The sequence below is a fragment of the Bacillus cereus group sp. MYBK95-2 genome (assembly GCF_051915225.1).
In the GTDB taxonomy this organism is placed as follows: domain Bacteria; phylum Bacillota; class Bacilli; order Bacillales; family Bacillaceae_G; genus Bacillus_A; species Bacillus_A cereus.
The window spans coordinates 686,974-744,644 of record NZ_JBQAEH010000002.1; the positions used below are offsets into that span (position 1 = coordinate 686,974).

Consider the following 57,671-nt stretch of genomic DNA (forward strand, 5'->3'; position numbering starts at 1 on the left):
CTGACGATAGTACAAATAATGAAGTCAATGCTATGATTCAACCGTACTTACGTGAATATGAGTGTATTACATATGTTAAAAATGAAACGCCGTTAGTTGCCGAAAACTTTAATAAGTGTGTAGAACTTGCGAATGGGGACTATATAAACTTTTTATTAGATGATGATTTATTTCATCATGAAAAGATCGAGAGAATGATGAAATACTTTTTGACGTTAGAAAATATTTCATTTGTGACGTCATATCGTGAACTAATTGATGAGAATGGAGAGATATTACCACCTTCAACATTAAATATGAAAATCGCGAAAGAAACTACACTTTTCGAAGGAAAAGAATTAGGAAATTATATGTTAAAAAACTTAAAAAATGTAGTTGGTGAGCCGACAACTGTTTTGTTTAATCGGGATTTGTTTGACGGGAAGTTTGGATATTTTAAAGGAAAGGCTTATTCTGCTATTAATGACATTGCAACTTGGCTAGATATGATGAGGAAAGGAAAAGTAGTTTATATGCAAGAACCTCTTAGTTATTTTAGACAACATAGTGGACAAAATCAAAAACAAATGCATTTTATTTTAATGACAATTGAAGAGTGGATTGAATTAATTATAGATGCATATAATAGTGGATTTTTAAGCTCCGAAAGTGAGTATAAAGAGAGTTTATCTTATTGTTTAGAAAATGCGGGATTTATAGTTAAGGATGCAGTAAGAAATGGCGAACTAGATCAAATTTATAATGAAAAGATAAAAAAAGGGTTAAACAAGTTAGTTGCTCATATGTTTGAGAAAGAATCTTGTTATTGTCAATATTGCAATCAACAATTTGAAAAATTTTCACCTTGGCCAGCGCATTATGATTTTCCGAAATATAAATTTGAGATGTGGAATAAAGATACAGGGATATGTCCAGTTTGCAATTCGATGGATCGTGAAAGATTGTATCGTGCGTACATTGAAACGGAAACGGACTTGTTAAATAGAAACTATACAATGCTTCATATTGCACCTGAAGCGAAGTTAAGAGATTGGTTTAACGAGTATAAAAATATTACGTATGTATGTGGTGACTTAGAACCAAAGGATCCATTAATGAAGGAAATTGATGTTACAAGGATTACATATGATAGTAATACTTTTGATGTAATATTATGTAGCCATGTGTTAGAACACGTTCCTGATGATGACAAAGCAATGCGAGAGTTATATAGAGTGTTAAAGCCAAATGGATGGGGAATTATTCAAGTACCGATCGTAATGAATGTAGATTTTATTATAGAGAATGAATTAATTGTAACACCACAATTGAGGAAATTAGCTTTTGGTCAAGAAGATCATGTGAGAATTTACAATCAATCGGGATTTATTCAACGATTAATGAATGCAGGATTTAAGGTAGAATTATATAACATAGCGGAAAAACAAGGAATGAAAAGTGCTAGGAAGTTTGGATTATCTGAAACAGATATGCTCTATATTGTCCGAAAATGATAGGAAGGAATAGATAGATATGGAGAATATTCCTTTTTTACGTGCTTCAACTGTACCTGTAAGTGAGTATTTGGACGAATTGAAGGAAATTGATACATCTCACATATATACGAATTATGGACCTATAAATCAACGTTTTGAGGAAACAATTATGTCGTCATTTTTTCAAAACAGGGGAGCTGTTACAACAGTAGCAAACGCAACGTTAGGGTTAATGGCGGCTATTCAACTAAAGAAAAGAAGAAAGGGAAAGTATGCTCTCATGCCTAGCTTTACATTCCCTGCGACTGCCTTAGCCGCTATTTGGTGTGGATTGGAACCGTACTTTATTGATATTTCAATAGATGATTGGTATATGGATAAAACCGTACTTTTGGATAAAATAGAAGAATTAAAAGAAGAGGTTGCGATTGTTATCCCGTACGCCACTTTTGGATCATGGATGAACTTAGAAGAATATGAAGAACTAGAGAAGAAGGGGATTCCGGTTGTCGTAGATGCGGCGCCGGGATTTGGATTAATGAATGGAGGGATGCATTACGGTCAAGATTTTAGTGGAATGATTGTATATAGCTTTCATGCAACAAAGCCGTTCGGAATTGGTGAAGGAGGGCTCATATATAGTAAAAACGAAGAAGATATACAACGTATTAAAAGAATGGGGAATTTCGGATTTGATAAAAATCGTGAATGTACGATGATGGGGTTTAATTGTAAAATGTCTGAATACGCAGCAGCTATTGGGATAGCGACTATAAAAAAGTGGGATCAAAAATTAAAAGAACGCAGCCGTATTTCTGAATGGTATAAACAGTTGTTACAAAATACTGGGTTAATGAAAAAAGGGTGGAAAGTCCAAAAGACAGAAGCGGTTATTCACCAATTTATGCCTATCATTTGTCCAGAAGAAGTTCGCAATATACAAGTAATAGAAGAACTGAAAAAACAGAAAATAGAAGCTAGATTATACTTTTCACCATCTTGCCACCAACAAGTTCTTTTTAAAAACTATAAGTCTACAGATTTAACAAAGACGAATAAAATAGCAAAACGAATCGTAAGTTTACCTTTATGGGAAGGAATGACGAAAGAACTAGTAGAGCAAATTGTAATCTGTTTAGAGCAGAAGGTGGTGTCGGTAGATGAATAGTTTTTATAGTCAAGAAGAACTAAAGCAAATTGGATTTTTATCTGTTGGGAAAAATGTATTGGTTAGTAAAAAAGCAAGTATATATAATCCGAGTGCTATATCAGTTGGCAATCATGTAAGAATTGATGATTTTTGCATTTTAAGTGGTAAAATCACAATTGGAAGTTATTCGCACATATCAGCGTATACAGCGTTATATGGAGGGGAAGTTGGGATTGAAATGCATGATTTTGCAAACATCTCAGCTAAAACAATCGTATATGCAGTACTTGATGATTTCAGTGGAAATACATTAATGGGGCCAACCGTCCCGAATCAATATAGGAATGTGAAAGCAGAAAAAGTTATTTTAAAAAAACATGTGATTATTGGTGCTAATTCTATTATTTTTCCAAATGTAACGGTAGGAGAAGGTACGGCAGTCGGTGCGATGAGTATGGTAAAAGAGAGTTTAGATGATTGGTATATTTACGCTGGAGTTCCCGTAAGAAAAGTAAAACCTCGTCAAAAAAAGATGCTAGAGTTAGAAATTGATTTTTTAAAAAGCATTCATTCTTAACAAAAAAGAATGAATGTTTTTTATTTTTATCTCGCTATTTGCCGGGCAGTAAGACCCTACCTCAAAATTCAGCGGAAGTAAAGAAGTTAGGTGGGGATCGGGCTGATAGCCAGTGGGGGATGAACAAAATCCTCACTGATTAAACTTTCACTTTATGATAGAGCAGAGAGTATCTTAACTTATTGTGTTTTAAATTTTGCTGACCAAGGCAATACTGAGCCATAGTGAATGTAAAGTTGGAGGGCGAGCGTATATGTTTGATGAAGATGGGATTGTTTTAATTATGGAACCAGCTGATGAAAGAAACTTGAGGAGATTTATTTTTTCAGTGCCAAAGTCAGTGTATGAAAAGAAGGGGCTTACATTACACTATGGAACAGCTATAGGACAAGGCTATATGGATATAATTGAAGATATTATAAGCGTACATATAGAAATAGATGTTGTAACGATAATAGGGCATGTAAGAGGATAAATAGCTATTTGAAAAAGGTTATAAACAATTTAGCTAGAAGTTATGTATAGAGAAAATTACAGACAATGATAAAGACGAAGGGAGTCTAAAATGAAAATAAAAACAATTTTATTAGTATTTATAGTTTCAATTGGTTTAATGGGATGTTCAATAGTGGAAGAAGGAAAGAACTCCATAGATTATGCTCAAAAGGCGACAGACTATGTAAATGAAATAAGTGCATTTGCAAATGATGCACCAGCATTAGCAGAAAAGGCCGTTAATGATAGCGAGGCTCGAAAAGAATTAGAAACGAAGCTTAGTGAAATTAAACAAGATATACCCGCATTTAATGAATTAACGCCACCTGATGTAGCAAAGGATATTCATCAACAAATCGTCGGATATAACGAAAAGTTAAATACGTTAATTGATACGGCGATGACAAAGATAGAAGAAGGAAAAGTGGATGTAGAGCAATTTAAAAACTCTGAGCTTATGCAGACGGTAGATCAAGTTCGAGATTTGAAAGATAAAGTGCAAAATTTAGGTCAATAGTAAAAAGCTCCGTTTGTGATAAACGGAGCTTTTTACTATTGGATACAATAAACGATTACACCAACGATAATAATCATGTTGCCGATGAGTTTACGTTTCGTTATTTTTTCTCCTAGGAAATACCAACCAAAAATTAATATGATGATATAACTTAAGGATTCTAATGCTGATGCTTGTTTTAATGCCATGCCCTTCATGGCGATAACATTTAATCCGGCGTTAATTACAAATAAAGAGTAGCCGATAATAACATAAGGATTCACATATTCTTTTATTCTAGAATCGTATTGTTGCAAAGTAGCTTTTTTTAATAATATTTGTGAGTAATTAGCTAAAATTATCCCGAAAATAAATAATAACATATAACTATTCATCTTTTGTCACCACCACAATTCCGACGATAATAATAGCTGCACCAAGTAAATGATTCCACTGAATCGTATCTCCAAATAGAAATACTGACCAAAGCATTGACCACAGTATAATAATCCCGCGATGTGAATATGCTTTTGAAATTTCGAAATGTTTAATTACTTGTTGCCATAAAATTGCATATCCGAATAAAAGTATAACTAATCCGAAATAAGCAACAAAAAATGAGATGGAAGCAATGGGGAATTTAGCTGCCCATTTCATGTAAACCATAATGATAGAATATATCAAAAAAGCTACATGTAAAAATACGTAATTTTTAATAGTTGGTTTCATTTATTCACTCTCTTTTGCATATAAATATATATTTATACCTAATTTTTCTAGTGTTAGATATTGGAACATATTTTGTTTAATCTTTCACATTCCAAATTATATAGTATCATGGCTTTTATTGTAAAACAATAGAAGCTATGCATTCATTTTTTCCAAGGTTCTACAATATGTATCGTTTTATTTGTTGCATCCAACTCTACTTGAACACCGATAGGCATGGTAATCATTGGATGTGTATGACAACAATCGAAGTCAGCTAGAAAAGGAATTCTTTGATTTTGAAGTACTTCTAGTAGTATTTCAAAAGGTTTTCGATTTGTACCACAATCATCAAATTGCTCATGTTTTCCAAGAATGATACCTGAAATTTTATCGAATACACCGTTAATTTTAAGTAATGAAAAGCTTCTTTCAATAGTAGCTGCATCTTTTGAACTGTCCTCAATGAAGAGAATGTCGCCTTCTTGAATATGTGGCATATAGGGGCTACCCCAAATTCCTTGTATCGTGTTTAAATTCCCGCCAATAATACGCCCAGTAGCTTTTCCATCAATTACTGAAATCCAATCGTTTGGTCGAAGTTCTTTCTCCTTTGTCTTTTCTTCCCAATTAATAAATTCATCTGACCAAAATAATGGTTGTTTTATATGATAAGGAAGAGAATGATCATGTAGTAAAGTTTCAGCGAAATATTTGTATGTGCAATCAACAAAAGGTTCAAATTCGCCAAAGGAAGGGACGAGAGCTGGTCCATAAAATGTAGGGATTCCTGTTTTGGTGTAAATTGCTAGTAATAAAGCAGTTGCATCTGAATACCCAATCATTATTTTAGGGTTCTTTAGAAAAGCATCATAATCAATATAAGGTAATATTGAATTTGAATTCATCCCACCAATTGTTGACATAATACAAGAAATATTAGGATTTCTTATTAAGACATTTAGCTCCTCAGCACGCTCTTGTATACTACCAGAACGATAAAAATCATATCGACCTGTTAATGAACCTTCTAATATATGAAACCCTTTCTGTTGTAAGTAAGATTTTGCTCGTTCAAATCTCTTTGGTGAAGTGTAGGTTACTGGTGAAGAAGGGGAGTAAATCCCAACTGTGTCTCCGTATTTTAATGATTTTGGAAGTAGCATTTGTATGAATCCCTTCTATTAAATAGTTTATCTCGCTATTTGACGGGTAGCCTGATTGGTGGGGCTGATTAAAGTTTCGCTTTATTTACGAGATTTTATTATTAAATATTCTTACGTTTCAATATTGTAAGTTTAACATAAATAAATTAAAATAATCATTGCTGTACTATGAATAAATATACCTTTTACCTTGACTGTATAAAGGAATTGTTGATAAGGTTAAATGTGAGTGTATAAAAGGTTTGCTAAAGGAGTTTTGAAATGAATCGGTTAAAATGGGGAAGGATGACAGTCCTATTAGTCATTATTTTAGGGATATGTTGGTTCTTATTCCAAGGAAATCAAAAGAGCATAGCGAATGTAGAGGGACAACCTTTGCAAGTGGCAGAACTACCTAAAGCAGGATTTACTGAAAAAGTAGTCCCGCCAAAGTACATCCCACCAGAAATTAACGCAAAAGCAGCTATGATTATCGATGCGAGTGATGGAGATATTATTTATCAATATAATGAAAATGAAGCTTTTGCACCGGCTAGTATGTCTAAGATGATGACAGCGTATCTCTTACTAGAGAGTATACATAACGGGAAAGTTCGCTGGGAAGATCCAGTAAAAATGAGTGCGAAGGCGGCACAAACAGAGGGAGCGAGAATCCCAGTACAAGTTAATGATACATTAACTGTTAAAGATTTATATCATGCATTAATGATTGAGTCAGCTAATAATTCAGCTGTGGCTTTAGCAGAACATATGGCAAAATCGGAGAAAGATTTCGTTCAGCTTATGGATGCAAAAGCGAAACAGTTAAAAATGTCGGAACATGCTAAATTTGCAAATGCTTCTGGATTACAAGAGCCAGATGGAAGTGAAACAAAAATGACGGCTGCTGATGTAGCGCAATTGGCATATCATCTTATAAAAGATTATCCGGAAATATTAGAAGTGACTCACTTACGCCAAAGTCAGCTAGCATTTAATAATATTAATGTTATAAGCACAAACGACATGTTAAATAAAAATAATAAAAGTTTATATATAGAAGGAATGGACGGACTAAAGACTGGATTTACAGATAGTGCAGGATACTGTTTTACTGGGACTGCAAAGCAAGGTGATAATCGAATTATTACAGTGGTCATGGGGACATCAAGTAAAACAAAACGTTTTACAGAGACAAATAAGTTAATGTCGTATGCATTTGGATTAGTTAATTAAGTAAGTAAAATACGAATCTAGATCGCTACATAAGTAAGACTGTTTGTTGTTACTAATTTTAGATAACAACAAACAGTCTTTTTATTTTAAAAAGGAAAAAGCTTCTAAATACAAGTGTTATCATTTGAGTTTATTTGTTGCTGTGATATTATAAAGTTATAAGCTTATTAATAATAAGTTTGAGGGGCGTAATATGATATATACATATGAAATAGCCTCAATTGAAAATTGGAGGGAATTATGATGGCAAAAGATTTTTACTCAGCAATTGAAGACAGAAGATCTATTTATGCAATTAGTAAAGAGCAAGTAGTTTCTGATGAGAAAATTCAAGAAGTGATTTATCATGCTGTAAAACATACACCTTCAGCTTTTAATTCTCAAAGTGCTCGCGTTGTTGTTTTATTAGGAGAACAACATGATAAATTATGGGATATTACGAAAGAAACGTTACGAAAAATTGTACCTGAAAATAACTTTGCACCTACTGAAGAAAAAATGAATGCATTTAAAAGTGGTTATGGAACGGTTTTATATTTTGAAGACAGTGAAGTAGTGGAAAGCCTTCAAGCAAACTTTGCATTATATAAAGATAATTTCCCAACTTGGTCTCAGCAATCATCAGGAATGTTACAATTTGCAATTTGGACAGCTTTAGAAATTGAAGGGTTTGGTGCTACGTTACAGCATTACAATCCACTAATTGATGAAAAAGTGAGAAAAGAGTGGGATGTTCCAGCAAATTGGAAACTCACTGCGCAAATGCCATTTGGTAAACCGGTAGTACATGCTGGTGAAAAAGAATTCCAACCGTTAGAAAACCGTGTGAAAATTTATAAATAAAATAATTTGATAAAAGGTGAACAGGAATATAACCTGTTCACCTTTTTTTATACGTAATAAGGGTTTTTTTGTCCGGCATTTTTCATCTGATTTTTTAATTCATTTTTACGTGTTTCAATAGCTGATACTTTTTGTAATGTTATCATTGAAACGAATTGAATAAAAGCATAGTATAGCTCTATATTTTTTTGTATTGGATCATCTATTATATTTCTCACAAATATGCCTCCTCTTTTTATTCCAATAAAAATCCGCATTAACGGGCAGCCCGAGTGGTGAGGATTAAAAATTAGCGGAGGATGTATAAAACCCTTACTGATTAAAGTTTCATTTTATAAAATGAAACTTTAATCAGTTCGCTAAAATTCTTTTTTATTAAGATATGTATATAATACTATAAATATCCTATAAATTCCATTATCGGAAAAAGAGAACAGTTGGTATAGTGTGTGTTTTCTTTAAAGGAGAAATGGCTTTTGTGAAATAAATCTTACAATTCGTCAAATTATTTCAAAATTGTAGATAGTATAGAAATTTAGTTTTCTAAAAATATTATACTATTGATAAATAGAGTGATTTTTGTCATGATGAAAGTATACTTTATGTAAGGATCTTTATAAGGAAATACATACTTGAGTTTGTATTAGGTTAATAGAATTTTTTATAATAGATAGAAAAGGGATATTTTATATTAAAATATTAAATAGAATGTCGAATTTTTATGCGATATATAAGAAATTTGAAAAAACCATTGCAAAAACACTATGTTTAATGATAAAGTTCACATGAAGTTCACACGGATTTCACTTTGTTCATTTAAAATGAACTACGTGTGAAAAATAAAACTCTTGCTAAAAAATGGAACTGGATGAATATTTTACTTTGATAATATTGTAAAGTATTAAAGTTTTAAGTTTTTTTAAGAGGATAGTAGGGAAAGGAAGTAAAGACAACTTATGAAAAAAGTAATTGCAGGTTTAGCAGCAGCTTCTGTAGCTGGCGTTGCAGTTCCAGGAATGGATTCTGCTCATGCACAAGTTTCAAATGAAGCGCTAAAAGAAATTAATGGACAAACTCAAACTCAAACGACTGTAACTGAAACAAAAACTGTAGAAACAACTTCTGAATTAAAATACACAGTAACTGCTGATGTATTAAATGTTCGTTCAGGTGCTGGTACAGGACATAACGTTATTTCTAAAGTAAAATCAGGCCAAGTGCTACAAGTAGTTGGACAAGAAAATGGTTGGTTCAAAGTAAACGTAAATGGTCAAACAGGTTATGTAAGTGGTGACTTCGTAACGACTGGTGGCAAAACAGGAACGACTGTTCAACAAGGAACAGGTACTTACACAGTAAACGTTTCTTCACTTAACGTACGTACAGGCCCAAGTACATCTCATACAGTATTAGGTTCTGTAAACAAAGGTAAAACAGTACAAGTTGTAGGTGAAGTACAAGATTGGTTTAAAATCAACTTCAATGGTGGAACTGGATACGTAAGCAAAGACTTCGTAACAAAAGGTGGTTCTGCTGTATCTAACGAAACAAAACAACCAACTACAAACAACAATACTACAACAGTTCAAACTGGTGGTTCTTATGTTGTTAACACTGGTGCTTTAAAAGTACGTACAGGCCCAGCTACATACAACGCTGTAATCGGTGGAGTAACAAATGGTAAAGTATTAAACGTTACTGGTGCTGAAAATGGTTGGTACAAAATTAACCATAACGGCCGCACAGGTTACGTAAGTGCAGACTTCGTTAAGTTTGTAAAAGGCGGAGTAAACAACGTTACAAATAACAATAATGTTACAAATAACGTTCAACAACCAGGTAAAGACGTACAAAAACCAACAACAGGTGGAGATACATCTTCAATCGCTGGATTCGCTAGATCTTTAAATGGTTCACCATACAGAACTGCTGGTACAACACCTGCTGGTTTTGACTGCAGTGGATTCATTCACTACGTATTAAATCAAACTGGTCATAAAGGCGCTCGTCAAACAGTTGCTGGATACTGGAGCTCTAAAACAAAAACTAGCAATCCACAACCAGGTGATTTAGTATACTTCCAAAATACTTATAAATCAGGTCCTTCTCACATGGGTGTTTACTTAGGAAACGGTCAGTTCATTAGTGCAGAAACAGATGCAACTGGTGTACGTATTAGTTCTGTAAGTAACTCTTACTGGAGCAAGCACCTATTAGGTTACACAAAAGCATACTAAGAAAAAGTAGTTTTATATACTTTTCGTATAGAGAAAAGGCTTTCCAAGGAAACTTGGGAAGCCTTTTTATAGTTGAATAAATTGGAAGTTTAATAGTTTTTATTTTAACTTTCCATTTAAAAATCGATCATATAAGTCATGGAAATAGTTAGGACGAAATAAGTTCGCTGCATGTCCTGCTAAAGGTATTTCCCTATATAGAACGTTAGGCAAAATAGATTTCAAATCAAATAGACAAGATTTATAGAGATGATCATGCTCTCCCATTACCCATAGTATAGGGTGAGGAAGTGATTTTAATTTAGATTTTAAATCGAATTCTAACCTATGTCGTAATGACTGGGCAATTATGGATGAATGTAATTGTAATCCGAAACGGTAGTAAATATTTCTTGAAATGACTGCGAACGGATTTGCTTTTAGTATACCACTTGGAAAAATAGTATTTGCGTATTGAGAGAGCCATTTAGAGTATTCATCTCCTCGCTTCTCCCAAAAATTTTGAAATACATTATATAAACGAGAAGGGTTATTGTAATGTCCTCCAATATGACAAATACTTAATACTTTTTCTGGATGCATTTGTGCAAAAATTGTAGAGATGTAACAGCCGTAACTTAGCGCACAAATATGTGCTTTTTTAATACCTTCATGCTCATATAAGTTTAATAATTGATCTACGAGGCGCTGTAATGAAAAGTCGATTGCTTCTCCTTTATCATCACCGTGACCTAATAAGTCATAAGTTATAATGTTGTAGGAGGAAGAAAAACGTTTTTGCTCCTTTTTGAAGGCGCGACGATTGCCAACTAATCCATGAATAAAAATAATTGTTTCCTTTTCAGAATGTATATTTGTTTGCAAAAAGGATACTCCTTTCACTAACTGGAGATTTATATCGTGTTGTAAATTATTTATCTATAATTTACATAGAATAATATTAAGTACCAGGTAATAATATCAGATATTTATATCTGTTGTAAAGATGAGTTTTTATGTATATTTTGTAAAAATAGAAAAAGTGTGTTTACATTCAGTTTACATTTGTATCGTATTCTAATTTTAGAAAGAACAGTTTGGTTTAACACGAGGAGATGAACAGGAATGGAAGTTAGAAATGAAATGAAGAAAAAAGGGAGTTGGAGGCAGTTTTTACGCCTTATTCAAGATACAAATCCTCCGAAAGGAATTTTAGTTTTTGCGTTATTAATGAGTTTGCTTTCTACGGGAGCGAGTTTATTTATTCCTATGCTTACAAAAGGATTAGTAGATAATTTTTCGCTTTCTTCAATTAGTGCAGGACAAATTGTTGGATTAGTTGCTTTCTTTGTAATGCAAACTATTGCGGCAGGGTTGTCTATATATTTACTAAATTATATTGGGCAGAAGATTGTAGCGGGACTAAGAGAACGTTTGTGGAAAAAGGTACTTATCTTGCCGGTATCTTATTACGATCAAAATAGAACAGGTGATACAATTAGCCGTATGACGAATGATACAGGTGTAGTGAAAACGTTAATTTCTGAGCATTTGTCAAACTTATTAACAGGTGGTATTTCAATTGTTGGATCGTTAATTGTATTATTTGTTTTAGATTGGAAAATGACTGCGTTACTTTTAACGGTTATTCCGTTGTCTGTATTAATTTTAGTTCCACTTGGACGAAAAATGTATAAGATTTCAAAAGCGCTTCAAGATGAAACGGCATCTTTTACAAGTGTGTTAACGCAAGTGTTATCAGAAATTCGTTTAGTGAAATCTTCAAATACAGAAAAAAGAGAATATGAAACGGGTAACACAGGTATACAAAAGTTATTACAATTTGGTTTGAAAGAAGGGAAAGTGCAAGCATTAATTTCGCCAGTTATGTCGTTTGTTTTAATGGCACTACTTGTTATTATCGTAGGATATGGCGGGATGCGAGTTTCTAGCGGTGCATTAACAACCGGTGAACTTGTAGCGTTTATTTTGTATTTAGTTCAAATTGTAATGCCGATGAGTCAATTATCTATGTTCTTTACACAATTCCAAAAGGCAATTGGTGCAACGGAAAGAATTAGTACGATTTTAGAATATGAAGTAGAAGATCATGAAACTGGTGTGAAAGTGACAAATGCTAAGCAACCGATTGTTCTTGAAAATGTACATTTTGAGTATAACGAAGAAGAGCAAGTTTTGAAAAATATTGATTTCACAATTGAATCTGGAAAAGTGACAGCGATTGTAGGACCAAGTGGTAGTGGGAAAACAACGTTATTCTCATTATTGGAACGTTTTTATGAGCCAACTAGTGGCGCCATTAAATTAGGGGAAGAATCAATTACGAGTTATTCATTAGAGTCATGGCGACGTCAAATCGGTTACGTATCACAAGATAGTCCGTTAATTGATGGAACAATTCGTGATAATATTTGTTACGGTGTTGAGGGCGAAGTAACGGATGAAGAAATTGAAAAAGTAGCAGCAATGGCATATGTTGATGCATTTATTCATGACTTACCAAACGGTTATGCAACAGAAGTTGGAGAACGCGGTGTGAAACTTTCTGGGGGACAAAGACAGCGAATTGCCATTGCTCGAGCGTTACTGCGAAATCCGCAAATTCTTATGTTAGATGAGGCGACTTCAAGTTTAGATAGTAAATCTGAGTCTGTCGTTCAAAAAGCGTTAAATAACTTAATGAAAGGCAGAACAACATTAGTGATTGCACATAGACTTTCTACTGTTGTAGATGCAGATAAAATTATCTTTATTGAAAAAGGGAATCTTACAGGTAGTGGTACGCATGATGAATTATTACAGACGCATGACATGTATCGTGAGTTTGCAACGCAGCAATTGAAAATTAAAGAGGGTGCATTATAAAATGAATCATCAGTGGGATTTTACTCCACTGATGATTCATTTTAAAAAAATATATTAGATGCTAAGTAGAAAGGAAATGGTTCCTTTGATACCTAAAATTTTAATAGTAGACGACGATCCACACATTAGAGAACTCGTTTCTGTATTTTTAGAACGAGAAGGTTTTCAAACATATGAGGCAATTGATGGAGTAGATGCACTTCAGAAAATGGATGACGTAAAAGTCGATATGGTTATTCTTGATATCATGATGCCAAATATGGATGGATTTGATGTATGTTTTGAATTAAGAAAATACTATGATATCCCGGTTCTGATGCTAACTGCCAAAGGGGAAACATCACAAAAAGTAAAAGGATTTCACCTTGGGACAGATGATTATCTTGTAAAACCATTTGATCCTATAGAACTAGTAGTGAGAGTAAAGGCATTATTAAAACGTTACCAAATTACAGTTTCGCAATCGATTCAAGTTGGAAATGTATTATTAAATCGTAAAACATTCGAAGTTACATGTGGAGAACAAACGGTTACGTTACCGTTAAAAGAATTTGAGCTGCTCTTTACTTTAGGGGCTAAATCGGGAAGAACTTGTTCGAGAGAGCAATTAATTGAAGAAATATGGGGATATGATTTTGAAGGGAATGAACGTACACTAGACGTTCATATTAATCGGTTACGTGAGAAGTTTCAAGAAGAGCAGTCGAAATTTAGTATTAAAACAATAAGAGGATTAGGGTATCGCTTAGAGGTAAGTAAATGAGAAAAAGAAAACGAATGAGTAAGTTGAAGATGCTGAAAGTATTTGGAGCGGTATTAGCGCTCTTTTCTTTTCTTACTATAATTTGGTCTATCGCATTTTATGTAGCAACTAGTATATTGAATGCTTTTGACGTAAACGTATCGCCGTTTGTTGCCTTTCTAATTAGTGATATGGTCGGTTTTGTATTTATTATTCTTATTTGGACATTGATTGGAATATTAATGAGGCCAAAACGAGAGGCAATGATTTGGACTATTATTGAACCGATACAAAAAATTGCAAAAGGAGACTTCTCCGTAAAAATACGAAATGAAGAAAAGTATGATGGCGAAATTGGCGTGCTCGTAAAAAGTATAAATGATATGACAGATGAACTGAATGCGATGGAGAAAATGAGACAAGAGTTTGTATCAAATGTTTCTCATGAAATACAGTCACCATTAACTTCTATAAAAGGATTTGCTAGAGCACTACAAGACGATAATCTTTCTGAGGAAAAAAGAAAGCATTATCTTACCATTATTGAAACTGAAACAACGAGATTATCTAAACTAAGTCAAAATTTGCTAAAGCTAACTCTTTTAGAATCAGAAGAGTATACACCAGAAAGAGTGAGCTATCGATTAGATCAACAATTAAAGCAAATTGTGTTAAATAGTGAACCACTCTGGGCTGAAAAAGAAATTGAGTTAGAATTAGATTTAGAAAAAGTATATGTTATTGCTGACCAAGAAAGTATGAGTCAAGTGTGGATTAATTTAATTCATAATAGTATTAAATTTACTCCAAGCGGTGGTACGATTACTATTCAGTTAAAGGAACATGAGACAGTAGTGGAAGTGCGTATCCGTGATTCAGGAATTGGTATATCAGAAGAACAGAAACAACATATTTTTGAGCGTTTTTATAAAGCGGATTCTTCACGAAATCGTGCCTATGGGGGAAGTGGCTTAGGTTTAGCTATTGTAAAGAAAGTACTCGACCTTCATCAAGGAGAGATAAAAGTGGAGAGTGAGGAAGGAAAAGGTACTGAATTTATTGTGCGTATGCCAAATCATGAAGAGAAATAGTGTTAGAAGGAGAACCTTCTAACACTATTTCTCTTTAAAAATGCATTTACCGTTACTGCAATTATATTGATAAGCTTTTCCTTCGCTATTCATACGATATGAGTAATCGGATTCTTTATCTTTCTTAAAGTCAACGTATGCTTCCACACCGTTTTTATCGTCATCTATATCAATGAATTGAACGTGTCGTATAGAATAATCTTTCTTTTCTCTTAAACCTCTTCCTTGCAAGTTTGTATGAATACCATCTACTAACTGGTCAAACAACGACCAGTTTAAATTAAGATGTTCAAATGACTCAGTGTGTCTTCCTAAAATACCGTTGTCTTGTATTATTTTTTTATTATCATCGTATGTATAAGAGTAGGTGAAATATGGTTCGTCTTTATATACTACTGTTGCATAATAGCCAATATTATAAAGGGGAGTATATTTTCCGGTTATGTTTTGTATTTCTTCTTGCTTATAACCTTTTTTAATATGGAGATAATGGCTAGTATCTTTTTCTATTACTTTATAATTTAGTGGGTTACCAAATATAAAGTACAGTGCAAACAATATGATACATAGTCCGACTGCAGTTAGTAACAAGAACCATTTTTTTCTTTTCATACTCATACACTCCCCTATGCTGGATTTGTTTTTATTTTACATGAATAATGGTAAAAAAATGAAACTTATAAATAAAACCTTTCTATAGTTACCTACAAGTAACCTACGCACATGAAAGTGCATCATTGCCTTTTTACATAAACATAGATACAATTTTAATATAATACATAACTGAGATGATTAAGGAGTGTTATACTTGGCAGAATTATTACAAGGTAAAAATGCTTTAATTACAGGAGCAGGTAGAGGGATTGGTCGCGCTGTAGCAATCGCATTAGCGAAAGAAGGCGTAAATGTAGGCTTATTAGCTCGTTCAGAAGAAAACTTAAAAGCTGTAGCGAAAGAAGTAGAAGCAGAAGGTGTAAAAGCCGTTATTGCAACTGCTGATGTTTCTTCATACGAAGAAGTAACAACTGCGATTGAAACGTTAAAAAATGGTTTAGGATCTATCGATATTTTAATTAATAACGCTGGTATTTCTAAATTCGGTAAGTTTTTAGAACTAGACGTTGCTGATTGGGAAAAAATCATTCAAGTAAACTTAATGGGTGTATACTATGCAACTCGTGCAGCTTTACCGAGCATGATTGAACAACAATCTGGTGATATCATTAACATTTCATCTACAGCAGGACAAAAAGGCGCACCTGTAACAAGTGCATATAGTGCTTCTAAATTTGGTGTCCTTGGCTTAACAGAATCGTTAGCGATGGAAGTTCGCAAACATAACATTCGTGTAACAGCTTTAACTCCAAGTACAGTAGCAACTGATATGGCTGTAGATTTAGGATTAACTGATGGAAACCCTGATAAAGTAATGCAAGCAGAAGATATTGCAGAATTTATCGTAGCGCAGCTGAAATTAAATAAACGTACATTTATTAAATCTGCTGGGCTTTGGTCTACTAATCCATAGGAATTAAATTTAACTTTAAAAGAAGGGATATCTATTCTATAAGGGGTAGATGTCCCTTCTTTATTTTTTGTATTCAAGACAGAATTTTCGGTATAATTAAAAGTGAATGGTAGAAAGCATTGGTAAATTGAAAGGAATGGCAGTTGTAAAAGAGTGATGTAAGGAGGGAAAAGGAATGAAAAAGAAGTTTCAAAAATTATAACGTGTATCGTGTATAACGAGACTAGCTCGTGGACCTCCAATATACATAACACTATATTGTATATTAAAAAATTGGAGGCTATAAGTAGATGAGAACTGAAAAAGAAATGTTAGATTTAATTATAAATACAGCAATAGAGGATGAAAGAATTCGAGCTGTCATCATGAATGGATCGCGTGTAAATCCAAATGTGAAAAGAGATTGTTTTCAAGACTATGATATTATGTATGTTGTAAATGATATACAATCTTTTACGTCTAATCATAATTGGATTCATAGATTTGGAGAAATAATGATTGTACAAATGCCAGAAGAAATGTCGTTAGTTCCACCAGATGAAGACGGGAAGTTTCCATATTTAATGCAGTTCATGGATGGGAATCGGATTGATTTAACGCTAGTTCCAGTTGAGTTAATAAAAAAGTTCGTTGGACAAGATAGTTTAAGTAAACTGCTTCTTGATAAAGATAATTGTCTGGAAGAATTCCCGCCAGCAAGTGAGAAGGATTACTTAGTAAAAAAGCCTACAGAAAAAGAGTTTTTAGATTGTTGTAATGAGTTTTGGTGGTGTAGTACAAATGCGGCAAAAGGGTTATGGAGAGAGGAACTTTCTTATGCAAAAGGAATGCTTGAAGGACCAGTGCGAGATATGTTCATCGTAATGCTAGAATGGCATATTGGTATGAAAACAGACTTTACAGTTAATACAGGGAAGTTTGGAAAGCATTTCGAGCAATATATTGAAAAAGATATGTGGGTGCAATTTAAAAGAACATTTTCTAATGCAGAATATGAAAACATATGGGAGTCATTCTTTGTCATGGGTAATTTATTTAGGGAAGTGGCGAACGAAATCGCTAACAAATATGAATATCAATATCCGCAAGATGATGATGATAAAGTGACGAACTATTTAAAACATGTGAAAGCTTTGCCAAAAGATAGTACATCGATTTATTAATAATAGTAAGCAGTAAGACTGTCCTAATTAAGGACAGTCTTATTTTTGTTTATGAATAACAATTTATCTAACAAAGTGCAGATGAATCACATATGAAAATTTAGGGAGGTTTTTTATCATGTATTATTTTTATTCGCCAGAAATGTTTGCTCCATATCAATGGGGACTAGAACGAGATGTTTCGTATGCTTATATGCCATATAACTCATTTTATTACGGAGGCTATATAAGCGCATTGCCATACGCATATATCCCTCAAAGCTATGAATTACAAATGAAAGCAGATGATCGTGGATCGTGGACACCATTTACATGGGTTGAAAAATATGCGTACGCATTTTCAGGACCGTATAATAAAGCGGAAGTAGCTCTTACATTTGATGATGGACCAGATTCAGAATTCACGCCAAAAATATTAGATAAGTTAAAACAACATAATGTAAAAGCTACTTTTTTCTTACTTGGTGAAAACGCAGAAAAATTTCCGAATGTAGTAAAGCGTATTGCAAATGAAGGGCATGTAATTGGTAATCATACGTACAGTCATCCGAATTTAGCGAAAGTAAATGACGCTGAGTACCGTAATCAAATTATAAAAACGGAAGAAATATTAAAACGTTTAGCCGGCTATGCTCCTAAATTTATACGTCCACCGTATGGTGAAATACTTGAAAATCAATTGAATTGGGCAACTGAGCAAAATTTTATGATTGTACAGTGGAGTGTTGATACAGTTGATTGGAAAGGTGTAAGTGCCGATACGATTACAAATAATGTGTTAGGGAATTCATTTCCAGGTAGTGTCATACTGCAGCATTCTACTCCAGGTGGGCATTTACAAGGATCTGTTGATGCACTAGACAAAATCATTCCGCAGTTAAAAACGAAAGGGGCACGTTTTGTAACACTTCCAAGTATGTTCCAGACATCGAAAGAAAGAAAGTGAATGTTTTATAAATTGGAAAAATAAGGGTTGTGTCGTATGATGAAAGTGTAAGTTAGGGGGGATATAATTGATTGATGCACTAGTAAACATAGGAATAAGCATATTGATTGGTATTATTTTTATACTTGCGGCAATTATTCTTCAAAAAAATCCACCGACCGATATTAATGCGGCATATGGTTATCGTACGAAACGATCTATGAAAAATAAGGAATTATGGGATGCGGGTAACAGGTATAGTGCAGAAGTGATGAAGCAAAACGGATTTATCATGATGTTAATTGGAAGTGTTATTAGTATACTGTTTAGATATCCATATACAATAATAGTGATTATGGTGGTTATGGTATTGTTAATCATTCGCTTATTTATACGAGTAGAGAACAGATTAAAGACAATTGAACAATGATGATAAGGAAAATAGGACTCTCAGTCAATGATAGATAGGAGTCCTATTATATTTACAAACTATTATTTTTTAGTAGTTCTTTTCCTTGTGCAACAACAAATTCATAGTATGCAAGATCATACGGATAAATATCTTCAAATGTTATCGTAATCGGTTTATTGTTTAAGACTGAAATCGTTTTTAAAGATGAAATCTCTCCATTTAATAGTTGTAGAAAAGAAGTTGCATGTACTTTCATCACATCGTCTACTTCTTCACCTGGTGCGAATGGAAGTGGATTGATGACATTGTGAAAATACATATGACAAAATTCACGATCAGTAAGATTCGAAATTTCATAGTCTATTTTAAAGATTCCTTTGTATACTAAATCAGTAGTTTGAAAGGAAAGCCCCAATTCTTCTTCGATTTCACGAAGACCACCAATTTGTACATCTTCATCATGCATAATATGTCCAGCTGAAGTAATATCCCATATACATGGAGCTTCTTTTTTATTTTTAGAGCGTAACTGGAAATATAAGAATATATCTTTAGCATCTTTTTCTACAAACCAACAGTGAAATGTTTCGTGCCAATCACCGTCACGATGCACTTCATCGCGTAATTTCTTCCCAAGTGTATTTCTTTCAGAATCAAATATTGTTAACCACTCTGTCATTTTAATTCCCCTTTCTGCAAATTTTATTATACAATATTCGTATTGAATTTTGGGAAAATAAAGAAAAAGGGGCGATTATAAGTGGAGATAGAGCGTATGGAAATAAAATCGATTATTTCAACAGAGGAAGAGTTACGAAAAATATTGGGGCAACCAAGTGAGCGAGCATTGAAAAAAGTTATTTCATCATTAGACCACCATTGTGTAGATTTCCTTTCTAAATCTCCTTTTCTAGTATTATCTACTGCAAATAAGTTGGGGGAGTGTGACGCCTCGCCGAGAGGAGACGCACCTGGATTTGTATACGTACTCAATAATAATAAAATTATCATTCCAGAAAGACCAGGAAATCGTCGTATAGACTCCATTTTGAATATTATTTCAAATCCACGTGTAGGACTAATCTTTTTTATTCCAGGTCTTGGGGAGACACTCAGAATAAATGGCCGAGCATATATTACAAACGACGAAGAAATTTTGAAAGAAATGCAGGCGAATGGACGCAATCCGTTACTTGGAATTGTTGTTGAAATAGAAGAGTGTTACATTCATTGTGCAAAAGCGTTTATTCGTTCTAAGATGTGGGAATCAGAATCTTGGTTAAATAAAAAAGAGTTACCTTCAGCAGCAAAAATGTTGCTGGAGCATGCGAAAGTGAATACTTCAGAAGAAGATGTTGCACGTTCTTTAGAAGAAAGTTATACAAAAAGATTGTATTGAAAATTTTATTGATATAGTTTTGTAAGGTGGGTATGTACGGGTTTTAGAATGGGGAATTTATCCCGCATTAACGGGCAGTAAGATTCCTACCTCAAAATTCAGCGAAAACAAAGAAGTTAGGTGGGGATCAACTGCCCGTAAAAGCCTTCACTTTATATATGAACCGTTGATTTATAAACTGGAGAAATGACAAAATAGGTAAATTGAGTGGCAGTTGCATAATGCTATTGTGAAATATAATAAAAAGTTATTTTGAAAATAGTTAGTAAAAATAGGCTTGCTTTTTAAAAAGTTGATAACTATAATAAGTTAACAAATAGACATGAACGAAAAAGTAACGATAAGGACAAGAAATCATTTTTACGGTTTACAGAGAGGGAAGCCAAGGGTGTGAGCTTCCTAACACGAGAAATGATTTTACCACCTTTGAACTTCAATAGTGAACGAGTAATCTAGTAATTATTGACGGTATCAGCCGTTATCTGAACTTGAGCAATCTAGGGAGAAATACGTCTAGATTGGAACAAGGGTGGAACCACGAAAACACATTCGTCCCTTTCCTAGGGATGAGTGTGTTTTTTTACGGATTTAGAGATTGAAAATTTAAAATAATTAAAAAATAGTATTGATTTTGTTTTTTAGGCGAGTATAATGAGTTAACAAATAAACATGAACGAAAAAGTAACGATAAGGACAAGAAATCATTTTTACGGTTTACAGAGAGGGAAGCCAAGGGTGTGAGCTTCCTAACACGAGAAATGATTTTACCACCTTTGAACTTCAATAGTGAACGAGTAATCTAGTAATTATTGACGGTATCAGCCGTTATCTGAACTTGAGCAATCTAGGGAGAAATACGTCTAGATTGGAACAAGGGTGGAACCACGAAAACACATTCGTCCCTTTCCTAGGGATGGGTGTGTTTTTTTTATTACTTTGAAGGGAGGTGCGGTAACATGAAACGATTTATAAGTACGGAAATAACCACCACCTGCATGACAAAAAAGCAGAGTAAGGTGATTTATAGGTGTAACAATTAAACTTTTAGGAGGAGATTAGAAGATGAATAACGTTATAAATGTTGGAGTATTAGGTTTAGGTACGGTCGGAAGTGGTGTTGTTCATATTTTGAAAGAACATTATAAAAAAATCGCTCTTGATACAGGATACGAAGTGAAAGTGAAAACAGTCGTTGTACGTGATTTGGAAAAAGAACGCGATGTTTGTATTGACGGGATTGCAGTCACAAGTCATGCAGATGAAGTTCTAAATGATTCGAATATTGATATTGTAGTAGAGGTAATGGGCGGAATTGAAGAAGCGAAGCAGCATATTGTTAAGGCTTTACGAAATAAGAAACATGTCGTGACAGCAAATAAAGATTTAATGGCTGTATACGGTGCAGAGCTTCTTCAACTGGCGAACGATAATGATTGTGATTTATGTTATGAAGCGAGCGTAGCAGGCGGTATTCCAGTGTTAAGAGGACTAACTGACGGGCTAGCATCAGATCAAATTGAAAAAATAATGGGAATTGTAAATGGTACAACAAATTATATGTTAACAAAAATGAGTCAAAATGGGTGGTCTTATGAAGAGGCTTTACAGGAAGCGCAAAAATTAGGTTTTGCAGAATCGGATCCGACAGCAGATGTAGATGGACTAGATGCGGCGAGAAAGGTAGCAATTCTTGCAAACTTAGGTTTTTCGATGAATGTTTCATTAGATGATGTGCAAGTAAGAGGGATTCGAAAGGTCGAAAAAGAAGATTTACAAATGGCTGAAAAGTTAGGATTTACTATGAAGTTAATTGGGAAAGCAGAAAAACAAGGATCAGCCATTCATTTAAGTGTAGAACCGACGCTTTTACCGAGCCAGCATCCATTATCAAATGTGAATAATGAATTTAATGCAGTATATGTTCACGGTCAAGCGGTAGGAGAAGTAATGTTTTACGGACCTGGAGCTGGAAAGTTGCCAACTGGTTCTGCTGTAGTAAGTGATATTATTTCCATCGTTAAAAATATGAATCAAGTGCCGAAAAATAAAAGTGCGTTAAAAGAACCAGTTCCTTATGAATTACAAGGTGATGAAGAAGTAGTTTCGAAATATTTCTTGCGTATTTCATTACGAGATGAGCCTGGGATGTTACGAAAAATAACAGAATGTTTCGTTAATTACTCTGTAAGTTTAAAAGAAGTTATTCAATTACCTTTAAACCGTGAACTGGCAGAAGTTGTTGTTGTGACACATCGAACTTCCAAGTATCAATTCGAACGAGTTTTAGGAGCGATAGAAGCTGTCGCAAGTGAAATAAACAGTTACTACATTATTGAGGAGGAAAAACAATATGTATAAAGGACTATTGAAACAATATGCTTCTTATTTACCGGTGAATGAAAACACACCTGATGTCAGTTTAATGGAAGGAAATACACCTCTTATTCCGTTATTAAATATATCAAAGCAATTAGGGATTCAGCTATATGGTAAGTACGAAGGAGCGAATCCGACAGGTTCTTTTAAAGATCGTGGTATGGTGATGGCAGTTGCTAAGGCGAAAGAAGAAGGTTCAGAAGCAATCATTTGTGCATCAACAGGTAATACATCAGCATCAGCTGCAGCATATGCGGCACGTCTTGGGATGAAATGTATAATCGTAATCCCTGAAGGAAAGATTGCGCATGGAAAATTAGCGCAAGCGGTCGCTTATGGAGCTGAAATTATTTCAATAGAAGGGAATTTCGATGATGCACTTAAGGCTGTAAGAAATATTGCTGCAGAAGAGCCGATTACATTAGTAAATTCAGTGAATCCTTATCGAATTGAAGGACAAAAAACGGCAGCATTTGAAATTTGTGACCAATTGCAAAATGCACCAGATGTTCTAGCTATCCCTGTTGGGAACGCAGGGAATATTACAGCATATTGGAAAGGCTTCTGTGAATATGAGAAAGAAAAAGGTTATAAGAAGCCAAGAATTCATGGCTTTGAAGCAGAAGGAGCAGCGGCAATTGTAAAAGGGCATGTAATTGAAGAGCCTGAAACAATTGCAACAGCAATTCGCATTGGTAACCCAGCAAGTTGGTCGTATGCAGTAGAGGCTGCCGAGCAGTCTTGTGGTGAAATAGATATGGTATCAGATGAAGAAATTTTACATGCGTATAGGTTATTGGCAAAAACTGAAGGAGTTTTCGCTGAACCGGGATCAAATGCTTCATTAGCTGGCGTAATTAAACATGTTAAATCTGGAAAAATCAAAAAGGGAGAAACAGTTGTTGCAGTATTAACTGGAAATGGTTTGAAGGATCCTGATATCGCTATTTCTTCAAATCAACTAGACATCGCAAGTTTGTCAAATGATATAGAACAAATTAAAGATCATATTAAAGGGGTGATTATGTCGTGATACCATTAAGTGTTCGTGTCCCTGCTAGTACGGCAAATGTTGGTCCTGGATTTGATTCAGTTGGAATAGCTTTGTCATTGTATTTAGATGTGGTGGTTAAAGAAAAAGCTGATAAATGGCAAGTAATCCATTCCTTTGAAGAATCAATTCCGACAGACGATAAAAATTTAATCGTTAGCACGGCATGTAAAGTCTGTCCTTCTATATCACCCCATATAATAGAAGTTACTAGTAATATCCCATTAACAAGAGGGCTAGGAAGTAGTGCATCAGCGATTGTAGCTGGGATAGAACTTGCGAATCAACTAGGCAATTTGAACTTAACTGCTGATCAAAAAGTTCAAATTGCTACAAATTTTGAAGGACATCCTGATAATGTTGCTGCTTCTATATTAGGTGGAACTGTAATCGGAGCACTTGATGGAAAGGATATTTCCGTCGTAAGAATTGAGAGCAAGGAGTTAGGGGTAATTTCTCTTATTCCGAATGAAGAATTAAATACAGATGAAAGTCGATCTGTATTACCAAAGATGTTTCCGTTTCATGAGGCAGTTAAAGCTAGTGCGATAAGTAACGTATTAGTAGCTGCATTATGTCAAAAGCGGTGGGAAGTTGTAGGTGAAATGATGGAGAGAGACCATTTTCACGAGCCATATCGTTTAGAACTCGTACCGTTATTACCATCTATTCGTAAATGCGCAAAAGAATTTGGTGCGTACGGTACAGCACTTAGCGGTGCGGGACCATCTATTTTTATATTAACGCCATATGAGAAACGTCAAGAAATCGCTGAGCAATTAGCGAGAGTATTTACAGATATGAAAGTATGTGAGCTTGAAATCGACCATAAAGGTATTATTGTAAATAAGGAAGAGCATATTGGATCGTAAAGAAAGCTGGCATGGCTAGCTTTCTTTACGTTGCGAACCTATTTTAAATTAGGTTTTTTCGGAAAAAAATATAAAACAAATGTTGATTTTGAATAATGTAAGTAAAGAGTGCATTCATTTTGGAGGTGATTAAATGAATAAAGAGTCACCAGAAGAAAAAAGAGAGCGTATGAGACAAAGTGAATTAAAAAGTAATCCTACGGGTTCTTTACATGACGGACTCAATAGAGCGGAAACAGGTAGTCCAGTTGATATAGCAGGTGGTATGAATTGGAAAGGTACAGGGATAATCATTTTAGTACTACTTTTAGGATACATTGTATACACTTATTTTTTCAGTTAAAGAATGCTTGTTAAAATTTTGATTTGTTTAGTTTCATAATTGTTGAGAAAAAATGCAGTTACTGTATTACATATCTTCTAAGCAAGTTATAGTTGTTCATATCAACTTTTAATAATCCAAATAGAGCTAGCAAAATGCTAGCTCTATTATTTTTTGCCACATTCCTGTAACAAACCACCTGTATATTCATTGGTGGAGGTGCAGAGGATGAAAAAAATGATAGCGATATGTCTTCTAACAACTATGCCATTTTCGACTTTAGTCGGTTGTGACGTAAAAGGTAGTAATGCTGTACAAGAGTCTAAAATAAAGAAATCGACGTATAAAGATTTTACTTATGATGTAAATCCAGAAACATTCACATTAACTGTAGAACATGAGGGGGTAAAGGAACAGGCATCACGACCCCTACCGAAAATGAAGGTATCGAATGTAAAAAAAGAAAAGGATCGTACATCGTGGGAATATCCAGATCAAAAAGTAAAAATAAAATTAGAAAAGAAAAAAGACCACTTAAACATTGAAGTGGAATCGACTGGTGCAGAAAGCTTTACATGGCCGAAAGTAGAAGCTGAAAATTATACACTTCCGTTATGGGAGGGTAAGCAAATTCCGAGCAATGATGAGAATTGGAAGAAGTTTTTAAAGGATGATGCATATTCATTTGCTGAATCATTTTCTATGAAGTTTTTCGCATTAAATGGTTCGAAATATTCAATTGTATATATTGCAAACAATATGTTTAATAATGAATTGAAGTTTCATTCGGATCCGAAAATAGGATTTGATTTTACACATGAATTTCCGAGCATAAATAAAAATAAAACATATGGATTTCAATTATATGTGACAAATAATGATGCGGTAAGCATTGCTAAACTGTATAAGGATGATATTGTTCGAAAAGGTGAATTTAAAACATTACAAGAAAAGGCTAGAAAAAATAAAGAAATCGAAAAGTTATATGGAGCGGCGCATTTTTATTTTTGGAATCAAAATGGTCTATCAGAAAATAATATAAATTGGCCAAAACTAAGGGAGCAAATAAATAGCCCGCTGTTTAGTCATATAAAAGAACTTATTCAAAAGAATAGTTCAGAGCCTGGGGAACTGAATGTATTAGATCAAGTAAGTAAACAAGATTTCATTGATAAGTATCAAAAAAATGTTATTTTACGTTATATAAACGAAGTATTATCCATGAAGGAATTTTATAAAGAGGATATTTTTCAAAACGTTGATCAGGAAGCTAGTGTGCTATTAAAGAAAGGTGTAGGTCACTTAACGAACACAGAATTGTATAGCTTAAATAAGTATTTATTAAAGTCGCTACTTGGTGATGCGGTTGAAGAGGTAAGTAAATGGGGTAATGCAGATGGAACGGACATACTAAAGGAAATGAAAGAGGTAGGAATAGAAAAAGCGTGGATTGGTCTGCCGAACTGGGAACAAGGATTTATGCAACCTAATTTCGTGACAAAAGCGAAGGAAATGGGGTATTTAGTTGGTCCGTATGATTCATATCATTCCATTCACGAAAAAAGTGATAAAAATTGGAACACAGCATCCTTTAATGACCCATCATTATATGAAGAGGCTACTGTAACGAAGAAAAACGGAGAAAAGGTGCAAGGCTTTTTAGGCAGAGGTCGCAAGTTAAACCCGACTTTATCGCTGCCTAGTGTAAAGGAACGCATGAATGATATATTACAAAATGGTCCTAAATATAATTCATGGTTTATTGATTGTGATGCGACAGGTGAAATTTACGATGACTATTCAGCGAAACATATAACGACACAAGAGCAAGATTTAAAAGCACGTTTAAAACGAATGGACTACATTGCGCAAGAAAAGGGTATGGTCGTTGGTTCTGAAGGTGGAAATGATTTTGCTAGTAGTACGATTGCATTTGCACACGGAATTGAAACACCTGTTATTAAATGGGACGATGAAGATATGCGGAAAAATAAAACAAGTCCGTATTATGTCGGTGGATATTGGTCACCAAATCAAAATGTTCCCGAAAAATATGCAAAACAAGTACCATTGAAAGAAGAATATAAACAAGTGTATTTAAAACCAGTATATTCGGTACCATTATATAAATTAGTATACAATGATTCCGTTATTACAACGCACCATTGGGAATGGGGAAGTTTAAAGGTAAAAGATGAAGTTGGAAATCGAATGCTGTCTGAATTATTGTATAATGTTCCTCCGTTGTACCATTTAGATGAAGTAGAGTGGAATAAACATAAAAAAGAAATTACAGAGCATCTAAAAGTTTGGAATGAAGTTCATGAAAAAGCAGTAAAAGAAGAGATGACGAATTTTGCGTATTTGTCAGAAGATAAGCTAGTACAATCTGTTTCTTATGGAAAAAATATTAAAATCATTGTGAACTTCTCAAATGAAGACATGGAAGTAGAAAAAACGAAAATAAAAGCAAAGTCGGCTTTTATTGATAATCAGGGGAAGAAAAGCATGTATACGCCGTTTGAGAAATAATAACGTGAAATATACTGTATTCATAGAGGTTTTATCATTAGCTGGACTCTTTATTCATATCGTTTATCTGGAAAAAGATATCCTAATTTAAAATGAAAGAGTTAATGAATTTATAAATTTGCATGTTGCGAAGTGCTAAATTTTTGAAATTGGTAAATAGTGACTTGCCAAAAATAAGTACGAGAGTATAATGTGAAATGGAATACATATTGGGTTTTAGTAGTAACCTTACAAAATTGTAAGGTTAATGAAAGGAAATTCAATATGAAGATAAATAGACTTACATTATACTTGGTAAAGAGAAAGAGAGGCGAATGGGTATGAGCTCTGAATTAGAACAAAATACGAGAAGTAATAAAAAGCGTTCTAAAAGAAAGTCAATAAAATGGTTCATATTAATTCCATTTTTCCTACTTATTTTTGGAGGAGTAGGATATGGTTCGTTTATATATAATAAAGCAAAAGCTGTTGTAAATGATGCGTATGCGAAAATTGAAAAGTCATCAAAGCGTGATAAAGAAGTTGAACCTTTAAAGGATAATATTTCAATATTAATCATGGGTGTAGATGGAAGTGAAATGAGAAAAAGCCAATATGGCGAAGCAGTTCGAACAGATGCACTTTTATTAGCAACAATTAATAAAGATGATAAGTCTGTTAAGCTAGTAAGTATTCCACGTGATTCACGTGTTTATATTCCAACTAGAAAAAAATTAGATAAAATTACTCATGCTCACGTATTTGGTGGCGTAGAAAGCACACGCGATACAGTGGAAAGATTCTTAAATGTCCCTGTTGATTATTATGTGAAGTTTAACTTTGAATCATTCGTACAAATTGTCGATTCAATTGGTGGTATTGATATTGATGTACCAGTTACTTTCACTGAACAAGATAGTAAAGACCAAGCTGGTATGATCCATTTAGAAAAAGGTTACCAACATTTAAATGGAGAACAAGCACTTGCACTTGCAAGAACGCGTAAAATTGATAGTGACGCAATGCGTGGACAGAGACAGCAACTTGTAATAGAAGCAATTGCTAAAAAAGCGATGTCTGTTCAATCAATTAGCAAAATGGGCTCTTTACTAGATGCGGTTGATAAAAATATGAAAACGAACTTAACATTTGACGATATGCTTGCCATTACAAAAAATATGGCAGGATCTAATTTGGAAATGGAAAAATTGCAAATAGAAGGCACAGATAAACGTATCGGTGGTATTTATTATTACATTCCAAATGAAAAAAATGTAAAAGATATTTCAAAAAAATTAAATGATCATTTAGGTGTAACGCCAAAATCAGTCCGAAATGAATAATAAAAAAAGATTGGCTTTTGCCAATCTTTTTTTTTGGAATGTATTTGTAACTTTTCTGTAACGATTTTTTAGTTTAGAAAAATTATACTCATATGTATGAGTATAATGGATAGGTAAAAAAGTAAAAGGACATATTCAAAATTTGTGGTAAGGAAAGATATCATATGCAGAAATGGTTAAGCATGATGGGAATTATCTTTATATTGACTGGATGTAAAATGTCTGAAGCTCCAACAAGTCTAATGGAAGCTCCTACAAATGAAAAATGGATTAATGAATTAAAGGAACAAATTGATAAAGATTTACCTGTTAATTATCGCTTACTTACTCCAATGTCTAACAAAGATAAACAGATGATTTGGTCAATGAATTTTAAACAAGATAATAAGAAAGAAGCCATCTTATTTTATAAATTGCCGAATGAAGATCATAGCGTATATTTAGCCGTATATGAAGAAATCGGAAATGGCTGGAGAATAAAGTCCACACATAAATTTGATGGTGGAGATGTAGATATCGTTGAAGTCGGTGATTTTACAGGGAACGGGAAGAGAGAGTTGTTAATCGGAATCTCTGTAAATCGTGAATCGTTAGAACATGTTATGTATGTTTTTTCGGAAGAAAATGAAGAGATGAAGGAAATATATAATCGAAGTTATACGAAGTTATTCATAGAGGATCTAAATGAAAATGGACTGAAAGATATAAGCCTTGTTACATTTGAAAAAGATGAGAAGCTGACAGTTGAGTTCATGGAACAATTTAAGACTTTATCTGAAGTGTCATACGATCCATTTATAAATAGTATTCAAAGAATACAAATGGGTCGTATATCTAAATCACTAAAGGCGGTAGTAATTGATGCAGGAGTTGGCGCTCATTCAGGTATAACTTATGTAGCAAAATTTGATCAGGATCATTATGAAGTATTACCTATAGGTGGGAAAGAAGATTTATTTAATGAATATGTTGTAGAAAGTAAAGATGTTAATGAAGACGGCATTATTGAATTTGTTCGTACTGTACGTCCAAAAGGTTGGGAGGATAAATCACATGGTGATAGTCCGCTTTTTGAACGTTACATACAGTGGAGTGAATCTGGAATTAAACCAATTGAAGAACGATATATAGATATAGAAAAAGGGTATTATGTGAAAATTCCTAAAGAGTTAATAGGGAAAATTACAATACCAGATCAGCAAAAAGAATCAAATTCTCAAAAGTTTTTGGATACAAGAACAAATAAAATATGGCTTGAAGTTCATATTTTTAAGCGGAAAGAATGGTTCAATATAAAAGGCTACAGCGCAGCAATTAAAACGGCTTCTCACGTATATGCAGTACCGAAGCAATCGGAATTTGAAAAAGTGAAAGCATATATAAAACCGCTAGCGGATTATCAACAAGAGTAGGAGGTGGGAATTATGTCAAAAATTTTAGTTTTAGAAGATGAATTAACGATCCGTAGCTTTATTGTTTTAAATTTAAAACGTGCTGGATTTTATGTAATAGAAGCTACTACTGGAGAAGAAGCGTTACAGATTTTGAGTGAACAAACTGTTGATATAGCACTGCTGGATGTAATGTTACCGGGGATTGATGGTTTAGAAGTTTGTAAGGCTATCAGGAAAGAAAATAAAAAAATGGGTATTATTATGTTAACCGCACGTGTACAAGATGAAGATAAGGTGCAAGGACTAGGAATAGGTGCAGATGATTATATTGCAAAACCGTTTAGTCCAGTAGTATTAACTGCACGTATACAGTCTTTATTAAGAAGAATAGAAGTACATGAAGAAAAAACGAATATTGTTACGTCAGGTCCATTTTCGTTAAATATTATAGAAGAAAGATTGTATAAAGATGGACAATTAGTCGATTTAACACCTACAGAGTATATGATATTACAGTATTTAATGAATCAGGCTTCAAAGCCAGTTTCGCGTGATGAAATTTTAAATATGATTTGGGGAACCAATTACGTAGGTGAGACGAAAGTAGTAGATGTAAATATGAGACGGTTACGTCAAAAGATAGAATGTAATCCATCAGAACCTGAATTTATTCTTACGGTGTGGGGAAAAGGATATGTGTGGAAGGAAAGTATGAGATGAAACGGAAAGTGACTTTATATTTTATGACGGTCATTACACTTATGCTTGTATTATTTGAAGTTGTATTTTCAGTCTCAATTTATCGATACTATTATAATGGTATTGTGCAATATATAGAGTCTCATGCGAAAACGAGTACACGTTTTTTTTCAGAATACAATTCACTATACTTTATTCGATTACAAGAATATAGTGGTGACATAATTAGTAGCTTTCAATTAGAAGGAACAGAATTACAGTTAATTGATCGTCACGGCTCGGTTATACAATCTTCAAGTGGTGAAAAGGTAAAAGGTAAAGTGAATATTCCACAATCATTATTAGAAGGTGAAATGTATAATCAAGTTACTACGAAAGGTAATAAAAAACAACTAGAGGTGCTAAGCCCACTTATACATCAAGGACAAACTATTGGTGTTTTAAAATATACGACTGTTTTAACAAATGTAAATAAAAAGATTATTGAAATTATTACGTTTACTATTTCTGTAGGTATTGTTATTTCGGGAGTCGCCTTCTTAATTAGTAGACGTTTGGCAAATTCATTTGTTGAGCCAATTGAATCCATTATTCAAGCCTCTTCACAAATTGCAGAAGGCACATTAAAGCAAAAAATTAAAGAAGATTATCCTGGAGAATTAGGTGAATTGGCACATAGTTTAAATTATATGGCTTATAAAATAGATAAGGCTGAGCAGATGAAAAATGAATTCATTGCTTCTATTTCGCACGAAATACGAACGCCTTTAACAGGAATTAAAGGTTGGAGTGAGACGTTAAAAACAGTAGATCATTTAACAGAAGAAGAAATAAAGCAAGGTATGGGCATTATTTCAGGTGAGACAGATAGATTGATTCATTTAGTAGAAGAATTGCTAGATTTTTCAAGATTACAATCAAATCATTTTAATTTATATAAACAAAAGGTGCAGTTGTACGATATACTAGAGGAGACGATTTGGCAATTAACTCCTAAATCGGAAGAGAAGGAAATTCAATTTATTACTACTATAGACCGAATTGAATTGATGGGAGATCGAAATAGGTTAAAGCAAGTTTTCTTGAATATTGTTCAAAATGCAATTAAGTATTCACATAAAAAAAGTACAATACACATTGAAGCGACTAAAATAGAAGGACAAGCAGTGATTAAGGTAAGAGACGAAGGGATTGGAATTGCTAAAGAACATTTACCATATATTGAGCAATCATTTTACCAAATTAATAATCATGCTGCAGGTGCAGGTATTGGTTTAGCTATCGTTAAAAAAATGGTAGAGCTTCATGGCGGTGTGCTTAGTGTTACAAGCAAAGAAGGAATAGGAACAACAATTTTGATAAAACTCCCATTATAATACAAATAAAATCTATTTATATGGTGAAATAAAAATAAATAGATGTATAATTATATTGGGCGATTTATATATAAGATTAATAGGGAGAGGAATTCGATAGAATGGAAAAAGCTTTAAAAATTAAACAAATAGTAGTCGTTTTAATAGCGATTGCCGCAGTAGCTATTGGGTATTACATGTTTCAATCAATTACTTCACCAGCAAAAGCTGTTGCGAAACAAGAAAATGTAGTGCAGCTTGCAAGTGAACAGCCGAAAGTTGAAATGAATAAAACGGCACCAAGTCGTTTTAATGGAAAAGAAAGAAAAGTTGCTTATCTTACATTTGACGATGGGCCAGGGAAATATACGGCTGAATTATTAAATACGCTAAAACAACATGATGCGAAGGCGACGTTCTTTTTAATTGGAGCGAATGTAAAAGAATTTCCTGATTTAGTGAAACGTGAAAATGCTGAGGGTCATTATGTAGGCATGCATAGTATGACACATAATTTCGCAAAGTTATATAAAAATGGCGAGTATGTAAATGAGATGAAAGAAGATCAAGGTTTAATCGCTAATATTATTGGGAAATCACCTAAATTAACACGTCCTCCATATGGTTCGATGCCTGGATTGAATGAAGGTCTCCGAAATAAAGTGGTAGAAGGCGGATTTAAAGTATGGGATTGGACAATTGATTCATTAGATTGGAGATACAATAAAATGCCAGTTGATGCAGCTGCAGCACAAATTGCTCAAAACGTATTAACAAACGCAACAAAACCACAAGAAGTAATTTTAATGCATGATATTCACCCGCAATCAGTTGCTGCTGTGCCAGCAATTTTAAAGGGGCTAAAAGAAAAAGGTTATGAGTTTGAAGCTTATCATGAAGAGAGTCACTTCCCAGTGAACTTCTGGCATGATAACCGTATGTAATGGAGGAATGAACGTTGAAGTATGGAAAAGTAGCAGTAGTTGGAGCATTATCAGTAGGACTTTTAACAGGTTGTTTCGGTGAAAAGCCAGAAGAAAATCTATATACAGCTTTTGAAACAGCAGCAACACAAGAAAAATCTTTAGTGGATGAAGCAAAAAAATTAGAGCAGTTAGAGAAACAAGGGCAAGAATTATATGCTCAAATTTTGCAAGAAGGTAAAGATCATAATGAAGCAGTTGTGAAGAAAATAGAGCAATCTACTGCAAATGTAGATGATCGTGAAAAAGTATTGAAAAGTGAGAAAGAAATGCTAGAAAAAGCACAGAAGGAAACGAAATCTGTTCAAAGTAATATAGAGAAGATTGAAGATAAGAAGTTACAAAAACAAGCAAAAGCAGTAGAAGAGTCGTATAAGAATCGTTATGATGCATTCCAAAAGATGAATGAAAATTACACGAAAGTGTTAGCGACTGAAAAAGAACTGTATGAAAAATTAAAAGTAAAAGAAACGAAATTAAAAGAAATCGGTGAAAAAGTTAAAACTGTTAATGAATTAAATGTGGAAGCACAAAAGTCGAAAGAGCAGTTTAACAAATTTACAAAAGAGTATAATGACAGTAAATTAGCATTCTACAAAGGTGCAGAAATTAAGATTAAAGATCAGAAATAAAGAAGAATCTAAAGTGTAATAAAAAGCCGGAGAAACATCGTTATAAATGTTTTTTCGGTTTTTTACGTTAAATGAATAGAAAAGACTGGAATTGATATCATAAAAGAGTTATAGTGAGTTATTCTAAGGGAAACATTGTAAAGTAAGGAGAATAGGAATATGTCATATGAATTTTTACTCAAATTAGGTTTAGCACTCTTTTTAGGATTATTCATCGGGATAGATAGGCAGCTAAAGAATAAACCACTTGGTGTGAAAACAAGTATGGTTATTTCTGTAGCAAGTTGTTTAATTACGATGGTTTCAATTGAATCTGTGCATGTATATTCTGTTCCAGGACATACAAATATGGATCCGATGCGACTGGCCGCTCAAATTGTTAGTGGAATTGGTTTTCTTGGCGCAGGTGTCATTTTACGAAGAAGTAATGACGTTATTTCTGGATTAACAACAGCTTCTATGGTGTGGGCTGCTTCAGCTTTAGGAATCGCAATTGGTGCGGGATTTTATTTACAAGCGACAGTTGCTATGGTTTTAATTATTTTAGCGATTAATGTACTTCCGCAACTTGTGAAAATTGCAGGACCGTATTCATTAAGACAAAAGGATTTATCTATAAAAATTACTGTTAAAGAGCATCATGAGTTAGATGGTATATTTAAGCAAATTAAAAATTTAGGCATGCATGTGAAACGCGTGAAAATTAAAGATATAGATAGTGGAGCATTTCAGCAACTAGAGATGGTTATTTTAGCTCCAGAAGATTTATATACAACAGAATTATATAGTTCCCTGAAAGAGATTGATCGAGTAGTTTCAGTTGAAGTGGAAAGTAGATAATTGTGATAAAAAAGAGTGAAGTGAATTCACTCTTTTTTATTTGGATTTTTAAGGAATGAAATTGATATAATGATGAGTAATAAAGGGGGAGAAATGATGGGAATACATATTAGAAGAGCAATAAAGGATGATATACAAGGTATAGCAAAGGTGCATGTCGATAGTTGGAAAGCAACGTATAAAGGGATATTTGCTGACGAAATTCTAGATAATATAGCATATGAGAAACGAGAAAAACAATGGGAAGATATTTTTCAAAAAGAAGGTAATCATCAATTTAGATTTGTAGCAGAGAATTTAAATGGAGAAATAGTTGGATTCATCGATGGGGGGGATAGAAAGAACTGATACATATAATTGTGATGGAGAATTATATGCAATCTACCTTTTACAAGAGTATCAAGGAATGAAAATAGGACAAAAGTTATTTCAAGCGTTACTATCAGAATGTGTAAAGAATGATATGCAATCACTTTTAGTTTGGGTTGTTACGAATAATCCTTCTAAAAAGTTTTATGAAAAATTTAACCCAGAAAAAATTGATACAAAATTTTTAGAGCGATTACAGGTAGAAGAGACAGCATATTGCTGGAGAGATATAAATAATATTATTATGTAAATTTTATGTTTGAAAGAGGTATACCAATTAAGGTATACCTCTTTTGTTTAAACATTTTGGATAGATTACTAATGAAAAATAGTAAGTATGTAGTTTGAAACTGAGTATTTTTTTGTGTATTTTTAACTAGATTAAAGAAAAGAGGGAAAACAATAAAAATTAAAGCAGATAAAAAAATTCTGAAATATACTATTGAATTGAATATCATTATCAATTAGAATCATAGTTGATAACGATATTCAATTATCAATTGTAATATGAAATTCTCATAGCGTTAATATAAAGAGGAGGACCAACATGCAGCATGCGAAACAAATCGCAGAACATGCAACATTACAAAGCTTTTTAAACTGTTATTTAAGAGAAACAGGGAGTGGAGAATGGATTACAGAGGATGAAAGAATGAAGAGTATCTTCAGTAATACGTTGAATAGAGATACAGTCCCCACATATTTATGTTGTCGGCTATCGGCACAGAACGTTACTTTGTATGGAGAAGTTATATATAAATCATCAACAGATCGCCATTTGTTTGGAGAACAATTTTATTATCAAATTGGAGATAGTCATTCTGTTATTACAGCAGATTATGTTACAGTTATTACATTTTTAATAAAAGAGATGTCTATCAACTACGGAGAAGGAACGAATCCTGCGGAACTTATGCTTCGAGTCATCCGTAGTTGTCAAAATATTGAGGAATTTATAAAAGAGAGAATAGAAGATACATCCGCATTATACGGTTTTCATACAACTTTTATAGAAGCGGAGCAGTCTTTATTATTTGGGCATTTAACTCATCCTACACCAAAGAGTAGACAGGGGATATTGGATTGGAAAAGTGCAATGTATTCTCCAGAATTAAAAGGAGAATGTCAGCTTCATTATTTTCGGGCACATAAAAGTATAGTAAATGAAAAATCATTATTATCAGATTCTACAACAATGATTATAAAAGAAGAATTAAGTAATGATGAGATGGTTAGTAAGGAATTTATAGCGAAGTACTGTAAGGAAGATCAATATGCATTAATTCCAATTCATCCGCTTCAGGCAGAATGGCTCTTGCATCAAGCTTACGTACAAGATTGGATAGTTCAAGAATTGCTTGAGTATATTGGTCCTGTAGGTAAGTATTATATGGCAACATCATCACTAAGGACGCTATATCATCCCAATTCGAAGTATATGCTTAAGTTTTCATTTCCGGTGAAAGTAACGAATTCAATGCGTATTAATAAACTGAAAGAACTTGAGAGTGGTCTTGAAGGGAAGGAAATGTTAAATACGGCTATTGGTGAAGTACGAGAAAGATTTCCAGGATTTGATTTTATTTGTGATCCAGCCTTTATTACATTAAATTATGGAACACAAGAATCTGGATTTGAAGTGATTATTCGTGAGAATCCTTTTTATAGTGAACATGCAAACGACGCAACATTAATTGCTGGGCTAGTTCAAGACGCTATACCTGGGGAGCGTACGCGGTTATCGAATATTATTCATCGCCTAGCAGATTTAGAAAGTAAAAGCTGTGAAGAAGTAAGCTTAGAGTGGTTTAGACGATATATGAATATTTCTTTAAAGCCAATGGTATGGATGTATTTACAGTATGGTGTTGCATTAGAAGCTCATCAGCAAAATAGCGTTGTTCAGCTAAAAGATGGTTATCCGGTCAAATATTATTTCCGTGATAATCAAGGATTTTATTTCTGTAACTCAATGAAAGAGATGCTTAATAATGAATTAGCTGGTATTGGAGAACGTACTGGAAATTTATATGACGACTATATTGTGGATGAGAGATTTCGTTACTACTTAATTTTCAATCATATGTTTGGCCTCATTAATGGTTTTGGCACAGCAGGATTAATTAAGGAGGAAATTCTTCTCTCGGAATTAAGGTCTGTACTTGAATCATTTCTTCCATATAACCGGGAACCTTCTACATTTTTAAGAGAATTATTGGACGAAGATAAGTTAGCGTGTAAAGCAAATTTACTAACGAGATTTTTCGATGTCGATGAGTTAAGTAATCCATTGGAGCAAGCTATTTATGTGCAAGTACATAATCCACTCGTTAGAGAAGTGGCTGTTCGTTCATAAATAACGTTAAAATTTCACGTAATACAAATAATGGTATTTTGTCATAAGGTGGAGGGTTTTATGAGAGTGGACATGTATCATACGAAAGTATTGAAGGCGCTCGAATCAGAAGATTACATTTCAGTACGAAGAAGAGTGCTACGTCAATTAGTAGAATCGTTAATTTATGAGGGGATTATTACACCGGTTCGCATAGAAAAAGAAGAACAACTTCTTTTTCTAATACAAGGACTTGATGAAGAAGACAAAAGTGTCACGTACAAATGCTATGGCAGGGAACGGATGACATTTGGACGTATTTCGTTAGACTCATTAATAGTAAGAGTTCAAGATGAACAGCAAGAAATACAGTCTGTCTCGCAATTTCTAGAAGAAGTTTTTCGGGTTACTAGTGTAGAACAAGCTAAATTAGATTCTTTTATGCACGAATTAGAACAAACAATATTTAAAGACACGATTGCACAATATGAAAGAAATAATAAGAGAGAATATACTCAAAAATCTTACGATGAGTTTGAAAGCCAATTAATAGATGGCCATCCATACCATCCTAGTTATAAAGCACGTGTTGGATTTCAATATCGTGACAATTTTCAATATGGTTATGAATTTATGCAGCCAATAAAACTCATATGGATTGCAGCACATAAGAATTATGCGACTGTAGGTTATGAGAATGAAGTGATGTATAACAACCTTTTAAAAGAGGAGATTGGCGATCGTAAATTAGAAGAGTTTATGGAACGAATTCGTAATAAGGGATGTAATCCAAAACAGTACGTGTTTATACCTGTTCACCCATGGCAGTGGGAGAATTTCATCATTTCAAATTATGCGGATCATATACAGGGTAAATTTATTATTTATTTAGGAACATCAGAGGACGATTATTGCGCGCAACAGTCAATGAGAACGTTAAGAAATATTACGAGTCCAAAGAAACCGTACGTTAAATTATCGATGAATTTACTCAACACTTCAACACTTCGTACGCTGAAACCATACTCTGTTGTGAGTGCACCAGTAATATCAAATTGGTTAAATGATGTTGTAAGTAATGACGCCTATTTAATGGATGAAGCACGTTTAATCTTGTTAAGTGAGTTTTCAAGTGTAACGTATGACACGAATAAGAAAGCTATATATGGTTCATTAGGATGTATTTGGCGCGAAAGCGTTCATAAGTATTTAGATGCACAAGAGGATGCAATTCCTTTTAATGGTTTATACGCTAAAGAGAAAGATGGTACACCAATTATTGATGTGTGGTTGAATAAATATGGAATGAAGGATTGGCTACAATTACTTATTCAAAAAGCGATAATACCAGTTATACATCTTGTTGTAGAGCATGGCATCGCACTGGAATCACATGGACAAAATATGATTCTAGTCCATAAAGAAGGGGTGCCTGTTCGTATTGCGTTAAAGGATTTTCATGAAGGGCTTGAGTTTTATCGTCCATATTTGAAAGAAGTTGACAAATGTCCCGACTTTACTAAAATGCATAAAACATATGCGAATGGAAAAATGAATGATTTCTTTGAAATGGATGGCATTGAATGTTTGCAAGAGATGGTGTTAGATGCACTATTCCTGTTTAATTTAGGAGAATTAGCATTCGTACTTGCGGATGAATATGGATTGAAAGAAGAACATTTTTGGATGATGGTTGTTGAAGAAATTGAAGATCATTTAAGAATATATCCACATTTGAAAGGTAGATTTGAAAATATTCAATTATATGCACCTACATTCTATGCTGAACAATTAACGAAACGTCGATTATATATGGATGTGGAATCGCTTGTTCATGAAGTTCCAAATCCATTGTATAGAGTAAGAAAACTTATGAAACAAAAATCAATTGTTACAGGGGGAAATTATGCTAATCGTTAATAAACAAGAGTATAGCAAAAGTAATTTTAATTTGAGATTACAAGTTTATGAGGAAATGGAACAATTTCAAGAAGCAGAAGGAAATAGATTTGCACTTTGTCTGAAAGATCCATTCGATATTATTACGCTTGTGTTTTTCTTAAAAGAAAAGAAATCATCAGTATTACTTATACATGAAGATACGCCAAAAGAAACGGCTATTGAAATGGCAAAGCGTGCAAATTGTGTAGGAGTTTTATATGGAGAATATGGCGATTTTACAAAATTAGAAGTAGGGAACTTTTTACTAGAAGAGCCTTCTTTATTGCAATATAGTTCGGGAACTACGGGAGAACCGAAACTGATTCGTAGAGCATGGACGGAAGTTGATACAGAAATTACTGCCTATAATGAAGCTTTAAACTGTGAAGTAGATGAAGTGCCAATCGTTATGGCTCCTGTTTCACATTCATACGGACTAATATGTGGTACGTTATCAGCAATTACGAGGGGGAGCAAACCTGTAATCATTACGAACAAAAATCCTAAATTCGCATTAAATATAGTTCGCAATACAGAAAAACATATCATATATGCAGTACCACTTATGTTACACATTATGGGGAGTTTTCCATTAGGAACGTTCCAGTTTCATAAAATTATGACATCAGGATCGCCTTTGCCAGAAGCACTATTTTATAAACTAAAAGAAATGACAACATATATGATGCAGCAATACGGTTGTTCTGAAGCAGGTTGTATTAGTATATGTCATGATATGAAGAGCCATTTAGATTTAGGAAACCCTCTACCTCATGCGAGTATAAGCATAGGTTCAGATGAAAATGCACCGGAAGAAATCGTCGTGAAAATGAATGATAAGGAAATTTTCACGAAAGATTTAGGTTATAAATCTGAGCGTGGCATTCATTTTATGGGGCGTATGGACGATGTAATTAATGTTTCAGGATTAAAAGTCTTTCCTATAGAGGTAGAAGAAACGATGCTTCGATTGGAAGGTGTGCAAGAGGCAATTGTATATCGAGGGAAACATCCTGTGATGGGCGAAATAGTTAAAGCGAAAGTGATCTCTCATGTTGATCCAGTGAAAATAAGAGAATGGTGTATTCAGCACTTACCTTCTTATAAAGTTCCGTATGAAATTGAAAGTGTAAATGAAATTCCTAAAAATAAAACCGGAAAAGTAAGTAGAAAGTTACTAGAGATGGGAGAGGTTACAACATGAGACGGGAAGCGTTAAAGAATGCCGTGTTAAAAATTATGATAGAAAAAATGGAACTGAAAAATGTAACGCATTTAGAAGAAACGATGCGCTTAAATCAAGATTTATATATAGATTCGGTAATGATGTTACAGCTTATTGTATACATAGAAATGGATGTAAAGCTATGCGTTCCAGAGGATGAGGTAGATCCAAAGGCATTTCTTACTGTAGGATCTTTGCTTGATTTTATGGAGGAGTTAGAGCCGTTACAGGAAGTAAATGTGAATAACTAACCTTTAGGAAAGTGGATGAGAGTATGACTTCAATTAAAGTGCACTGTTTAGTGAGTTGTTTTTGTGAAATTATAAAAAGGCGTAGCGACATTGATTTTCGTCCATTTTATTTTGGACTATGGGATGGAGATTTTGATATAACAGAAGGCGGAATTATTTCATATCACTCTGAAAACATTAACCATGATCATTATTTACTTTGGTTTGAAAAATTGTACGGTATTAAAGTAAACGAATGGTATGATCATGCAAAAGATAAAGATAGCAATGTAGAAACGTTTTTAGAATTAGTAGAAAACAAGCCGGAAAATCGTTATGTCATTGTAATGGTTGATATGTCTCTATTACCAGAGAGGGAAAATAAATTTCATCAAAAACCGTTTCCACATTATTTAATGATATCAAAAACAGAGAAAGAAGAAGAGTGGTTCATGCTAGATCCTGATTTTCGTTGGGAAGGAAATATGGAAAGAGAAAAAGTACTTCACTCTATTCAAGATAACCCATTTGGTGGAGGTTATTTCATTGATATAGAAGGAATTGGGGAGCCAACGCAAGAAACAGTAGCTAGTTATTTCACAGAAACATTCAAAAAGAACGACAATGAACTGACTATGGAACTGAAAAATTTAATTGTAAAAATGGCAAATGAGGAAGAAGGATATGCGCTTTCTGGACTTGTAGCAGCAGTAAAACAAATACCAGTACTTGCAATTCGTAAATATAGTTATGAGCATGCCTTTGCATACTTCCGTGAAACGTTGCAATATTCGGAGCAAGAATTTGATTATTGGTGTGATCGGGTAGAGGATATTGTACAAGGATTTACAAATGTACAGTATCGTGCAATTAAAATGGCAATGACGAATAATAAAGGTATGCTAGTATCGATTATTGAAAAACTGGATGAAATGAATGCAATTGAACTGCAAATTAAGAAGGAATTAGAGAGACAGTTTCTATCATGGAAAGGTATGAAAACAAATCAATCTGTCGCAACTCTTTAATAAGCTAACTGAATTTAAGATAGGGGAGTTTAATGCTATGAAATATTCGCTATGTACCATTTCATTTCGTCATCAATTAATTTCATTTACTGATATTGTTCAATTTGCATATGAAAACGGTTTTGAAGGAATTGAATTATGGGGGACGCATGCACAAAATTTGTACATGCAAGAACGTGAAACGACAGAACGAGAATTGAATTTTCTAAAGGATAAAAACTTAGAAATTACGATGATAAGTGATTACTTAGATATATCATTATCAGCAGATTTTGAAAAAACGATAGAGAAAAGTGAACAACTTGTAGTACTAGCTAATTGGTTTAATACGAATAAAATTCGCACGTTTGCTGGGCAAAAAGGGAGCAAGGACTTCTCGGAACAAGAGAGAAAAGAGTATGTAAAGCGAATACGTAAGATTTGTGATGTATTTGCTCAGCACAATATGTATGTGCTGTTAGAAACACATCCCAATACACTAACGGACACATTGCCTTCTACTATAGAACTATTAGAAGAAGTAAACCATCCGAATTTAAAAATAAATCTTGATTTTCTTCATATATGGGAGTCTGGCGCAGATCCAATAGACAGTTTCCATCGATTAAAGCCGTGGACACTACATTACCATTTTAAGAATATATCTTCAGCGGATTATTTGCATGTGTTTGAACCTAATAATGTATATGCTGCAGCAGGAAGTCGTATTGGTATGGTTCCGTTATTTGAAGGTATTGTAAATTATGATGAGATTATTCAGGAAGTGAGAGGTACGGATCTTTTTGCTTCCTTAGAATGGTTTGGACATAATTCAAAAGAGATATTAAAAGAAGAAATGAAAGTATTAATAAATAGAAAATTAGAAGTAGTAAGTTCGTAATGTGAAATGATGTGAGAGTCTCGTTTTAGAGGCTCTTTTTTTATGGTAAAAAATAACCAAAAATTTCCATGTATTTTAATTTGAATTTAACACAATTTATATATAAATAAGGAGGTGATTGGTAATGGCTAGAAATCGTAATTCTAATCAATTAGCATCACATGGAGCACAAGCAGCTTTAGATCAAATGAAGTATGAAATTGCACAAGAGTTCGGTGTACAACTTGGAGCTGATACTTCTTCACGTGCAAACGGTTCTGTAGGCGGTGAAATCACAAAACGCCTAGTAGCGATGGCAGAACAACAGCTTGGTGGCGGATATACTCGCTAATTGTATAAGGTTATAGGAGAAAGGAAGGATTCTTCCTTTCTTTTTTTTTCAATTAATTGGTATGGATATATAGTGAACAGAATTCAAAGAATAGAAGTAATACTATATTTTACCCAATTTCTTTTGTTGTGAATGGGAAGTATTAAAGATGTAATAGCCCTGGTGGAATGAAAATTATGTTCCAGCAGGGCTATTATATGGTAAGAAATATATGATGAAAGGTTCCGAAATCAACATGTTAAAAAAAGAAAACTGTTGTTTAATTGCGCTTGCATCAGTTCCACTTGTCATGACATTAGGGAATTCAATGCTCATTCCAATCTTGCCGACAATTGAAAAGAAATTACATATTTCATCGTTTCAAGTATCCATGATTATTACAATTTACTCTATCGTAGCCATTTTACTTATACCGATTGCTGGTTATTTATCAGATAGATGGGGACGAAAGATGGTAATGGTTCCGAGTTTGCTGATTGCGGCTATAGGAGGAGCGATAACTGGTTGGGTATCATGGAAAGTTGATAATCCCTACATTTGGATACTAATCGGTAGAGCGATTCAAGGTATTGGTGCTGCTGGTGCAATGCCGGTTGTTATACCGTGTGTTGGTGATTTATACAAAGATGAAAAACAAGTTAGTACAGGCCTGGGAATTATTGAGACATCCAATACATTTGGAAAAGTGCTGAGCCCTATTTTAGGATCTGCTCTTGCTGCCATTGTATGGTTCTTACCATTTTGGGCGATTCCAGTTTTATGTGTCGTATCAATTGTTTTGTTACTTGTTCTAGTAAAGGCAAAGAAACAAGAAGGAGAAGTACCACCACTTAAAGAGTTTATAAAATCTATTCTGTCTACGTTTCGAGAAAAAGGAAGATGGTTAATTGCCATTTTTGCATTAGGTGCAATTATTATGCTTATTTTATTCGGAATTCTCTTTTATTTGTCGACTATACTGGAATCAAAGTATGACATTCATGGTATATGGAAAGGGTGTGTGCTTGCTATCCCGTTACTTGTACTGTCACTTAGTTCCTATATGGCCGGTAAAAAAATTGGAGATAATCAAAATGTTATGAAGAAGTGTATTTATATTGGTTTTTTAATGGCAGCTGCATCAGTCATCATTCCTTTATTTATAAAAGGGATTTATTTACTACTTCTTTGTCTCGTTATTATGGGGATAGGGATTGGTATGGCACTCCCATGTTTAGATGCCCTCATTACACAAGGAATTGAAAAGGAGCAAAGGGGAACGGTTACGTCATTTTATAGTTCAATGCGATTTATCGGTGTAGCAGCTGGACCACCTTTATATTCTTTTTTCATGAAAGGGGCGGACCATGAAGTGTTTTATTTGACAAGTATTTTCGCTGCCATTGGTGCTGTCATAGCAATCATTTGGATTAAACCAGCAAAGGATGCAAAGACGGTAAAACAGAAACCAGAGCCTACTTCATAATTTGTAAGAGAATTGCATGATGTTTTGAGTAACATGCAATTCTCTTTCGTTCATTAAGAATAAATAACTTGTTTTAACATATAAAGCGCGACACCCCATATGATGAGACCAGAAAATTTATTTAATAATAAAATTGTCTTTCCGGTTGAGTCTAGTCTTTTTAGAAATTTCCCCGCTAACGCTAAGCTTATAAACCAAATCCAAGAAACGATAATAGTTGCAAGTGTGAAAGCCCATTTTTCACTTCCTATGTATTGAATAGAATTTGTTCCAATTACACCGATTGTGTCTAAAATAGCATGTGGATTTAATAACGAAACGGATGCTGCGAAAAGGATTTGCTTTTTTAAGGGCATACTTTTTTCTTGTTTTACATCGTTGGAAGGGTTACTTCTCCAAATAACAAAGCCCATGTATAGGAGAAAGAAAAATCCAATTATATATAACGAGTTAGTTAGCCAAGAAAAAGTAAGGAGTACAAGGGAGACACCTTGCACTGCAATCAATATGAGTAACGTATCACATATAGAGGCAGTTAATACTACAGGGGCTGCCCTCCAAATGTTTGGTTGGCTCGCACCTTGGTTAAAGACAAAAACATTTTGTACACCTAATGGAATGATAAGTCCAAATGCAAGAATGATACCATGAATAATTGCTTCACTCATCATATTACCTCCTATTTTAATTCATTATGATAGTGTATATTGTATAGAAGAAATGAAAATTTGTATCCATCCATATGGTTGGGGAGGTTACCAACCAAAAAGAATATAAGGTGATATAATGGAAAGATTCGTTTGGAAACCGAATATGTCTCTAGCGACTCCTCTGTATAAACAAATAGAAACGTATATAAAAGAAAGGATCGTTAATGGAGAATGGACCGTTGGAACGAAATTACCTTCACAAAGAGATTTGGCACATACATTTGGTGTGAATCGAAGCACAATTGTAATGGCTTTCGGTGAACTAGTTGCAAAGGGATACATAGAAGGGAATGGCAGGAAAGGAACAATTGTTGTAAATAATAATGAGAATGCTTCAACTTACGCACCCCCGCCTAATTGGCAGTCTTATGTAGAAACAGGACTTCATTATCCGAATCTCCCAGCTATTCAGGAGATTAATCAAGCTGAATTTTATCCACATGTAATTCGATTAGGAACAGGTGAGCTCGCGCCGAGTCTCTTACCTGAGAAAAAGATGAAAGAAATTATGAATAAGCTTTTAAAGTCAAATGTGACGCTTGGGTATGAAGAGCCGAAAGGGAATTTTTATTTAAGGGAAAAGATTTCCGAATACTTAAAGGGGCATGGTATATGTGTATCTCCTGACTCTATATTAATTGTTTCAGGAGCAATTCAAGCGCTGCAACTTATCTCTATGGGGCTTCTTCCAAAAGGGGCATCCATCTTATTAGAGAAACCATCCTATTTATACTCGCTTAATGTTTTTCAATCCGCAGGAATGCGTTTCATTGGAATACCAATGGATGAGAACGGTTTAAATACATCATATATTACAAAATATAAGAAGCAATTTAATGCATCTATTTTATATACAATCCCGTCTTTTCATAATCCAACGAACTTTAGTATGAATGCGAAGAGACGAATAGAAGTGATGGAAATATGTAATGAAATTGGATTACCTATTATAGAGGACGCAGTGTATCAAGACTTATGGTTTGATGCACCTTGTTCGAAACCTTTAAAAGCCTATGATAAAAATGGAATCGTACTACATATTGGAAGCATGTCCAAAGTAATTAGTCCAGGGTTAAGAATTGGATGGATTGTTGGACCTGAGCCAGTAATTCAAAGATTGTCAGACATAAAAATGCAAACAGATTATGGTTCAAGCACTATATCCCAGCAAATTGCAGCAGAGTGGTTTACAAATGGTCTATATGATGAGCATTTGCGCTTTGTAAGAAGTGAATTGAAAAAACGAAGAGATTTTATGTTACTAATGTTAGATAAATATCTTCGTGAAATAGCAACTTGGCATGAACCAACAGGGGGATTTTATATATGGGTACATATAAAAGTACCCATTTCATATCGCAGTTTATTTGATAAAGCTCTGCAAGAAAAGGTTTTATTAAACCCAGGTACTTTATATGATAGAAGTGCAAATCAATTTTTGCGCCTATCGTATTCATACGCAACGTTAGAAGAAATTGAAATAGGTATAAAAAAACTTGCACAACTAATGAAAAAGTAAGAGGAGAAAGTAATGAAACAATATGTAATTTGTCAAATGATCAATGGAGAAAAATATTTAGCTGCTTATGCAGAGACGAAGCAAGAAGCGATTGAAAAAGCAGAACTGTTAGGATTAAGAACGGGAAATCGTTACATAGTTATTACTGCAGAGGAAGCCGAAGGGTTAACGTATCCTTAAACAATGTACGAGATTATATAATAATAAATAAGTCTAGTAATATAAGAAATTACTAGGCTTATTTATTATTAAGTTGTTAAACGTTCTCGTATTTATACGCAAAGTAATAATATTATGAGTCAAGTTGACGAAAAAATCGATTTGTCTTTCGGTCTTGATTTCCTTTTCTATATTCATCGATATATTGCCTAAAGTTCCAAGCTTGTAAAAATTTATTAGCAGAGTTATAACCAGAATTGTAAAGCCATTCTTTTTCTTCCTTTGTCAGTTCAAAATTAGTACTTGTAATCGTTCCTGTTGGAATTGTAATCGTTCTTGCTTTTGATTCCTTATCTAAATGACGTAAATCATGAGCTTGCATCATTGTTTTAAATAGTCCTTTGAACATGGAAATAGGCTCGTTATAGTGAGCAGGATCAGCTTGAATCTCATCTTTTACAAAATGAAATCCGAAAGTCGGCCAGCGAGGAGCGGTAGGTGAATCGAAGATCCAAATTGGATAATTACTTAGAATTCCTCCATCAACCATATAACAAGGCTGCTTCCATTTTGGAGTTCTCCATTTTACCGGTTCAAAGAAGAAGGGGATTGTACTACTCATTCTTACCGCTTTAGCGATAGAGAAGCGATAATTTAAAAATCCGTAGTTTGGTAAGTCGTCAGGAAAGACAACCATTTTACCATTACTAATATCAGAGGCGATGATTTTGAGTTTGTTTAGATCCGGTAAATCAGTAAATAAATGAACACCTTTTTTTCGAAGTAATTCTTCAATCCATTCTTCTATAAATACATTAGAATATATACCTAGAGTAGTCCATGCACTGAGTCCCTTGCCGATAAAAGGAATTCTATCAATAAAAGTTCTTTTCGTAAATTTATTATAATCAATATCAGTTATAATCGTTTTTAACTCTGAACAAGAATATCCTGCCGCTAGGAGCGCTGCAATAATCGAACCAGCCGATGTACCAGCTACACGTTCCCATTCATAACCTTTTTCGGCTAACGCGCAAATTGCCCCGACATGCGCAATACCGCGCACACCGCCTCCTTCAAAAACACCATCAATCTTCATTAAACATACTTCCTTTCGAATGAAAGATTTAGAAATGGCAAAAAAGCACGTATTGTACGTGCTTTTTTACAATAGTTTTTTAGTTTACTAGCAGCCTACAAAGCCGCCCCAACAGCTAGCTCCGATGATGATTAGAAGGATAAATAAAACGATTAATAAAGCGAAACCTCCGTAACCACAACCGCCGCCACCGTATCCGTAACCACAGCAACTATATCCGTAACCCATGTGGAATTCCTCCTTATATTTAAAAATGAACGAGGGGAAAATGTACTGGAAGAACTAAAGAATTATCATGTTTGTAGGAACAATGTATAGTATGCTTTTTTAAACTTGTTCGCGTACGAAGGATAAGCCCGTTTTTGGGAGGCTTGTTGATTTTGTAAAGAATGAAGTATAATCTTTGTACTATGATATAAATAAGTATGTAAATGTAAGGAGAATTTATGAATAAAAAAATTGAAGTATTAATTGATAAATATGAACTAACACACTTGAAAGAAGAACTTATTAATACTGTATTTCCTTGTATAAAAGTTGTGCCAAAGCAGCAGGGAACTGTTGCGATAGGTAGTTCGAAAATGGGAGGAGTTCCTGATTTACCAGCTTTATTTGAATATCCAAAGCATAAAGGAAATCCACTACAATTTATCGCGCAATTTAACTTAAGTGATTTACAAAACGTTGGTATGGATCACAATCTTCCTAAGACGGGGATGCTGTATTTCTTTTGCATTGAAAATTATTTTGAAGAAAATGTGAATCTAACAGAAGCTGGGCGTGTACTTTATTATGATGTTCCTGTAGAGCAATTACGAAGAGAAAATGAAATACAAGCGAAATATAACCAGTGTGCAATTACTTTTGAACTGACATACAAATTACCAGAACTTTTCATTGAAGATGAGGCTGATTCAGATCGTTTCTTGCAATTACTTGAAGAGCTAATTCCAGATAACTACGATAACCATCAAATGTTTGGTGAGCCATTCTCTGTACAAGAAGAAGTGTTATATGAGACAGGAGAATATATGGGAGTAGACCCGCAGCAAATGACTCTTTTATTCCAAATTGATTCAGATCATAAAAATTGTAATATGGTTTGGGGAGAATTAGGGATGCTATATTTCTGTATTAGTAATGAAGATTTGAAAAATCAACGTTTTGAAAATACATGCTGTGTATTACAAACATGCTAATGAAAAAAGGTTGTTCTTTTAAAAAGAACAACCTTTTTATGTGAATTAGTTAATATGCATAATCTCATATGACCTATACGAAAAAGTATTGTATACTCTGAAACTATACGATACCTTTTCGTATAGTTATAGAATATAAGGAGTGACAAGATGGGAAAGACAAGTAAGTATGTGACAGCTGCCGCACTTTGTTCAACTATAGTAATGGGAGGCTTACAAGCATCATCTGTATCTTATGCAGCTACAAATCCGACTACAGTGACAGCACAATCAGATGTAAAGTTATTAGATGATTTCAGAAAAGAATTAAAAAAACAGATTGATAATCGAGAAGAAAATATTACAATCACATATAAAACAAAAGATAGAAATGCTAGAAATATTATGGATCAATTGTATGGTGAGTTTAATAAAATTGTAGATGCTGATGAGTATGTAAAATATAATGTAGCGTCTACTAGATATTCTATTAAAGGAATGCCAGGGGACTATACGTTTACACTGCAAGTAAAATACCGTGAATCAAAAGAACAAACTCAATATGTAAAAGCTCAGGCGAAATCAATTGTTGGATCAATTGTAAAACCAGGGATGGATGAGCATGAGAAAGTAAAAGCTATTCACGATTACGTTGTTAAGCATGTGTCTTATGATACGTCTTATCAAGCGTATACAGCATATGAAGCATTAGCGAATCGTTCTGCCGTTTGCCAAGGATATACATTATTAACGTATGAGTTGTTAAAAGAGGCAGGTATTCAAAATCATATTGTAACAGGCACAGGAAATGGACAAGCTCACGCGTGGAATTTAGTGAACATTGAAAACAAATGGTATCACCTAGATACTACATTTGATGATCCAGTACCAGATAAAGCAGGGCGTGTAACTTACTCATATTTTAATATGTCTGACGAACAGTTAAGTAAAGATCATGAATGGGATCGTAGCAAATATCCAGCGGCAACTACAAGTTATTTTGGTGAATTAACAAATAAAATAAAAGCTGGTAGCTCAAAAACTGTCGTATATGAGCAGATGTTAAAAGAAACAAATTTACAATACTTATCTGCAGAATACGGAGCAGAAAATTATAATGAATTTAAGCAAAAGTTGCAGCAACAGTTTGCAGCCAAACCAGAAAAAGTAGAAGTACGATATAAGCAGTCCATGGATGGGACGATGCAAGATATAAAGAAAGTATTAAATGAAATAAATTGGCCAAAAGGTGCAAAGCGTGTGTCTTATCAAGTAGCGCCTTATAGTGCATTGGCGGGTTATTCATTAGCGACAATTACATTTACGTATTAAGCAATGGGAAAAAGCATCTGTAACAGATGCTTTTTTATTTATTGATTACTTTAAAATATTAAGAATTATGTGATAAAATAAAGTGATAAGGATGTGAATGTGGAATGAACTTGTTCGAAAGCAATATATTTACATTGATATATATTTGTTTAGTAATCGGACTTATCGTTTTGTTTTTCATATCATTTACTTTGTTTATTAGAAGAGTATTACAAAGCAGCGTTGCAAAAAAACACCACGTGATTAATATGAACCAGAAGCTAGATCGAATCATTGAATTGCTTGAAAAAGATAAAAAATAGCGATAGAAGAAGTATGAAAAGGGGAAAGAGAATGGCGAATTATATAAAAGAATTACGTGAAAAAGTAGGACATGATTATGTTTTCTTAAACTTTGCCGGTGGTTGTGTATTTAATAAAGATGGAGAAGTATTACTGCAAAAAAGAGGAGACTTTAACGCTTGGGGATTTCCAGGTGGTGCAATGGAGATAGGAGAATCAGCTGCGGAAACTGCAATCCGGGAAATAAAAGAAGAAACCGGGTATGATGTAGAAATAAATGAGCTTATTGGAGTGTATACAAAATATTTTCAATCATATCCAAATGGAGACAAGGCCCAGTCAATTGTGATGTTCTTTTCATTCTCAATAGTTGGAGGTGACAAAAAAGTAGATGGTGATGAAACGTTGGATTTGAAGTTTTTCCCGTTAGACGACATGCCACCGTTATTTTGTAAACAACATGAAGATTGCTTGCAAGATTTATTGGAGAAAAGAGTAGGGGTATATCGTTAACATATAAAAAAGAAGCTAAATGAAGATTAGCTTCTTTTTTATGTTTTATTTATTTCCACCAATCATCAAACATTGACGCTGGTACTTGTCTTTTATGCTCACTCACTGTGTAACGTTTTTCAATTTTCTCTGCAACGTCAGCTGGAACTGCTTTACCTTCTAAATAATCATCTAATTGATCATAAGTAATACCTAACTCTGTTTCGTCAGCTTGACCTGGTTTTTCATCTAATAAATCAGCTGTTGGCATTTTTAAGTAAAGTCGCTCGTCTGCACCTAACTCTTGTAATAATGCACGTCCTTGGCGCTTCGTTAATCCCGTTAATGGTAATAAATCTGCACCACCATCTCCGAATTTTGTAAAGAACCCTGTTACAGCTTCTGCAGCGTGATCTGTTCCGATAACAAGTAACCCTTTTTGTCCACCAATTGCATATTGAGTAACCATACGGATACGTGCTTTCACGTTACCTTTATTGAAATCTGTTAATGACTCACCCAATAAGTTTTCATATTGATTTGAAAAAGCATCAACAGTTGAAGCAATATCAAATGCAACAGATTGATCTGCTTGAATGAATTGTAATGCTAATTGTGCATCATCTTCATCTTTTTGTACTTTATAAGGAAGACGCACGGCGATAAACGTTACATTACCACCTTCGTTACGAATTTCTTCAACTGCAAGTTGTGCTAAGCGTCCTGCTAATGTAGAGTCTTGGCCGCCGCTAATACCAAGTACAAATCCTTTTGCGCCTGTTTTTTTTACATAATCCTTTAAGAAATCAACTCGTTTACGAATTTCAACTTTTGGATCAATTACAGGCTGAACATGTAATGCTTTCATAATCTGTTCTTGTAATGTCATTATGTTTTCCTCCTATTCATATTAAAGCGGTAAATAAGTTTATATGTATAATGGTACATACTTCTATCCTTTATTATTTCGCAAAACTAACGAATATACAATAGGATGTGTGTATGAATATGAATGTAGTCATTATAAATAAAGTACTACGTATAAGCAATTTTTTTAAACCTTTCAAAAATGTAAGGTTTTTGTCATTTGAATCGATGGAAGGTATTTCCGCACTTTACTAATATAAAAACATAGATAGTAGAAGGGCGGAGAAGTAATATGAACATTAGAGAACTAGCATATCGGAATGTAACCCGAAATAGACGGACATACTCAGCCTATTTTTTGAGTAGTGCATTTGCAATTATGGCCTTTTTTGTGTATTCATTTTTTGCGTTTCATCCGGCATTAAGTGCAGGAGAATTAGGTCAGTACGTATTCGTAAGTATGTCTTTTGCACAGTCTATTATTTACTTATTTACATTCTTCTTTATTTTATATTCGATGGGAATGTTTTTAAAAACGAGAAAGCGTGAACTAGGAATTTTAATGATGCTAGGTATGACGAAATATCAATTAAAGCGTCTGATCTTTTTTGAAAATATTATGATTGGAATAGGGGCAATTATTTTTGGTATTCTTTCAGGTATGTTATTTTCAGGGGTATTACTATTTGTCGCTCCGATGATATTGAAACTAGATATCTCCTTATACTATTACATACCGATGAAAGCAATTGTTGTAACAAGTATTATGTTTTTCATATTATTTATGATCATATCATTGTTTAGTGCAGGAATGATTCGTAAAAATAAAATTATGAAGTTGTTTAGAGGGTCAGCAGAGGCAAAACCGGAACCGAAAGCATCAATCATTTCTTCAATATTAGCAGTAGTATTGCTTAGTGCTGGCTATGTAGGAGCTCTTCTATCGCATGGCGCAATGGTATTTATTATGATGATTCCTGTTACAACGGTAGTTATTATTGGGACGTATTTGTTGTACAAGCAGCTGAGTGTCTTTATTATTCGATTATGTAAAAAAAGTAAACGTTTCTATTGGACACAGACTAATATTATTACGTTATCAGATTTAGCGTATCGCATGAGAGATAACGCAAGAATGTTCTTTATTGTAACCATTATTTCTACTGTAGCATTTTCCGCAATAGGGACATTAGTCGGCTTCGCATCCATGACGAAAGGGATAATGGAGAGACCAATTGCGTTTCATTACCATTCTAAGCAAGGGAATAGTAACGAATCACAACATATACAAATGATTGACAAAGGATTAAAGAAATATAATATAGCAGCTTCAAAAACTAATATTTCGACAAAGAAAACGGAGGAACAGTCGTTAAGAAGCGCCACTTTTATAAAAGAATCAGATTATAAGGAATATGCAAAGTTAACAGGAGAACCATTTAATACTGTAGCAAATAAAGAGGTTGTATTTTTGTCAGCTGATATACCAGGGCCAGCGATGAAAGAAAGAAAAGAAATTACTTTACCCAATATGAATGAAAGTTTAAAGGTGAAAAAAGTTACTTCATCTTCATTGGGGAAAATATTAAGAGGAAATGTTTATGTAATCTCTAATAATCAATATGATTCATTACAAGATGGATTTATAGAGACAAAAGATTATATGTATAAAACTGAAAGAACGAAAGATGAGATTGAAATTGGTAAAGAGCTTACTCATCAAATTAAACCGTATCAAGAACAGTCAACGTTTAGTGCGGAAGAGTACGAACAAAACCAAAGTTTACAAATTGCAGGACCGATTTTATTTGTAGGTTTCTTTATTGGTATAGTATTTTTCGTTTGCGCAGGAAGTTTCCTTTACTTCCGTTTATTCTCCGATTTGGAGGATGATGTTCGCTTGTTCGAAATGATTCGAAAAGTTGGATTGACGAGTAGGGAATTATCGAAGGTAGTTACAATTCGATTGGCGCTTTTATTCTTCGTTCCAATTGGTGTTGCAACATTACATGGGGCAGTAGCCTTAACGGCGTTAGGGCAAATGTTTGAGTACTCATTGTTTAAAGAAAATACAGTTGTATTAAGTATTTTCATAGGTATTCAAGTTGTATACTTCTTACTTATAAGATCCCGTTATGTAAAACAATTGAAAGAGAGATTACGTATGCATTAAATGTGTTTTTTTAACTCGAGTACAAAATTTTCTAAAAAGAGGCAAGTATTGCCAAAAAGTGATAAAATGGAAAAAGCGAGGTGAAAAAAATTAATAGAGAGAAAGGGGGAGAAATATGAAAGCAACAGGAGTTATTCGAAAAGTAGACGAATTAGGACGAATTGTTATCCCTAAAGAATTACGCGATGTATTGGGAATACAAATCAAATCACCGCTTGAAATTTTTGTAGAAGCAGATAAAATCATTTTACAAAAATATCAACCTTACAATGCTTGCCAAATCACAGGTGATGTTTCAGAGCAGAACATATCATTAGCAAATGGAAATATTACTGTTGGGATAGAGGGAGCGGAATATTTAGTAAAAGAAATAGAAAAGTTTTTAAACAAGAGTGAGGTTTAGTCTTAATTTATATTATTTTTCAAATTACATATCATTCTTTTAAAAGAATGTAAGAGGACCATTAATTGGTCCTTTTATTTTGGTTATTAGTTGAATGACCCAGGCTGTTATTTCCTATAAATCATAGGGGAAATACAAAAGTAGTATAGAGTTAGTAAATGATGTTGAGAAATATTTGAAAAGAAGGAAAACAAAAAGAATAAAACGAATGTTACATTTACACGTATTCAAAAGTGGTCTGAAATGAAAATAATACATTTTCAGGAGGGATTACGATGAGTAGTACAGTGAATAAACAAAAAGGTATACAATTGATTCCATTTACCGTAAATAAGGTTGTAGAACAAGTAAATGAAATTCCACCAGGTGTACAACTGATTCACGCTCCGCAAGTATGGGGAAAGAGTGTGAAGGGGCAAGATGTAGTCGTTGCCGTATTAGATACAGGGTGTGATACTAATCATATAGATTTAAAAGATCGTATTATCGGCGGAAGAAATTTCACAAAAGATTATGAAGCTGATCCAAATGTGTATCTTGATAATAACGGACATGGTACTCATGTCGCGGGGACGATTGCAGCAACTGAAAATGGTGTCGGTGTATTAGGAGTTGCACCACTTGCTAAAATGTTAGTATTAAAAGTTTTAGCGGGAGATGGTTCTGGAAGTTACGAGCAAATTATTGAGGCAATTCATTATGCTGTAAATTGGAGAGGGCCGAATCAAGAGAAAGTGAGAATTATTTCAATGTCACTTGGTGGTCCGCAAGATGTTCCAGAATTACATGAAGCAATTCAAAAGGCGGTAAAGCAGGATGTTCTCGTCGTATGTGCTGCTGGGAATAATGGAGATTGTAATGATAATACAGAGGAACTAGATTACCCAGGTGCTTACTCGGAAGTAATTGAAGTCGGCGCTGTCAATTTAGAACGGAAAATCACATGTTTTAGTAATTCAAATCAAGAAATTGATCTAGTAGCGCCAGGTGATGAAATATTATCTACGTATCCAGATGGGAAATATGCAGTGTTAAGTGGAACTTCCATGGCGACGCCGCATGTTGCTGGAGCGCTTGCCTTGCTCATTAAACAGTGTGAGCAAGAATACGGTCGAAAGTTATCAGAGCCGGAAATATATGCACAACTTATTAAAAGAACTGTACCTTTAGGGTATGAACGTACATCCGAAGGGAATGGATTATTAGATTTATTAAAAGAATAGTAAATACTAAAAAAACATCTCATATTCATATGAGATGTTTTTTTAGTATGGTTCTGTCGTATATAATACTTCCCTATTTAAAGAGTCTTATTTTTGTTGAATACTTTTTCTTTGTTTTATTTTTTGTGACAGGAATTTTGTTTGTATTAATGATGAGGCACTTACAAAACATATCTAGTGTAGCAAGAGGAACAGGAGCCGCGCTTGCAAATGCTTCTATGTATATTGGTCAAATGATTGGTGCGGCAATAGCAGGAATGTTATTTGCAGTATCTTACAATTTTATACTTATAGGTAGTTTTACTGCGTTACTATATATAGGAGCTTTATTTTTGTTTAGAAAAAGTGAAAAACTTACTGAAAATAGCGAAACAGGAATTGCATCATAAAGCTTGTATAAATATTTCGCAAATCAGAATTAATAAGAGTGTGAATACATGAATGTGTTTTTAATTAAAGTGGTTACTAAAAGTATAGAAATAGTAGAAGAAATGTATTGTAACAAAGTTATGAGGAATCAAAAAATAAAAATCCCTATAAAGATAGGGATTTATATATCGGCATATAGTTCCTTGGAAAAGGATATACTTAGTTTAGCATATCGGACTACTTATATTTGTGAAATAGATGTGAAAGTAATGTGAAAAATGCCGAAGGAAAAAACTATTTAAATAGAGGGCAATTTAGATGGGGATATGGATTTTACATAAATATTGTGTTATATTTCTACTTATCTGTTAATAATTACATATTTTAATTTTATTGGGGATAAAAGGGAGAGGTTTAAATGCAATGGTATTTGAAAGCTCTAAAGAATTATGGGAATTTTAGTGGTAGAGCTACGCGAAAAGAGTACTGGATTTTTAGTTTATCCAATATCGTAATTTTTTGGCTACTTTTATTTTTATCATCATTTTCAGAGGTGTTAGTTGCTATTATTGCGTTGCTATTTATGTTAGTAATGATTATACCAAGTTTTTCGGTTGGTGCACGACGATTACATGATATTGGGAAAACGGGATGGTGGCAACTATTAAATTTTGTACCGTTTGGTAGCGTTGTTTTACTTGTATTTTTTATCATTGAAAGTGAAGAAAATGACAATCAATACGGACCAAATCCGCATTCAGATTTAAAAGAAGCGATTTAATAAACTTATTTAGTTTGTAGCATTACTAGTTCAATTATTTTATCTATTATTAAAATGGTTTGCGTGGGCTAATATTATTAGGTTGATCTTTAGGTCTAGATGACTTTTGAAACTGTAAAAATGGAAAGATAAAGGCAGAGAGAATATAGCATGGAAAGAAAAAAATTCTAAATAAAAAGCACTGTTTTAGCTAATGTAGCTAAAACAGTGCTTTTCTCTTTGATTGAACAGTTGCAGCATTTTCATCATGTATACCTGCATCTTTAATAATTCGTTGTTTTGCTTTATTTAATAGGTGATTTACTGCTTCACCAAAATAGTTAGCTTCGCTTTTTGTGCGGGCTTCTCGTAAACATTTATAGTTTTCTAGCAGTTCCTCTTTTTCGGAGTTTGTTAAGAAATCTTCTATTTTCTT

Annotated in this window: 59 protein-coding genes, 2 pseudogenes and 2 other annotated features (2 of these 63 only partly in view); of the genes and pseudogenes, 49 read left to right on the top strand and 12 right to left on the bottom strand. The window is 33.8% G+C overall.

The features are described 5' to 3' along the window. The 5 genes from ACTFN4_RS10455 to ACTFN4_RS10475 form a co-directional block, all read left to right on the top strand. Positions 1–1,493, top strand: partial view of a glycosyltransferase gene (locus ACTFN4_RS10455; protein ID WP_001260412.1) — the 3' portion only. It extends 1,069 nt beyond the left edge of the window; the window shows 1,493 of its 2,562 coding nt (coding positions 1,070–2,562); its start codon lies beyond the left edge, outside the window; it ends in the stop codon at positions 1,491–1,493. A 19-nt stretch (positions 1,494–1,512) separates the two neighbouring features. After that, complete coding sequence (locus tag ACTFN4_RS10460; protein WP_000427964.1) at positions 1,513–2,643, top strand: DegT/DnrJ/EryC1/StrS aminotransferase family protein; 1,131 nt, start codon at positions 1,513–1,515, stop codon at positions 2,641–2,643. Then, on the top strand, positions 2,636–3,202 hold the full coding sequence (locus tag ACTFN4_RS10465; protein ID WP_001084195.1) for an acyltransferase: 567 nt from the start codon (positions 2,636–2,638) through the stop codon (positions 3,200–3,202). The genes ACTFN4_RS10460 and ACTFN4_RS10465 overlap by 8 nt, the downstream gene beginning before the upstream one ends. A gap of 253 nt (positions 3,203–3,455) precedes the next feature. After that, positions 3,456–3,677 (top strand): hypothetical protein, encoded by a 222-nt coding sequence (locus ACTFN4_RS10470; RefSeq protein WP_000459099.1) that lies wholly within the window; start codon positions 3,456–3,458, stop codon positions 3,675–3,677. A gap of 90 nt (positions 3,678–3,767) precedes the next feature. Further along, the gene (locus tag ACTFN4_RS10475; RefSeq protein ID WP_025687202.1) at positions 3,768–4,214 is read left to right on the top strand and encodes a DUF6376 family protein; all 447 of its coding nucleotides are present in this window, start codon (positions 3,768–3,770) and stop codon (positions 4,212–4,214) included. Between the two features lie 35 nt (positions 4,215–4,249). Here ACTFN4_RS10475 and ACTFN4_RS10480 read toward each other — a convergent pair whose 3' ends face one another. The 3 genes from ACTFN4_RS10480 to ACTFN4_RS10490 all read right to left on the bottom strand — a co-directional run bounded on the left by ACTFN4_RS10480 (position 4,250) and on the right by ACTFN4_RS10490 (position 6,067). Beyond that, positions 4,250–4,588, bottom strand: a complete 339-nt coding sequence (locus tag ACTFN4_RS10480; protein ID WP_001089868.1) for an EamA family transporter — start codon at positions 4,586–4,588, stop codon at positions 4,250–4,252. Further along, entirely contained in the window at positions 4,581–4,922 is a 342-nt protein-coding gene (locus ACTFN4_RS10485) for an EamA family transporter (RefSeq protein ID WP_000805125.1), read from the bottom strand. The genes ACTFN4_RS10480 and ACTFN4_RS10485 overlap by 8 nt, the downstream gene beginning before the upstream one ends. A 143-nt stretch (positions 4,923–5,065) precedes the next feature. Beyond that, the gene (locus tag ACTFN4_RS10490; RefSeq protein WP_000926333.1) at positions 5,066–6,067 is read right to left on the bottom strand and encodes a S66 family peptidase; all 1,002 of its coding nucleotides are present in this window, start codon (positions 6,065–6,067) and stop codon (positions 5,066–5,068) included. A gap of 261 nt (positions 6,068–6,328) precedes the next feature. On the opposite strand from ACTFN4_RS10490, the gene ACTFN4_RS10495 reads away from it, so the two are divergent. Beyond that, positions 6,329–7,282 (top strand): D-alanyl-D-alanine carboxypeptidase family protein, encoded by a 954-nt coding sequence (locus tag ACTFN4_RS10495; protein ID WP_001080870.1) that lies wholly within the window; start codon positions 6,329–6,331, stop codon positions 7,280–7,282. Positions 7,283–7,522: 240 nt separating this feature from the next. Beyond that, positions 7,523–8,125 (top strand): nitroreductase family protein, encoded by a 603-nt coding sequence (locus ACTFN4_RS10500; RefSeq protein WP_025687201.1) that lies wholly within the window; start codon positions 7,523–7,525, stop codon positions 8,123–8,125. Between the two features lie 47 nt (positions 8,126–8,172). Here the strand turns inward: ACTFN4_RS10500 and ACTFN4_RS10505 are convergent, their stop codons facing one another. Continuing rightward, complete coding sequence (locus tag ACTFN4_RS10505) at positions 8,173–8,343, bottom strand: hypothetical protein (protein ID WP_001244279.1); 171 nt, start codon at positions 8,341–8,343, stop codon at positions 8,173–8,175. Positions 8,344–9,081: 738 nt separating this feature from the next. Between ACTFN4_RS10505 and entFM the strand changes: the two genes are divergently transcribed. After that, entirely contained in the window at positions 9,082–10,362 is a 1,281-nt protein-coding gene (entFM, locus tag ACTFN4_RS10510) for an enterotoxin EntFM (RefSeq protein WP_000755521.1), read from the top strand. A 99-nt stretch (positions 10,363–10,461) separates the two neighbouring features. Here entFM and ACTFN4_RS10515 read toward each other — a convergent pair whose 3' ends face one another. Then, positions 10,462–11,226, bottom strand: coding sequence for an alpha/beta fold hydrolase (locus ACTFN4_RS10515; protein WP_290102322.1), 765 nt, complete (start codon positions 11,224–11,226; stop codon positions 10,462–10,464). A gap of 240 nt (positions 11,227–11,466) precedes the next feature. On the opposite strand from ACTFN4_RS10515, the gene ACTFN4_RS10520 reads away from it, so the two are divergent. The 3 genes from ACTFN4_RS10520 to hitS all read left to right on the top strand — a co-directional run bounded on the left by ACTFN4_RS10520 (position 11,467) and on the right by hitS (position 15,060). Next, entirely contained in the window at positions 11,467–13,227 is a 1,761-nt protein-coding gene (locus tag ACTFN4_RS10520; protein ID WP_000453882.1) for an ABC transporter ATP-binding protein, read from the top strand. Between the two features lie 85 nt (positions 13,228–13,312). Continuing rightward, a complete protein-coding gene (gene hitR, locus ACTFN4_RS10525) occupies positions 13,313–13,990 on the top strand; it encodes an envelope stress response regulator transcription factor HitR (protein ID WP_139372016.1) in 678 nt (225 codons plus the stop codon). Further along, the gene (hitS, locus tag ACTFN4_RS10530; RefSeq protein ID WP_259591261.1) at positions 13,987–15,060 is read left to right on the top strand and encodes an envelope stress sensor histidine kinase HitS; all 1,074 of its coding nucleotides are present in this window, start codon (positions 13,987–13,989) and stop codon (positions 15,058–15,060) included. The genes hitR and hitS overlap by 4 nt, the downstream gene beginning before the upstream one ends. A gap of 24 nt (positions 15,061–15,084) precedes the next feature. Here hitS and ACTFN4_RS10535 read toward each other — a convergent pair whose 3' ends face one another. Then, a complete protein-coding gene (locus tag ACTFN4_RS10535; protein ID WP_006929137.1) occupies positions 15,085–15,678 on the bottom strand; it encodes a DUF3139 domain-containing protein in 594 nt (197 codons plus the stop codon). A 190-nt stretch (positions 15,679–15,868) separates the two neighbouring features. Between ACTFN4_RS10535 and ACTFN4_RS10540 the strand changes: the two genes are divergently transcribed. From ACTFN4_RS10540 to ACTFN4_RS10555, 4 genes are all read left to right on the top strand, one after another. After that, positions 15,869–16,588 (top strand): 3-ketoacyl-ACP reductase, encoded by a 720-nt coding sequence (locus ACTFN4_RS10540; protein WP_000818985.1) that lies wholly within the window; start codon positions 15,869–15,871, stop codon positions 16,586–16,588. A 290-nt stretch (positions 16,589–16,878) separates the two neighbouring features. Then, positions 16,879–17,751: an aminoglycoside 6-adenylyltransferase gene (locus ACTFN4_RS10545; protein WP_439962280.1), complete on the top strand. Its 873-nt coding sequence runs from the start codon at positions 16,879–16,881 to the stop codon at positions 17,749–17,751. Positions 17,752–17,869: 118 nt separating this feature from the next. Continuing rightward, positions 17,870–18,697 (top strand): peptidoglycan-N-acetylglucosamine deacetylase, encoded by an 828-nt coding sequence (locus ACTFN4_RS10550; protein WP_439962281.1) that lies wholly within the window; start codon positions 17,870–17,872, stop codon positions 18,695–18,697. Positions 18,698–18,764: 67 nt separating this feature from the next. Further along, the gene (locus tag ACTFN4_RS10555; RefSeq protein ID WP_439962282.1) at positions 18,765–19,106 is read left to right on the top strand and encodes an SdpI family protein; all 342 of its coding nucleotides are present in this window, start codon (positions 18,765–18,767) and stop codon (positions 19,104–19,106) included. Positions 19,107–19,158: 52 nt separating this feature from the next. Here the strand turns inward: ACTFN4_RS10555 and ACTFN4_RS10560 are convergent, their stop codons facing one another. Beyond that, entirely contained in the window at positions 19,159–19,767 is a 609-nt protein-coding gene (locus tag ACTFN4_RS10560) for an NUDIX hydrolase (RefSeq protein WP_000141378.1), read from the bottom strand. Positions 19,768–19,848: 81 nt separating this feature from the next. Here ACTFN4_RS10560 and ACTFN4_RS10565 point away from each other — a divergent pair, with 81 nt between their 5' ends. From ACTFN4_RS10565 to ACTFN4_RS10670, 22 genes and pseudogenes are all read left to right on the top strand, one after another. Next, complete coding sequence (locus tag ACTFN4_RS10565) at positions 19,849–20,487, top strand: pyridoxamine 5'-phosphate oxidase family protein (protein WP_000402142.1); 639 nt, start codon at positions 19,849–19,851, stop codon at positions 20,485–20,487. Positions 20,488–20,815: 328 nt separating this feature from the next. Further along, positions 20,816–21,047, top strand: a binding site (T-box leader). Between the two features lie 115 nt (positions 21,048–21,162). Then, positions 21,163–21,394, top strand: a binding site (T-box leader). A 155-nt stretch (positions 21,395–21,549) separates the two neighbouring features. Then, positions 21,550–22,845 carry a homoserine dehydrogenase gene (locus tag ACTFN4_RS10570; protein WP_439962283.1) on the top strand — a complete coding sequence of 432 codons (1,296 nt, stop codon included), beginning with the start codon at positions 21,550–21,552 and terminating at the stop codon, positions 22,843–22,845. After that, complete coding sequence (thrC, locus tag ACTFN4_RS10575; protein ID WP_000276434.1) at positions 22,838–23,896, top strand: threonine synthase; 1,059 nt, start codon at positions 22,838–22,840, stop codon at positions 23,894–23,896. The genes ACTFN4_RS10570 and thrC overlap by 8 nt, the downstream gene beginning before the upstream one ends. Beyond that, a complete protein-coding gene (gene thrB / locus ACTFN4_RS10580) occupies positions 23,893–24,786 on the top strand; it encodes a homoserine kinase (RefSeq protein WP_000612682.1) in 894 nt (297 codons plus the stop codon). Before thrC ends, thrB begins: the two co-directional genes overlap by 4 nt. Before the next feature lie 133 nt (positions 24,787–24,919). Continuing rightward, positions 24,920–25,129 carry a DUF6366 family protein gene (locus ACTFN4_RS10585; RefSeq protein ID WP_001031479.1) on the top strand — a complete coding sequence of 70 codons (210 nt, stop codon included), beginning with the start codon at positions 24,920–24,922 and terminating at the stop codon, positions 25,127–25,129. Between the two features lie 207 nt (positions 25,130–25,336). Continuing rightward, positions 25,337–27,640, top strand: a complete 2,304-nt coding sequence (locus ACTFN4_RS10590) for a glycoside hydrolase (protein ID WP_439962284.1) — start codon at positions 25,337–25,339, stop codon at positions 27,638–27,640. Positions 27,641–27,960: 320 nt separating this feature from the next. After that, positions 27,961–28,962: an LCP family protein gene (locus tag ACTFN4_RS10595; protein WP_002182662.1), complete on the top strand. Its 1,002-nt coding sequence runs from the start codon at positions 27,961–27,963 to the stop codon at positions 28,960–28,962. A 164-nt stretch (positions 28,963–29,126) separates the two neighbouring features. Then, a complete protein-coding gene (locus ACTFN4_RS10600; protein ID WP_001174867.1) occupies positions 29,127–30,374 on the top strand; it encodes a hypothetical protein in 1,248 nt (415 codons plus the stop codon). A gap of 12 nt (positions 30,375–30,386) precedes the next feature. Next, the gene (locus ACTFN4_RS10605) at positions 30,387–31,076 is read left to right on the top strand and encodes a response regulator transcription factor (protein WP_000036071.1); all 690 of its coding nucleotides are present in this window, start codon (positions 30,387–30,389) and stop codon (positions 31,074–31,076) included. Next, positions 31,073–32,431, top strand: coding sequence for a sensor histidine kinase (locus ACTFN4_RS10610; RefSeq protein WP_000824536.1), 1,359 nt, complete (start codon positions 31,073–31,075; stop codon positions 32,429–32,431). The genes ACTFN4_RS10605 and ACTFN4_RS10610 overlap by 4 nt, the downstream gene beginning before the upstream one ends. A gap of 101 nt (positions 32,432–32,532) precedes the next feature. Further along, a complete protein-coding gene (locus ACTFN4_RS10615) occupies positions 32,533–33,354 on the top strand; it encodes a peptidoglycan-N-acetylglucosamine deacetylase (RefSeq protein WP_000409484.1) in 822 nt (273 codons plus the stop codon). A 14-nt stretch (positions 33,355–33,368) separates the two neighbouring features. After that, a complete protein-coding gene (locus ACTFN4_RS10620) occupies positions 33,369–34,025 on the top strand; it encodes a YkyA family protein (RefSeq protein ID WP_439962285.1) in 657 nt (218 codons plus the stop codon). Positions 34,026–34,184: 159 nt separating this feature from the next. Next, on the top strand, positions 34,185–34,865 hold the full coding sequence (locus ACTFN4_RS10625; RefSeq protein ID WP_000119510.1) for an MgtC/SapB family protein: 681 nt from the start codon (positions 34,185–34,187) through the stop codon (positions 34,863–34,865). A gap of 96 nt (positions 34,866–34,961) precedes the next feature. Then, positions 34,962–35,484 (top strand): annotated as a pseudogene (locus ACTFN4_RS10630) (N-acetyltransferase family protein). A gap of 297 nt (positions 35,485–35,781) precedes the next feature. Next, on the top strand, positions 35,782–37,590 hold the full coding sequence (locus ACTFN4_RS10635) for an IucA/IucC family protein (protein ID WP_439962286.1): 1,809 nt from the start codon (positions 35,782–35,784) through the stop codon (positions 37,588–37,590). Between the two features lie 60 nt (positions 37,591–37,650). Further along, the gene (locus ACTFN4_RS10640) at positions 37,651–39,489 is read left to right on the top strand and encodes an IucA/IucC family protein (RefSeq protein ID WP_048656275.1); all 1,839 of its coding nucleotides are present in this window, start codon (positions 37,651–37,653) and stop codon (positions 39,487–39,489) included. Then, a complete protein-coding gene (locus ACTFN4_RS10645) occupies positions 39,476–40,714 on the top strand; it encodes an AMP-binding protein (RefSeq protein ID WP_000909585.1) in 1,239 nt (412 codons plus the stop codon). The genes ACTFN4_RS10640 and ACTFN4_RS10645 overlap by 14 nt, the downstream gene beginning before the upstream one ends. Further along, positions 40,711–40,986: a petrobactin biosynthesis protein AsbD gene (gene asbD / locus ACTFN4_RS10650; protein ID WP_001250560.1), complete on the top strand. Its 276-nt coding sequence runs from the start codon at positions 40,711–40,713 to the stop codon at positions 40,984–40,986. Before ACTFN4_RS10645 ends, asbD begins: the two co-directional genes overlap by 4 nt. A 23-nt stretch (positions 40,987–41,009) precedes the next feature. Next, a complete protein-coding gene (locus ACTFN4_RS10655; RefSeq protein WP_000200705.1) occupies positions 41,010–41,993 on the top strand; it encodes a DUF6005 family protein in 984 nt (327 codons plus the stop codon). A gap of 37 nt (positions 41,994–42,030) precedes the next feature. After that, the gene (locus tag ACTFN4_RS10660) at positions 42,031–42,873 is read left to right on the top strand and encodes a sugar phosphate isomerase/epimerase family protein (protein WP_000877681.1); all 843 of its coding nucleotides are present in this window, start codon (positions 42,031–42,033) and stop codon (positions 42,871–42,873) included. A 124-nt stretch (positions 42,874–42,997) separates the two neighbouring features. After that, positions 42,998–43,204, top strand: coding sequence for an alpha/beta-type small acid-soluble spore protein (locus ACTFN4_RS10665; RefSeq protein ID WP_000113545.1), 207 nt, complete (start codon positions 42,998–43,000; stop codon positions 43,202–43,204). Positions 43,205–43,439: 235 nt separating this feature from the next. Further along, the gene (locus ACTFN4_RS10670; protein ID WP_119684182.1) at positions 43,440–44,669 is read left to right on the top strand and encodes an MFS transporter; all 1,230 of its coding nucleotides are present in this window, start codon (positions 43,440–43,442) and stop codon (positions 44,667–44,669) included. Positions 44,670–44,722: 53 nt separating this feature from the next. Here ACTFN4_RS10670 and ACTFN4_RS10675 read toward each other — a convergent pair whose 3' ends face one another. After that, positions 44,723–45,337 (bottom strand): LysE/ArgO family amino acid transporter, encoded by a 615-nt coding sequence (locus tag ACTFN4_RS10675; RefSeq protein ID WP_001287303.1) that lies wholly within the window; start codon positions 45,335–45,337, stop codon positions 44,723–44,725. A gap of 118 nt (positions 45,338–45,455) precedes the next feature. Here ACTFN4_RS10675 and ACTFN4_RS10680 point away from each other — a divergent pair, with 118 nt between their 5' ends. Both ACTFN4_RS10680 and ACTFN4_RS10685 read left to right on the top strand, forming a co-directional pair. Then, positions 45,456–46,898 (top strand): PLP-dependent aminotransferase family protein, encoded by a 1,443-nt coding sequence (locus tag ACTFN4_RS10680; RefSeq protein ID WP_439962287.1) that lies wholly within the window; start codon positions 45,456–45,458, stop codon positions 46,896–46,898. A 12-nt stretch (positions 46,899–46,910) separates the two neighbouring features. After that, complete coding sequence (locus ACTFN4_RS10685) at positions 46,911–47,078, top strand: DUF3933 family protein (protein ID WP_000816389.1); 168 nt, start codon at positions 46,911–46,913, stop codon at positions 47,076–47,078. A 112-nt stretch (positions 47,079–47,190) separates the two neighbouring features. Here ACTFN4_RS10685 and ACTFN4_RS10690 read toward each other — a convergent pair whose 3' ends face one another. Beyond that, positions 47,191–48,156, bottom strand: coding sequence for a patatin-like phospholipase family protein (locus ACTFN4_RS10690; protein WP_000686807.1), 966 nt, complete (start codon positions 48,154–48,156; stop codon positions 47,191–47,193). Between the two features lie 87 nt (positions 48,157–48,243). Beyond that, the gene (locus ACTFN4_RS10695; protein WP_000540419.1) at positions 48,244–48,384 is read right to left on the bottom strand and encodes a YjcZ family sporulation protein; all 141 of its coding nucleotides are present in this window, start codon (positions 48,382–48,384) and stop codon (positions 48,244–48,246) included. Positions 48,385–48,602: 218 nt separating this feature from the next. On the opposite strand from ACTFN4_RS10695, the gene ACTFN4_RS10700 reads away from it, so the two are divergent. The 4 genes from ACTFN4_RS10700 to ACTFN4_RS10715 all read left to right on the top strand — a co-directional run bounded on the left by ACTFN4_RS10700 (position 48,603) and on the right by ACTFN4_RS10715 (position 51,461). Beyond that, positions 48,603–49,355 (top strand): YwqG family protein, encoded by a 753-nt coding sequence (locus ACTFN4_RS10700; RefSeq protein WP_001034844.1) that lies wholly within the window; start codon positions 48,603–48,605, stop codon positions 49,353–49,355. A gap of 150 nt (positions 49,356–49,505) precedes the next feature. Further along, a complete protein-coding gene (locus tag ACTFN4_RS10705) occupies positions 49,506–50,666 on the top strand; it encodes a transglutaminase domain-containing protein (RefSeq protein ID WP_000520865.1) in 1,161 nt (386 codons plus the stop codon). Positions 50,667–50,770: 104 nt separating this feature from the next. After that, positions 50,771–50,968 carry a DUF4083 domain-containing protein gene (locus ACTFN4_RS10710; protein ID WP_002183486.1) on the top strand — a complete coding sequence of 66 codons (198 nt, stop codon included), beginning with the start codon at positions 50,771–50,773 and terminating at the stop codon, positions 50,966–50,968. 31 nt (positions 50,969–50,999) lie between these two features. Then, positions 51,000–51,461, top strand: coding sequence for an NUDIX hydrolase (locus ACTFN4_RS10715; protein ID WP_000024992.1), 462 nt, complete (start codon positions 51,000–51,002; stop codon positions 51,459–51,461). A gap of 49 nt (positions 51,462–51,510) precedes the next feature. Here the strand turns inward: ACTFN4_RS10715 and nadE are convergent, their stop codons facing one another. Further along, entirely contained in the window at positions 51,511–52,329 is an 819-nt protein-coding gene (nadE, locus tag ACTFN4_RS10720) for an ammonia-dependent NAD(+) synthetase (RefSeq protein ID WP_000174904.1), read from the bottom strand. A 270-nt stretch (positions 52,330–52,599) separates the two neighbouring features. On the opposite strand from nadE, the gene ACTFN4_RS10725 reads away from it, so the two are divergent. From ACTFN4_RS10725 to ACTFN4_RS10750, 6 genes and pseudogenes are all read left to right on the top strand, one after another. Then, positions 52,600–54,480, top strand: coding sequence for an FtsX-like permease family protein (locus ACTFN4_RS10725; protein ID WP_017656811.1), 1,881 nt, complete (start codon positions 52,600–52,602; stop codon positions 54,478–54,480). A 115-nt stretch (positions 54,481–54,595) separates the two neighbouring features. Then, entirely contained in the window at positions 54,596–54,883 is a 288-nt protein-coding gene (locus tag ACTFN4_RS10730; RefSeq protein ID WP_000648324.1) for an AbrB/MazE/SpoVT family DNA-binding domain-containing protein, read from the top strand. A 275-nt stretch (positions 54,884–55,158) separates the two neighbouring features. Further along, on the top strand, positions 55,159–56,106 hold the full coding sequence (locus tag ACTFN4_RS10735; protein ID WP_086402051.1) for a serine protease: 948 nt from the start codon (positions 55,159–55,161) through the stop codon (positions 56,104–56,106). Between the two features lie 41 nt (positions 56,107–56,147). Beyond that, positions 56,148–56,495, top strand: a pseudogene (locus tag ACTFN4_RS10740) (MFS transporter); the annotation flags it as partial. A gap of 48 nt (positions 56,496–56,543) precedes the next feature. Then, on the top strand, positions 56,544–56,750 hold the full coding sequence (locus ACTFN4_RS10745; protein ID WP_001100443.1) for a hypothetical protein: 207 nt from the start codon (positions 56,544–56,546) through the stop codon (positions 56,748–56,750). Positions 56,751–56,893: 143 nt separating this feature from the next. Next, the gene (locus tag ACTFN4_RS10750; RefSeq protein WP_001198796.1) at positions 56,894–57,256 is read left to right on the top strand and encodes a DUF805 domain-containing protein; all 363 of its coding nucleotides are present in this window, start codon (positions 56,894–56,896) and stop codon (positions 57,254–57,256) included. A gap of 199 nt (positions 57,257–57,455) precedes the next feature. Here ACTFN4_RS10750 and ACTFN4_RS10755 read toward each other — a convergent pair whose 3' ends face one another. After that, positions 57,456–57,671: the 3' portion of a hypothetical protein gene (locus ACTFN4_RS10755; protein WP_000162602.1), read on the bottom strand. Its footprint extends 9 nt past the window's final position; only the last 216 of its 225 coding nucleotides appear in the window; its start codon lies off the right edge, out of view; the stop codon is at positions 57,456–57,458.

What these genes read in the sequence shown, in the direction of transcription:
- asbD (WP_001250560.1), top strand. Translation starts at nt 40,711, where the DNA reads ATGAGACGGGAAGCGTTAAAGAATGCCGTGTTAAAAATTATGATAGAA.
- entFM (WP_000755521.1), top strand. Translation starts at nt 9,082, where the DNA reads ATGAAAAAAGTAATTGCAGGTTTAGCAGCAGCTTCTGTAGCTGGCGTT.
- ACTFN4_RS10550 (WP_439962281.1), top strand. Translation starts at nt 17,870, where the DNA reads ATGTATTATTTTTATTCGCCAGAAATGTTTGCTCCATATCAATGGGGA.
- ACTFN4_RS10735 (WP_086402051.1), top strand. Translation starts at nt 55,159, where the DNA reads ATGAGTAGTACAGTGAATAAACAAAAAGGTATACAATTGATTCCATTT.
- ACTFN4_RS10715 (WP_000024992.1), top strand. Translation starts at nt 51,000, where the DNA reads ATGGCGAATTATATAAAAGAATTACGTGAAAAAGTAGGACATGATTAT.
- ACTFN4_RS10655 (WP_000200705.1), top strand. Translation starts at nt 41,010, where the DNA reads ATGACTTCAATTAAAGTGCACTGTTTAGTGAGTTGTTTTTGTGAAATT.
- ACTFN4_RS10465 (WP_001084195.1), top strand. Translation starts at nt 2,636, where the DNA reads ATGAATAGTTTTTATAGTCAAGAAGAACTAAAGCAAATTGGATTTTTA.
- ACTFN4_RS10485 (WP_000805125.1), bottom strand. Translation starts at nt 4,922, where the DNA reads ATGAAACCAACTATTAAAAATTACGTATTTTTACATGTAGCTTTTTTG.
- ACTFN4_RS10535 (WP_006929137.1), bottom strand. Translation starts at nt 15,678, where the DNA reads ATGAGTATGAAAAGAAAAAAATGGTTCTTGTTACTAACTGCAGTCGGA.
- ACTFN4_RS10460 (WP_000427964.1), top strand. Translation starts at nt 1,513, where the DNA reads ATGGAGAATATTCCTTTTTTACGTGCTTCAACTGTACCTGTAAGTGAG.
- ACTFN4_RS10750 (WP_001198796.1), top strand. Translation starts at nt 56,894, where the DNA reads ATGCAATGGTATTTGAAAGCTCTAAAGAATTATGGGAATTTTAGTGGT.
- ACTFN4_RS10490 (WP_000926333.1), bottom strand. Translation starts at nt 6,067, where the DNA reads ATGCTACTTCCAAAATCATTAAAATACGGAGACACAGTTGGGATTTAC.
- ACTFN4_RS10660 (WP_000877681.1), top strand. Translation starts at nt 42,031, where the DNA reads ATGAAATATTCGCTATGTACCATTTCATTTCGTCATCAATTAATTTCA.
- ACTFN4_RS10500 (WP_025687201.1), top strand. Translation starts at nt 7,523, where the DNA reads ATGATGGCAAAAGATTTTTACTCAGCAATTGAAGACAGAAGATCTATT.
- ACTFN4_RS10640 (WP_048656275.1), top strand. Translation starts at nt 37,651, where the DNA reads ATGAGAGTGGACATGTATCATACGAAAGTATTGAAGGCGCTCGAATCA.
- ACTFN4_RS10480 (WP_001089868.1), bottom strand. Translation starts at nt 4,588, where the DNA reads ATGAATAGTTATATGTTATTATTTATTTTCGGGATAATTTTAGCTAAT.
- ACTFN4_RS10700 (WP_001034844.1), top strand. Translation starts at nt 48,603, where the DNA reads ATGAATAAAAAAATTGAAGTATTAATTGATAAATATGAACTAACACAC.
- ACTFN4_RS10695 (WP_000540419.1), bottom strand. Translation starts at nt 48,384, where the DNA reads ATGGGTTACGGATATAGTTGCTGTGGTTACGGATACGGTGGCGGCGGT.
- ACTFN4_RS10520 (WP_000453882.1), top strand. Translation starts at nt 11,467, where the DNA reads ATGGAAGTTAGAAATGAAATGAAGAAAAAAGGGAGTTGGAGGCAGTTT.
- ACTFN4_RS10710 (WP_002183486.1), top strand. Translation starts at nt 50,771, where the DNA reads ATGAACTTGTTCGAAAGCAATATATTTACATTGATATATATTTGTTTA.
- thrC (WP_000276434.1), top strand. Translation starts at nt 22,838, where the DNA reads ATGTATAAAGGACTATTGAAACAATATGCTTCTTATTTACCGGTGAAT.
- ACTFN4_RS10595 (WP_002182662.1), top strand. Translation starts at nt 27,961, where the DNA reads ATGAGCTCTGAATTAGAACAAAATACGAGAAGTAATAAAAAGCGTTCT.
- ACTFN4_RS10645 (WP_000909585.1), top strand. Translation starts at nt 39,476, where the DNA reads ATGCTAATCGTTAATAAACAAGAGTATAGCAAAAGTAATTTTAATTTG.
- ACTFN4_RS10725 (WP_017656811.1), top strand. Translation starts at nt 52,600, where the DNA reads ATGAACATTAGAGAACTAGCATATCGGAATGTAACCCGAAATAGACGG.
- ACTFN4_RS10670 (WP_119684182.1), top strand. Translation starts at nt 43,440, where the DNA reads ATGTTAAAAAAAGAAAACTGTTGTTTAATTGCGCTTGCATCAGTTCCA.
- ACTFN4_RS10635 (WP_439962286.1), top strand. Translation starts at nt 35,782, where the DNA reads ATGCAGCATGCGAAACAAATCGCAGAACATGCAACATTACAAAGCTTT.
- ACTFN4_RS10685 (WP_000816389.1), top strand. Translation starts at nt 46,911, where the DNA reads ATGAAACAATATGTAATTTGTCAAATGATCAATGGAGAAAAATATTTA.
- ACTFN4_RS10675 (WP_001287303.1), bottom strand. Translation starts at nt 45,337, where the DNA reads ATGAGTGAAGCAATTATTCATGGTATCATTCTTGCATTTGGACTTATC.
- ACTFN4_RS10665 (WP_000113545.1), top strand. Translation starts at nt 42,998, where the DNA reads ATGGCTAGAAATCGTAATTCTAATCAATTAGCATCACATGGAGCACAA.
- nadE (WP_000174904.1), bottom strand. Translation starts at nt 52,329, where the DNA reads ATGACATTACAAGAACAGATTATGAAAGCATTACATGTTCAGCCTGTA.
- ACTFN4_RS10600 (WP_001174867.1), top strand. Translation starts at nt 29,127, where the DNA reads ATGCAGAAATGGTTAAGCATGATGGGAATTATCTTTATATTGACTGGA.
- ACTFN4_RS10560 (WP_000141378.1), bottom strand. Translation starts at nt 19,767, where the DNA reads ATGACAGAGTGGTTAACAATATTTGATTCTGAAAGAAATACACTTGGG.
- ACTFN4_RS10615 (WP_000409484.1), top strand. Translation starts at nt 32,533, where the DNA reads ATGGAAAAAGCTTTAAAAATTAAACAAATAGTAGTCGTTTTAATAGCG.
- ACTFN4_RS10545 (WP_439962280.1), top strand. Translation starts at nt 16,879, where the DNA reads ATGAGAACTGAAAAAGAAATGTTAGATTTAATTATAAATACAGCAATA.
- ACTFN4_RS10730 (WP_000648324.1), top strand. Translation starts at nt 54,596, where the DNA reads ATGAAAGCAACAGGAGTTATTCGAAAAGTAGACGAATTAGGACGAATT.
- ACTFN4_RS10690 (WP_000686807.1), bottom strand. Translation starts at nt 48,156, where the DNA reads ATGAAGATTGATGGTGTTTTTGAAGGAGGCGGTGTGCGCGGTATTGCG.
- ACTFN4_RS10470 (WP_000459099.1), top strand. Translation starts at nt 3,456, where the DNA reads ATGTTTGATGAAGATGGGATTGTTTTAATTATGGAACCAGCTGATGAA.
- hitS (WP_259591261.1), top strand. Translation starts at nt 13,987, where the DNA reads ATGAGAAAAAGAAAACGAATGAGTAAGTTGAAGATGCTGAAAGTATTT.
- ACTFN4_RS10585 (WP_001031479.1), top strand. Translation starts at nt 24,920, where the DNA reads ATGAATAAAGAGTCACCAGAAGAAAAAAGAGAGCGTATGAGACAAAGT.
- ACTFN4_RS10705 (WP_000520865.1), top strand. Translation starts at nt 49,506, where the DNA reads ATGGGAAAGACAAGTAAGTATGTGACAGCTGCCGCACTTTGTTCAACT.
- ACTFN4_RS10570 (WP_439962283.1), top strand. Translation starts at nt 21,550, where the DNA reads ATGAATAACGTTATAAATGTTGGAGTATTAGGTTTAGGTACGGTCGGA.
- ACTFN4_RS10475 (WP_025687202.1), top strand. Translation starts at nt 3,768, where the DNA reads ATGAAAATAAAAACAATTTTATTAGTATTTATAGTTTCAATTGGTTTA.
- ACTFN4_RS10590 (WP_439962284.1), top strand. Translation starts at nt 25,337, where the DNA reads ATGAAAAAAATGATAGCGATATGTCTTCTAACAACTATGCCATTTTCG.
- ACTFN4_RS10605 (WP_000036071.1), top strand. Translation starts at nt 30,387, where the DNA reads ATGTCAAAAATTTTAGTTTTAGAAGATGAATTAACGATCCGTAGCTTT.
- ACTFN4_RS10745 (WP_001100443.1), top strand. Translation starts at nt 56,544, where the DNA reads ATGAATGTGTTTTTAATTAAAGTGGTTACTAAAAGTATAGAAATAGTA.
- ACTFN4_RS10680 (WP_439962287.1), top strand. Translation starts at nt 45,456, where the DNA reads ATGGAAAGATTCGTTTGGAAACCGAATATGTCTCTAGCGACTCCTCTG.
- ACTFN4_RS10625 (WP_000119510.1), top strand. Translation starts at nt 34,185, where the DNA reads ATGTCATATGAATTTTTACTCAAATTAGGTTTAGCACTCTTTTTAGGA.
- ACTFN4_RS10495 (WP_001080870.1), top strand. Translation starts at nt 6,329, where the DNA reads ATGAATCGGTTAAAATGGGGAAGGATGACAGTCCTATTAGTCATTATT.
- ACTFN4_RS10610 (WP_000824536.1), top strand. Translation starts at nt 31,073, where the DNA reads ATGAAACGGAAAGTGACTTTATATTTTATGACGGTCATTACACTTATG.